Genomic DNA, 57,671 nt, shown 5'->3' with positions numbered 1-57,671 from the left:
GGCAGAGTCCGCCCCGGCAGCCCCAGTGCCCGCGGCACCGACCCCGGCGGCGACCATCGGCAGCGCCTCGGTGGCATCGTCCACGGTGGACAGCACCGTCGTGGCCTCCGGATCCTCCCCGGCTGCGGCCGCAGCCGCCGTCAGTTCCGGCGTTCCACCGGCCAGCACCGTGCGGATGTCCGCGCCGAACGCCTCCGCCGAGGGGTAGCGCGCCTCCCGGTCCTTCGCTAGGCCCGTGAGGATCACGGCATCCATCTCCGGCGTGATCGCGGGGTTGAACATCGAGGGAGCCTGCGGCTCCTCGCGCACATGCTGGTACGCGATCGAGACCGGGGTGTCCCCGGTGAAGGGCGGGCGCCCGGTGAGCATTTCGTACATCACACAGGCGGCGGAGTAGATATCCGAGCGCGCATCCACCAGCTGCCCGCGGGCCTGCTCGGGGGAGAGGTACTGGGCGGTGCCCATCACCGCTTGCGTGGCGGTCATCGCGCTGGTGGCATCCGCGATCGCGCGGGCGATCCCGAAGTCCATCACCTTCACGGCCCCGGCCTGGTTGATCATGATGTTGCCGGGCTTGATGTCCCGGTGCACGATCCCCGCCCGATGCGAGTACTCGAGCGCGCTCAGCAGCGGCCCCATGATCTCCCCGGCCCGCCGCGCATCCATCGGCTGCTCGGGGTCGATGAGCTCGCGCAGCGTGTGGCCCTGCACGTACTCCATGACGATGAACGGGATCGTCAGCTCGGAGCCGGTGACGGTGCGCTGCTGCTCCTCACCGGTGTCATACACGGCCACGATCGCGGGGTGGTTCAGCGACGCGGCGCTGTGCGCCTCCCGGCGGAAGCGCTCCTGGAAGTTCGCATCCTGGGCCAGGTCAGAGCGCAGCACCTTCACGGCCACGGTCCGATGCAGGCGGGTGTCCTCGGCGAGGAACACCTCCGCCATGCCGCCGCTGCCGAGCACCTCGCCCAGGCGGTACCTGCCGCCCAGGAGCACGCTGTTCTCGTTCACTCCACACCTGTCCTCGGTCCGGGACCGATCGTTTCGGATCCGATCATGGTACGTGCCGTCCACAGCTCAGCGGGATCCTGCTCGGCGAGCGCATCCAGCGCCCCCAGCGGCAGCACGCCCGTGGCCGCGAGCACCGCAGCGATGATCGCGACCAGCACGATCACCAGCAGCACGAGCCCCGGCACCGACATCCCGCCCACGCGGCGGCCCGTTGTCGTGCCATGCACCGTGCGCTCCGAGGCGCGGCTGTCCACCCCCGAGAACGGATCCTCGCCGCGGCGGCCGGGCGACGCGGTGCCAGAGACCGGGGACGAAGCGCCGCGCTCCGGGGATGATGCCGAGGGCGGCGAGGCGACCGACGGACCGGAGCTCGCCGAGGGCGCCGAGCGGGAGCCGGCCCGGCGACGCGGGGTCGAGGGCGCCGAGGAGGCCGAGGCTGCGGACAGCGCCGAGGGGCCCGAGGTTGCCGAGCGATGGCGGATCCCGCCGCGGCCCGACAGCGGCAGCGGCATCGCCGCGGTGCGGGTTCCCGTCGGCGAGGCGCCCGGGCGGGACGACCGCGTGGGCTGCTCGCCGGTCCAGTCGTGGTCCTCCACACGCGTCACCGGAATTGCACCGGTGCTGAAATGCGGCTCCACCCCGCGCTGGATGGACTCCAGGATCCGCGCCACCGCCGAGGCGGAGCGCGGCCGGTTCGCCGGCGCCTTGGCCAGCATCATCATCACCAGATGCCGCAGATCGGGCTCGATCACCTCGGGCAGCTCCGGCGGCTGCTGCTTGACCTGCGCCATCGCGATCTCCACCTGGCTCGAGCCGGTGAAGGGCCGCTTGCCTACGAGCATTTCGTAGGCCACGATCCCCAGCGCGTAGATGTCCGACAGGCTCGTGGCCTGCTTGCCCATCGCCTGCTCGGGGGAGAGGTACTGGGCGGTGCCCATCACGAGACCCGTCTTCGTCAGCCGCGCCTGATCCTTGCTGCGCGCGATCCCGAAGTCCGTGACCTTCATCGACCAGTCGTCCTCGACATCCACCAGCACGTTCTCCGGCTTCACATCGCGGTGCACCACACCCTTGGAATGCGCGGCATCCAGGGCGCGTGCCAGCTGGATCAGCAGGGAGATGACGCGCTTCTCCGGCAGGCCGCCCGGGTTCTCCTCGATCAGGTCCGACAGGGGCCGACCGGGGCACAGCTCCATCACGATGTAGGCGCGCCCGTCCAGCTCGCCGTAGTCGTACAGCGCCGCGATCCCGTCATGGGACAGCGCCGCAGTGTGCCGCGCCTCGGCGCGGAAGCGCTTGAGGAAGCCCTCGTCTCCCGCGTACTCCTCGCGCAGCACCTTCACCGCGACCTCGCGGTCCAGCTCCTGGTCCTGGCCCTTCCAGACCTGCCCCATGCCGCCCGTGGCGATCAGCGACGTCAGCTCGTAGCGCCCTTCGAGCACGAGCCCTTTCTCCGTCCTCATCCGCGGATCACCGCCTCCATCACGTCACGGGCGATCGGCGCCGCGGTGCGCGAGCCGTATCCGCCCTCCTCCACCAGCACTGCGACGGCCACCCGTCGGCCCTCGACCTGTCCGTAGCCGACGAACCACGAATGCGGGTTGCGGCCCTCCCCCCACTGGGCGGTGCCCGTCTTGCCGCCCACCTCGACGCCGTCGATCATCGCCGCACCGCCGGTCCCGTCCTCGACCGCGCTCACCATCATCTGGCGCATCTGGGAGGCGTTGGCGGCTGAGAGCGGCTGGCCGAGCTCCTGGGCGCGCAGCTCCTGAACTGTGGACAGGTCGGCGGTGCGCACGCTGCGCACCAGCTGCGGCTGCATCACCACGCCGTCGTTCGCCACCGCCCCCGCCACCATCGCCATCTGCAGCGGCGTCACGCGCGTCTCGAACTGGCCGATCGCCGTGGTGGCCAGCTGCGCGTCATCCAGGTCCTCGCCGATCCGGGAGGGCGTGACCCCCATCGGGATGGTCAGGGACTGCCCGAAGCCGAACTCCTCGGCGGTCTTGGTGAGCTGCTCCTCGCCGAGCTCCACCCCGAGCATCGCGAAGGACGTGTTGCAGGACTGCCGCAGCGCATCGGCGAGGCTCGAGCGGTCATCGGGCCCGCACGGGTCCTGCCGTCCGGCCGCGAAGTTGTTCATCACCGAGGAGGAGCCCGGCAGCGTGTAGGTGCCCGGCCCGGGAATCTCCGTGGCCGCGGTGTAGTCGCCGCTCTCGAGCGCCGCTGCGGCCGTGATCAGCTTGAACACCGATCCGGGCGGGTACAGGTCCCCGCCGATCGCCCGGTTCGTCATGGGCCGGGCGGGATGCTCGTTCAGCTCCTGCCAGGCCTGGGACACCGCCGCGGTGTCATGGGCGGCCAGACGGTTGGGGTCGTAGCTGGGTGCGGAGGCGAGCGCGAGGATCGCCCCGTCGGTGGGATCCAGCGCCACCACGGCGCCGCGCTTGCCCTGCAGCGCATTCCACGCGGCCTGCTGGGCCTGGGGGTCGATTGTCAGCGAGACCGTCGCGCCGCGACCCTGTCGGCCCGAGAGGATGTCCGAGATGCGGTGGTAGAACAGCGCATCGGCCTCCCCGGAGAGGGTGTCATTGAGCGACCGCTCGATCCCGGTGAAGCCGTAGATCACCGAGTAGTGCCCGGTGATGGGGGCGTACATCGCCCCGGGATCGTAGGTGCGCAGGTAGCCGTAGGTGTCCCCGGACTGCTGGGAGGAGGCGATCACCGTGCCGTCCACGACGATGGGGCCGCGATGCCGGCCGTACTCGTTGTAGATCGTGCGGCGGTTGCTCGCGTGCGCATTCAGCCGGTCCTGGGCGATGACCTGGAAGTACGTGGTGGAGGTGAACAGCAGCGCGAACAGCACGCCGATCACCAGCCACACGTGGCGCAGGGGCTTGTTCATGCCGTCACCTCCTGCTCGCGTCGGTTCGGGGTGGTGGTGCCGGGCACCTGGCGGGCGGCGGGCCGCCGGGCGGCATCCGACAGTCGTACCAGCAGCCCCACGATGATCCAGTTGCACACCAGCGATGAACCGCCAGCGGCGAGGAACGGCAGGGTCAGCCCGGTCAGGGGGATCACCCGGGTGACACCGCCGACGACGACGAACACCTGCAGCGCCATCACGAAGCCGAGCCCTCCGGCCAGGAGCGTCCCGAAGCCGTCGGAGATGCCGACTGCCGCCCGCACCGCTCGCTGCACCAGCACGAGGTAGAGCAGCAGCAGTGCGAAGGCGCCCACCATCCCCAGCTCCTCCGCGAAGGTGGCGAAGATGAAGTCGCTCTCCGCATGCGGCACCACATCCGGCCGCCCCTCGCCCAGGCCCGCGCCCGTGAGCCCGCCGTTGGCCAGGCCGAACAGGCCCTGATTCAGCTGCTCGCAGGCAGAGAAGTTCTCGCGCGACAGCGGGTCCAGCCAGCAGGTCAGGCGGCGGCGCACATGCCCCATCTGGGTGGCGGCGAACACCGCGGGCGGAAGGAACATCACCGCGCCGATGATCAGCCAGCTCAGCCGGTCCGTGGCCACGTACAGCATCACCACGAACAGACCGAAGAACATCAGCGAGGTCCCCAGGTCCGTCTGGAAGACGAGGATCGCCATCGCCAGGCCCCAGGCCACGAGGATCGGCCCGAAGTCGCTCCAGCGCGGCAGGTGGATGCCGAGCACCTTCGGGCCCGCGAGCGCGAGGGTGTCGCGGCGGGAGACCAGGTACCCGGCGAAGAACACCGCGAAGGCGATCTTCGCGAGCTCCGCGGGCTGGAAGCTGTTGCCGGCGATCGTGATCCAGATCCGCGAGCCGTTGCGGGCCGAGCCGATGCCCGGTGCGAGCGGCAGCAGCAGCAGGACCGCGCCGGTGACCGCGCTGATCCACGTGTAGCGGCGCAGATTCCGGTGGTCCCGCAGCAGCAGGATCACCCCGGCGCACAGCAGCACCCCCAGCGCCGCCCACAGCATCTGCCGGTCGGCGCTGGCCGAGGTGCGGGACCCATAGATCGCATTGGCCTGGTACACCGTCTCGATCATCGCGATGCCCAGCAGGTTCAGCAGCGTCACGGTGGGCAGCAGCACCGGATCCGCGTACGGCGCCCGCCACACCACGGCGATCTGCAGGATCAGCACGCACACGGCGGTGGCGATGCCGTAGGTCATGAGGTTCTCGGGCACGGCGTCATGCCGCCCCAGGTGCACCAGGGCGTAGGCGCCCACCCCGATCGCCGCCGCGAACACCAGCAGCAGGGCCTGGAGCGTCCGCCGCGGCCTGGCGGTGTAGGAGACGATCGTCGCCACTACGACTCCCCGCCGTCCGAGGCGTCGTCGCCTCCGCCGTCCGAGGGGGACTCGCCCCCGCCGTCCGATGGCGTGATCTGCTGCAGCGGCTGGTTGGTCAGCGCCGCCTGCCGCAAGCGCTCGATGATCTGCTCGGCGCTCTCGCGGTCCTTCGCGGTGATCGTGCCTTCGACCTGCTGCCGCGTGACCTGCGGGAGGTCCGCGAGAGCGATGTCGGTGGTCTGCACCGGGTGGGACAGTGAGATCGGCCCCAGGTCCTGAGAGATGCCCTGGTAGAGCACCACGGAGGTGCCGTCGGTGCCGACGTAGAACTGCCGCTGCGACCACGCGTACCCGGCCGTCAGCAGTCCGCCCAGCACCGCCGCGAGCAGCACGAGTGCCGCCAGCGCCGGCCAGGGGCTGCGCCGTGGCGGCTCCTCCTCTGCGAAGTCCTCATCCTCGTAGGGCGCCTCGGACTCTTCGCGGGTGAGGGCCGCTGCCTTCGCCGCCGGCCCGGAGGCTGCGGTGGGGGCGTGGCGGTTGCGCGCCGCGGAGCCGACGATCTGCGGGGTCGTGGAGGGCGCCTCCTCGCCCCGTGGCAGCTCGCGGAGCCCGACCACATCGGCGACGATGCACGTGATGTTGTCCGGCCCCCCGCCCTTGAGGGCCAGCTGCACGAGCTCATCGGCGCATTCGCCGGGGTCCTCGAAGTTCTTCAGGGTCGCATCGATCGTGTCCAGGGACACCAGGCCCGACAGCCCATCGGAGCACAGCATCCAGCGCTCCCCGGGATGTGCGGTGCGCAGCGAGAGATCCAGCTCCGGATCGGCGTCCACATCGCCCAGCACGCGCATCAGCACCGAGCGCTGCGGGTGACGTTCGGCCTCGTCCTCGGTCAGTCGCCCCTCGTCCAAGAGGCGCTGCACGAAGGTGTGGTCCTTGGTGATCTGCACGGTTTCGTCATCGCGCAGCAGGTAGGCGCGCGAATCGCCGATATGCGCGAGGGCGAACTTGCCCTCGGACCGCAGCAGGGCGGTGATCGTCGTGCCCAGTCCTCGCAGCTGCGGCTCATCCCGGGCGCGGCGCAGGATCTCCTGATTGGCCTCCAGCACGCTCTCCTCGAGCGTGGCCACGATGTCGCTCGCGGGCGTCTCGGAGTCCAGGCGCGCCAGGTGTCCGATCGCCACGGAGCTGGCGACATCGCCGCCGGCGTGACCGCCCATCCCGTCGGCCACCACCAGCAGGTGGGATCCCGCGTAGCCGGAGTCCTGGTTGTTGGAGCGGACCAGACCGACATCCGATCGTGCGGCGTAGCGCAGGGTGATGCTCATCGGGGTCCTCGTCTCAGCTCAATCTCGGTGCGGCCGATCCGCACCTGCGCCCCGGGACGGAACGGGACGGCCCCCTCGATGCGCCGCCCCGACACCAGGGTGCCGTTGGTGGAGCCCAGATCCTCCACCATCCATTCGTCCTCCCGCCGGAACACGCGGGCGTGCCGGTTCGACGCGTAGTCGTCATCCAGTACCAGGGTGCACTCCGGGGCGCGGCCGATGAGGATCGGCGTGGAGCCCAGGGTGATCGAGGTGCCGCGCAGCGGTCCGGCCGTGACCACGAGCGTGGTCTGGGTGACCTCCGGATCGGTGCAACCGGTGGAGAGGTCTCCGGAGGCGCCGGGCGGTGCGGAGGCCGGGCGCTGCTCGCGGCGCGGATCCCGGCTGGACCGTGTGACGACGGTGGTGCCGAACAGGTCATTGCGCAGCACCAGCACCACGGCGATGACGAAGATCCACAGCCCCAGGACGAAGCCCAGGCGCAGTGCGACCAGGGTCAGCTCGCTCATCGATGCATCACCCGAGGCCCGGACCGCCACCGGGCAGCAGCACGCTCAGCCGGGTGCGGCCGATCTTCAGCAGGGAGCGGTCCTGCAGCGGGACGGGAGTCTGGATCCGCTCGCCGTCCACGAAGGTGCCGTTGGTCGAGCCGAGGTCCGTGGCCAGCAGCTGCCCGCCCTCATTGCGCAGCTCCAGGTGATGGCGGGAGACCCCGGTGTCCTCGAGGATGATGTCGGCGTCGCCGCCACGGCCGATCACGGTCACGGGTCCGGTGAGCATGTACTGCTGGCCGTCGATCTCGATGATCGGGCTGCCGCCGGGCTCCTCCTGCGCCGCGCCGGTGGCGGGGGCGACGGAGCCCCGCTCGGTGCGCGACTCGGTCTCGAAGCGGCCGGCCCGCACCTCGTCATCGCGCTCGAGCGCCACCGACACCCCGCCGACGAACATGTACCGCTGCTTCTCGGCATGCTCCATGACCACGCGCTCGAGCTCGTCCACGAGCGTGTCCTGCCAGGAGGCGAAGCGGTCGAAGTCCTGGGAGTGCAGATAGACGCTGTACACGTTCGGGGCGAGGGTCCGGGTGCGGTCCAGAACCTGGATCTGGTCATCGCATTCGCGCTTGAGCCCCTGCGCGAGGTCGAGCGGCTTGAGCTGCCCGCGGCCGGGCGAGAACACGCTCGTCACACCCCGATCGAGGGTGCGCTCGATCCGATCCAAGATCCCCACGGCGCTCCTCACTGTCACTGCTGCTGCGTCGGCACGGTCGCATCGGCCGATCGGTCTATCCCGTCTGCGGCGTGAGCGCAGAACGGTTCGCCCCCGATCGTATCGCGATGCATCCGCCCCAGCCGTGCCCGCCCGGCGCGGGCCGGGCGGGGGTTCGGTGCAGGTGGTGTGAACGCGGTGTCGCGCCCGGATCAGCGCACGAGCACGCGGCGCCCCTTGCGGAACCAGTTGCGCGACCACAGCATGTCGCTGGCCGCCGTGGTGATGCGGGAGCAGCCGTGTGAGGCGGGGTAGGGCGGGATCGACCGCGAGCCGTGGATCGCCCAGCCGCGGTCGTAATAGCCGGGGCGGTACATCGAACCCAGCGGCCCGGTCTGCCAGCCGCTGCTGTGGAAGGAGTACATGCGGAAGTCGCCCTTCGGCGTGGTCGCCGTCTTCCAGCGGCCGCCGGAGTAGTAGCGCTCGCCGCTGCCGGTGGAGGTGTTCAGGATGTACAGGATCTTGCCCTCGTGGATGCACAGCAGCAGCAGCTGACGCTTCAGGTCCACCTCGAACAGGCGGCCGCGGGTCACCTTCTGCGGCGGCTGCACGCCGCGGCGCAGCGCTTCGCGGGTCTTCGGCCCCACCGTGCCGTCACGGCCGATGCCGGCGGCCTTCTGCAGCGCGTACACGGCCTGCTCGGTGAGAGCGCCGAAGGTGCCGTCGGGGGTGCCGCACCAGTACTTCAGGTCGTTCAGATCGTTCTGCAGGGCGCGCACGGCATTACCGCGGGAGCCGCGCTTGAGCGTCGTCGCGGCCTGGGCGGGAGCGGTGGCGAGGCCCGTGGCAAGGGCAGTGGTGAGCAGGCCGGTTCCCAGCAGAAGAGTGCGGCGGGTGGGCGCAGAGTCGGTCAAGTGCACAGAGTCGGTCAGGTGCGCAGAGTCGGTCAGATGAATGGTCATGGCGATCAGTTCCCCCGTCAGATCGTGAGCCGATGAGGCTCCGCCGCATCGGGTCCCGCGGTGTGTGGGACGGCTCCATCCTGCAACAGTCAACGGGTGGCAAAAATAAAGTAAAGGGGAGCGTGTGGTGGATGATATGTGAAGGGGGTGTGAAGGCCGCGGCGGGCGGTGGTGCGGGCTGGGGGCGGCCGGGAGAAGGGCGGTGGCATGGAGGACGAGCGGCGACAGGGATGACGAGCGGGGACAGGGACGACGAGCGGGGACATGGAATAGTGGCGGGCGTGGACACCGTGCACAGCCCTGAGAACCCCGGAGATCCCGCTATCCCCGTCGACCTGGACCTCCCACATGAGCTGGGCGTCACCGATGCCGACGGCCCCGTGCACCTCCAGGGCGATCCAGGCCGCGTGCGCGACCTGGCGAGCGTCTCCAAGCCGGTCACGGCCCTCGGCGTGCTCATCGCCGTCGAGCGCTCTCTGCTGGACCTCGACGAGCCCGCTGGCCCCGACGGGTCAACCGTCCGCCATCTGCTCGCCCACACGGCCGGGTTCCCCTTCGAGGGCGAGGAGACCGTGGCCGCCCCCGGCACCCGCCGCATCTACTCCAACACCGGCTTCGAGGTCCTCGCCGCCCACCTCGAGGACGCCACCGGCTATCCGATCGACGAATGGCTCGAGCAGACCGTCGTGGCGGGACTGGACCTCACCGACCTCGAGATCACCGGCTCTCCGGCCGCCGGATATCGCGGCAGCATCCGCGACCTGCTGGCCATCGGCCGGGAGCTGCTTGCGCCCACCCTCATCGGCGAGGAGCTCTGGCGCGAGGCCACCAGCGTGCAGTTCCCCGGACTGAAGGGCATCCTGCCCGGCTACGGTCGGCAGGACCCCAACGACTGGGGGCTGGGATTCGAGATCCGCGGCACCAAACAGCCGCACTGGACCGGCGCCGGATCCTCCCCGCGCACCTTCGGTCACTTCGGCCAGTCCGGCTCCTACCTGTGGGTGGACCCCGAGGTCGGCCTCGCCGCCGCATTCCTCGGCGAACGACCGTTCAGCGAGGAGCACGCGCGCGCCTGGCCCGCCGTGACCGACGCGATCCTGGAGCGCTGCGCCCCCGGGGCGGCCTGATGGACGCCCTGGACCTGCTGGAGGACTTCGGCTTCGAGGCCGCCGCGATCGTGCTGGGCCCCGAGGGGGAGCGGGCCCGCCGCGGGGACGTGACCCGGATCCGCGCCTGGCGCTCGGTCACCAAGACCCTCACCGGCACCGCCTGCGTCCTCGCCGCCCAAGCGGGGAAGGTCAAACTCGACGATCCCGCGGGTCCCGAGGGTTCGACACTGCGCCACCTGCTCTCCCACGCCTCCGGGTATTTCTACGAATCCGACTCCACGCTCCAGGCGCCGGGACTGCGCCGCCACTACTCCAACTACGGCATCGACGAAGCCGCCCGCCACGTGGAGCGCGCCGTGGGCCGCGACTTCGAGGACTGGCTGCGCGAACGCCTGACCGACCCGCTGGGCATGCGGGACCTCACCTGGGAGGACTCGCCCTCCGTCGGCGCCCACGGACCGCTGACCGACCTCGCGCTGCTGGCCGCTGAGCTGCTGCGCCCCACCTTGCTCGACCCCGCCTGGGCTGCGGAGCTCACCACGGCGCAGTTCCCCGAGCTGGTGGGGATCATGCCCGGCTTCGGAAAGCAGGACCCGAACCCCTTCGGCCTGGGCCTGGAGATCCGCGGCGCCAAGAGCCCGCACTGGACGGGCACGCGCAACAGCCCGCGCACCATCGGCCACTTCGGCATGCGCGGGACCGCCTTCTGGGTGGATCCGCAGGCGGATCTCGCGCTCGTCATCGGCACCTCCCATGACTTCTGCGACGCCCACCGCGAGGTCATGCCGCGCCTGGGCGACGCGGTGCTCGAGCAGTTCGCCGTCCGCTGAGCGAGAGCGTTCCCGACATGCGGGACGATGGTGTGACCAGTGCCCTGGTGAGCCGATAAAGTCGGTGCACCCCGGGACCGCTGATGGCCCGCGCCGCTCAGGCACCACCGCAGAAAACACCCCCGCCCGCGAACGCGCACAGGAGTCGCACCATGTTCGACGACAGGGAGCTCACCGAGGCTCGCATCCGCCGTTTCGCCCAGGACAACCTGGCCGCGAAGATCTATCAGGACACGGCGGAGGTGACCATCACGGCGCACCGCCTGCCCGGCGAGCCGATCCCCGCGCAGGAGGCCATCGGCCTGGACTACGAGCCGCTCGAGGTGGGCGCGCCGCTGGGTCGCGCCTGGTCCACCACCTGGCTGCACGTGACCGGCACCGTCCCTGCACAGTGGGCCGACGATGAGAACTCCGGCTGCGAACTCGTCGTGGACCTCGCCTTCACCGGCATGCCCGGCTTCCAGGCCGAGGCGCTCGTGTTCACCCCCGATGGTGTGCCCGTCAAGGCCATCAACCCCTTCAACCGCTACGTGCCCGTCACCCCCGGCGAGGAGATCGACCTCTACCTCGAATGCGCCGCCAACCCGCTGGTGGCCGGGAGCTGGGACTTCAAGCCCACGCCGCTGGGTGACCTCGCCACCATCCCCGAGGAGGACCTGTACTCCGTCAAGGAGCTGCACCTGGCCCGCCGCGACAAGAACATCTGGGAGCTCGCCGAGGACTTCCGGGCCCTCGCCGGACTGATGCTCGAGCTGCCCGAGCACAGCCAGCGCCGCCACGAGATCCTGCGGGCCCTCGAGGCCGCCTGCGACGCCGCGGATCCCGATGACATGCCCGGCACCGCCCGCGCCGCCCGCGAGGTGCTCGCCCCGGCGCTCGGCCGCCCGGCCGGTTCCTCCGCGCTCACGGTGCTCGCCACCGGACACGCCCACATCGACTCCGCCTGGCTGTGGCCCGTCCGCGAGACGGTCCGCAAGGTGGCCCGCACCTTCTCCAACGCCTGCACCCTCATCGAGAACGACCCCGAGATGGTCTTCTCCGCCTCCTCCGCCCAGCAGTACGCCTGGCTCAAGGAGCGCTACCCCGAGCTGTTCGCCCGCATCACCGAGCGGGTGGCCGAGGGCCGCTTCGTGCCCGTCGGCGGCATGTGGGTGGAGTCGGACACCAACATGCCCGGCTCCGAGGCGATGGCCCGCCAGTTCATCGCCGGTAAGCGGTTCTTCCTGGAGAACTTCGACGTGGAGACCCGCGAGACCTGGCTGCCGGACTCCTTCGGCTACTCCGCCGCGCTGCCGCAGATCGCCGCGCTCGCCGGGCAGTCGAACTTCCTCACCCAGAAGGTGTCCTGGAACCAGATCAACACCTTCCCGCACCACACCTTCCACTGGGAGGGCATCGACGGCACGAAGGTGTTCACCCACTTCCCGCCCGCGGACACCTACAACGGCATGCTCTCCGGCAAGGAGCTGGCCTACTTCGAGCGCAACTTCAAGGAGAAGGGCCGCTCGAGCATCGGGATCGACCTGTTCGGCTGGGGCGACGGCGGTGGCGGACCCACCCGCGAGATGATGGCCGCGGGTCGGCGTGCGAAGGACCTCGAAGGATCCCCGAAGGTCGAGTTCGGCACCTCCGATGAGTTCTTCGACCGGGCGAAGGAGGAGTACCCCGACGCCCCGGTGTGGAACGGCGAGCTGTACCTCGAGCTGCACCGCGGCACCTACTCCGCACAGCTGGCCACCAAGCAGGGCAACCGCCGCAGCGAGCACCTGCTGCACGAGGCGGAGTTCCTCGCCACCCTCGCCGCGCTGCGCAGCGACTTCGCCTACCCGCACGATGAGCTCGAGGAGCTGTGGCACACCACGCTGCTGAACCAGTTCCACGACATCCTGCCCGGCTCCTCGATCGCCTGGGTGCACCGCCAGGCCGAGACCGAGTATGCCGCGCTGGCCGAGCGCGTCGAGGCGATCATCGCCAGCGCCCTGGAGGCGCTCGGCTCCGGGGTCGCCGAGGGTGAGGATGCGCTGCTGGTCAACACCGCGCCGGTGACCCGTCGGGGCGTGGCCGCCTACGGCGCCGCCGCTCCTGCGGATGACCCGGAGCCGGTGACCCTCACGCGCGAGGGAGATCGGATCACGCTCGCGAACGCCGCGCTGACCGCGGTGATCGATGGCGCCGGGGACATCGTCTCCCTGGTCGATGCCGCGAGCGGCCGCGAGGCCATCGCCCCCGGGGCGAAGGGCGCGCTGCTGCAGCTGCACCGCGACACCCCCAACCAGTGGGACGCCTGGGACATCGACGAGTTCTACCGCCACGTGGTGCGCGACCTCGATGCCCCCACCTCCATCGAGGTCACCGAAGAGGCCGATGAGGTGCGCGTGGCCTGCACCTACACCACCGCGCTGGAGGCTGGCGCGGAGACCTCCGGTGTCACCGGCGCGGGCTCGCAGATCATCAAGACCTACGTGCTGCGCCCGGGCGATCAGTCCCTGGAGATCGTCCACGACATCGACTGGCAGGAGACGAAGAAGGCGCTCAAGCTGGGCTTCGGCCTGGATGTGCGGGCTGCGCACATGTCCAGCCAGATCCAGTTCGGCCACGTGGATCGGCCCATCCCGGTCAACACCAGCTGGGACTTCGCCCGCTTCGAGACCTGCGCGCACCGCTTCGTGCACGTGGCCGAGGGTGAGTACGGCGTGGCGATCGCGAACGACTCCAGCTACGGGCACGACGTCCTGCGCTCGGTCCGCGAGGATGACGGCGGCACCACCACGACGACCCGTCTGACCCTGGTGCGCGCCCCCGAGTACCCGGACCCGGGCGCCGACCACGGCCAGTACCGCCTGCGCGTGTCCGTGCGCCCCGGCACCGGCATCGACGGCGCAATCGAGGAGGGCTACCGCATCAACCTGCCCGAGCGCACCGTCGCGGCGGCGGAGGCGCTGGCCGCCCCGCTGGTCACGGTCAATGGTGTCGATGGCGCGGACAGCAGCGTGCTGGTGGAGACCGTGAAGCTCGCCGAGGACCGCTCCGGCGATCTTGTGCTGCGCCTGTACGAGTCCCAGGGCGTGCGCACCACCGCGCAGCTGGCGGTGGATCCTGCGGTCGGCGGCGAGATCGGGGCCGTGGACCTGCTGGAGCGGCCGTTCAACGAGGACGCCCCGGCCTTCCGCTCCGCGCTCGAGCGCGGCGAGGACGGTACGGTGCGCCTCGCCTTCTGTCCCTTCGAGATCAAGACCCTGCGGGTGGCGCGGAAGGGCTGATCGCAACGGCTGAACCGGCCAGGTCGCTCACACGTTGTGGACGAGCGGCCCGGCCGGTTCGCGCCAGCCGGCGAGAACCTCGAGCATCCGCACCAGGCGGACTGTCGGCTCCACATCGTGAACGCGCAGGATCCGCGCGCCCTGCCGCATGCACCAGGCGGCCGCGGCGAGCGATCCCTCGAGGCGTTCCTCCTTGGGCAGCCCGAGCGACTCGCCGATCACGTCCTTGCGGGAGACCGCCGCCAGCAGCGGCAGCCCCAGGGCGCGGTATTCGCGCCAATCGCGCAGCAGCTCGAGGGTCTGGACCGTGGATTTGTTCAGGTCCGGGCCGGGATCCAGGATGATCCGTTCGCGCGCCACCCCCGCCTCGAGGGCGCGCTCCAGCCGGGCGGCCAGGAAGTCGCGCACCTCCTCGACCACGTCCCCGTACTGCGGGGACGGCACGGGCCGACGGGGCTCGGCGACCGAATGCGTGATCACCACGCTCGCGTCGGCTGCCGCGATGACCGGGGCCATCTGCGCATCGGCCAGCCCCGTGGTGTCGTTGATGATGTCCGCGCCCGCTGTGATCGCCTCCTGCGCGACCGCCGCATGGAAGGTGTCCACGCTGAGCAGCACCTCAGCGGGCAGCTGCGCGCGCAATTGCGCGATGACGGGGACCGCCCGGTCGATCTCCTCGGTGACGGGCACTGCGCGGCCCGGCGCGAACTTCACGCCGCCCACGTCGATGATGTCCGCGCCCGCCGCTGCGGCAGCGAGGCCTGCGTTCACCGCATCGTCCAGCTGCCAGGTCCGTCCCTGGTCGTAGAAAGAGTCGCGGGTGCGGTTGACGATCGCCATCACGAGCACTCGGCGTGCGAGATCCGGCAGCGGCCGCGGGTTGCGCCCACCATCATCCAGGCTGTTCATGATGCGTTCCTTCGCTGTTCAGGCCGCCGCCTCTCGTCTTTGAGCCGGGCCGCACCCGTACTAACTTAGGAGTGCATCGCATGTTGCACAATCCATTCCCGGGAACGGTCCCGGGAATGGCACCTGACCCATGGAGGACTCACTGATGAAGATCGTCGTCGCTGGCGGAGATGGCTTCTGCGGCTGGCCCACTGCCCTGTACCTCTCGCAGAAGGGCCACGACGTCACGATCGTGGACAACCTGGTGCGTCGCGAGATCGACGAGGAGCTGGGCTCGAACTCCATGACCCCGATCCTGCCGCTGCCCGAGCGTGTGGCGGCCTGGAAGGAGGTCTCCGGCAAGGAGATCGCCCTGGAGATCGCCGACCTCACCGACTACGAGGCCGTCTCCCGCATCTTCCAGGAGATCCAGCCCGAGGCCTTCGTGCACTTCGCCGAGCACCGCTCCGCGCCGTACTCGATGATCGACCGCGAGCACGCGATCGAGAACCACCGCAACAACGTCAACGGCACCCTGAACGTGCTGTGGGCGATCAAGGACTACGCCCCCGACTGCCACCTGGTGAAGCTCGGCACGATGGGCGAGTACGGCCAGCCCAACATCGACATCGAAGAGGGCTGGATCGAGATCGAGCACAAGGGCCGCAAGGACCGCCTGCCCTACCCCAAGCAGCCCGGCTCCTTCTACCACCTCACCAAGGTGCACGACAGCGACAACATCATGTTCGCCTGCCGCATCTGGGGCGTGCGCGCCACCGACCTCAACCAGGGCGTGGTCTACGGCCTCGAGACCGACGAGACCCGCCTGGACCCGCGCCTGGTCAACCGCTTCGACTACGACGCGGTGTTCGGCACGGCCCTGAACCGCTTCATCATCCAGGCCGCCATCGGCCACCCCCTCACGGTGTACGGCAACGGCTCCCAGACCCGCGGCTACCTGGACATCCAGGACACCGTGCGCTGCATCGAGATCGCCTGCGAGAACCCCGCTGACCGCGGCGAGTTCCGCGTCTACAACCAGTTCACCGAGCAGTTCTCCGTCAAGGAGCTCGCCGAGAAGGTGCAGAAGGTCGGCAATGACCTCGGCCTCGACGTCACGATCGAGAACACCGAGAACCCGCGCGTGGAGAAGTACGACCACTACTACAACGCGGTCAACACCAACCTGCTGGACCTGGGTCTTCAGCCGCACCTGCTGGACGATGCGCACCTGGCCGAGGTGCTCAAGGTGGCGATGAACAACACCGACCGGGTCAAGCGTGAGCTGGTCATGCCCACCGTCACCTGGAAGTGATCGCTTCTTCGTGAAAATAGCGATCGTCACCGAGACCTTCGTCCCCTCCGTCGACGGGGTGGTTACTCGTCTGCGTCACGCCGTCGAACGGTTCACCGACTTGGGGCACGAGGTCATGGTGATCGCCCCCGACCTCGGGGTCACCGAGCATCACGGGGCCCGGGTGGTGGGCATCCGCCCGGTGACCCTGCCGTTCTACAAGCATCGGCGCTTCACCCTGCCCAACCCCACCGTGGATGGCATCATCCAGGGCTTCCACCCCGATATCGTCCACGCCGCCCAGCCGATCCTGCTGGCCTCCTCCGGGGCGTTCGCGGCCCGCCGTCGGCGGATCCCGCTGCTGGCCAGCTACCACACGCATCTGCCGCGCTATATGGACCTGTACAAGGCGTGGACCTGGGGCAAGCCGGCGGTGTGGTGGCAGATCAAACGTAACCATGCGCTCGCGGACATCAACCTCGCGACCTCCGAGTCGATGAAGATCGAGCTGGAGCAGCACGGGATCCAGGACCTGCATGTGGTGCGCCGCGGCGTGGACACCGAGCAGTTCCATCCGCGTTTCGCCTCGCCGGAGATGCGTGAACGGCTCACCGGCGGGCATCCGGAGAAGAAGCTCCTGGTGTTCGTGGGGCGTCTGGCGGCGGAGAAGGAGATCCACACGCTGCGGCCCATGCTGGACCGACGGGACGATGTGGCGCTCGCGGTCGTGGGCGATGGGCCGTACCGGCGTGAGCTCGAGGAGCTGTTCGCCGGCACGAACGCGCTGTTCCCCGGGTTCATGGAGGGGCAGGAGCTCGCGAGCGCCTTCGCGAGCGCCGACGCGTTCGTGTTCCCCTCGGTCACCGAGACGCTGGGGCTGGTGATCCTCGAGGGCATGGCCTCCGGCCTGCCCGTGGTCGCTGCGCGCTCCGGTCCCACCATGGAACAGGTGACCGATGGGGAGAACGGCCTGCTGTACGACGCCGGGGATCAGGCAAGCCTGGATACGGCGCTGAACCGGCTGGGCGATCCAGGGCTGCGCGAGCAGATTCGCACGGCCGCGCGGACGGAGGCGGAGAAGTTCTCCTGGGAGAACGCCTCCGATGACCTGCTGCGCTACTACGAGATGGCGATCGAGAAGCACCGGGTTAACGCGTAAGCAGGCGGTTGACGGTCAGTCCTCCCGGTCCCGCTCGCGCCACAGCAGCTCGAACCACACCTCGCGGTCCTCGCCGACGGTGTGGACATCGAAGTCGCCACGCTCATCGGACAGGGTGCGCTGGGAGCTCGGATGCTGGCCGAGGGCCGCGAGCACCTCGTACTGGTCCTCGACCCGCAGCACCCGGAAGGGATGCTCCTCCTCACCGGTGCCGCTGCTGCGGATCGCGTCCATGGACAGCAGCGCGAACTTCCGCTCCCGGTCCGCGGCGGCCTGATCGCCCAGCTCCGTGTAGGCGCGGAACAGGCGGGCATGCGCCCCGGGAGCCAGGAACAGCCCCGGCATCCGCGAGGTCAGCGCATCGACGATCCCCTGGTGATCGCCCGCCTGCTGCAGCGGCGTGGTCACGGCGGCGATCTGCACCAGCGGGTCGTAATCGGGCAGCGCCATGATGTCCCGCTGCAGCACCTCCAGGTGCTCCGGGGTGGGATCCAGCGCGTAGGTCTCCATCGACTGATCGAACGACATCACAGGTCTCCTTCGGGGCGGGTCAGGGAAGCTCGAATCCAGCTTCCCACGGGGCGTCGGGCTGGGCGGAGCTGTACACGGGGCCGAACTGCGGGGAGATCGCGTACAGCACGTCCCCCTCGAGGGAGAAGCAGGTGGTTCCCACCGCGTGCGGGGGGCGCGGCAGGTCGATCCGCTCTTCGCTCACGCGATCCCAGATCATCATCCGGTGGCCGAACCGGGGGCTGACCGCGATGCGCCCATCGGCGGCCGGGGAGATCATCCCGGCATCTGCCTCCTGCGGGGCAGGCAGTTCGAGCATCGACCCGTCGGGTTGGACCTCCTCCAGCACCGCATCGATCGGGTCGAGGGTGTAGTCACGATTCATGCGTGGCCCTGTGCCGATCAGCAGGGTCCCGTCGGCGGTGTGTGCGAGTCCCGCCGAATGCGGGGCGGCATCGTCGAGCGTGCGGAGCAGCTCACCACTGGCAGCGTCATAGATGCGCGGTGCCGCACGCGGTCCGCAGACGGCCAGCTCAGCACCATCGGGGGAGAAGGAGACGGAGGCAGGCCGCATTTTCTGCAGTGCGAGCACCGTGCCGGGAGCGCACTGGGCGCCCACCGTCCACAGCCGCACGGTGCCGTCGGTGCCCACGGACGCCAGCCGGTCCCCGGAGGGGCTGAAGGCGAGGTCGAGCACAGCGGTGGCCGGGCCCTTGCGGTGGTCGCCGTGTCCCTCCAGGCGCCACAGCAGCGTCCCGTCCAGCGTGGTCAGGTCGATGTCCATCCGGCTGCCGCAGGCGAGCATGTCGCCGGAAGGGTGCCAGGCCAGTGCCCGATCCATCCCCGTGTCGATCACGGTGCGGATGCGCCTGGTCGCGGTCTCCCAGATGACGGTCCCCCAGGTCGGGGAGAGCCCGAGCAGCTGGCGGTCCCGCTCCTGGTTGGCGGCCAGGAGCGAGCCGTCGGGGGAGAGCGCGAGCGCCCTGTGCCAGAAGCGGTTGTCCTCCTGTGGCCCCACGTAGCGGGCGCGGGATCTGCGGCTGCGCTTGCGGGGCTCGGGCCAGTTATGCTCGCCGGCGTCCTGCGGGGGGATGCAGCTGCTCGGGTCCGGCCCGGCGCAGCCTCCCAGGCTCGCCGCGAGCGGTATCGCCGCGGCGCTGAGCAGGGCGGTGCGGCGTGAAAGGCGCGGGCTGGTCATCCGGTGGGCTCCACTCCTGCCGCCGATCTCGAGTCCACGGCTACGGTACGCCGTCGGCGGCAGCAGCGCTGGCGCTTTGTGGATAACTTCGGCGGCGCCGGTCCTGATCAGGGCAGATCGAACTGCCGCCATTGCTCGCCGCCGCTCCACGCCACGACGCCCTCCCCGGGCGAGGCGGCATACAGCGTCCCGCCATCGGGAGAGAAGGCGAGACGACCGGTGACGCCGGGCACGACGGGCAGCTCCCGCACCTCATCACGGGTGCGGTCCCACAGCTGGACCCGGTTGTTCCGACGCCCCACGACGGCGACCCGCTCACTCGCGGCAGCCACCCAGAAGGGGCCGCGCTGGTCATGCTCCGGCCCATCGGACAGTTCTCCCTCTGGGGTGAGGACATACAGCGCCGACGGGTTCTCCGCGGCGATGAAGAGGGTTCCGTCGGCGTCATAGGTGAGGCCGCCGACGCGACCGGGCACTCCGTCGACCAGGCTGCTGCGTTCGCCGGTTCTCGTATCCCACAGCTCGACGGGCCCGCCCGGCCCGCACAAGGCGAGGGCGCCATCGGCAGGACAGAGCGCCAGGGCGGTGACCGTCTCGAGGTCCGTCTCCAGCGGGCCGGTGGCCTCGCAGGCCTCACCGTCGATCCGCCACAGCGTGACCTGCCCATCGGCGCCGAGGACCGCCAGATGGGAGCCATCGGCGGTGATCGCAAGATCGGTGATGCGTGAGCCCGCCCGCGGGGCGAAGGGCTCGTCCTCCCCGCTGGTCAGCAGCTTCTGCACGGTGAGGTCACGGTCGCGGATCTCCACGCTGACATGCCCGGCCAGGGCCAGCTGACCGTCGGGGCTCGCGGCGATCGCGCCCACCAGCCCGTTATCGAGCTGCTCGAGGATCGTCCCGCCGGCGGTGTTCCAGATGACGGTGCCGTACGTCTCCGCCTCGCCCAGCAGGATTGCATCGGCGGTGTGACTGGCCGCGATGCGGTCTCCGCCGGGCAGGAGGGCGAGGCCGATGCCGCTCAGATGCTCCCCGGGCAGCGCCTCATGTTCGGGCCCCTGCTCCTCGCGCGGCGGTGGAGAGGGGCGGGTGCGCTGCGCGGCTTCCTCGGCGCTGAGGCACTGGGTGGGTGACGCGGTCGGCAGCGCAGATTCGGGGGAGTCGGCGTCGGGGGAGTCGGAGTCAATTGGCTGCGTGGGCTCGGGATCCTTCCTGCGCAGGAGCCCGCAGCCGGCGAGGGGCAGTGCGGCCAGCAGAGCTCCCGCGACCAGCAAGGGGCGTCGATGCGGCTGAGGGGGCATGCTCAGTTCTCCTCTGTGACTCCGGCGTCCTCCATATACTGTTCCAGATCATCCATGGTCAGGTCATCGGAGAACTCGGCTCCGCGGTCGCGGGCATCGAGCTCGACGGGCTGGTCGAGGTACGGACCCCGCTCATCCTTCGGAGTATCCCAGTGCTCCCGCCAGGCATCGATCTCCTCGCGCGTGAAGCCATGCTCGTTGTACAGCCGCTCGTAGTCGTTCTTGGTGGAGTCTACGAAGGGGAGCCAGTCCCACATCCCGGGCTCAGTGTCCTTTGTGGCTTCCCACTGCGCGGCATGGCGTGCCTCATGGGCGAGGGTGTGCAGCAGGCGCGGGTTGTGCAGCGCGTCGCCGTCGATGGAGATCGAGTGGTTGCCGTCAGCATCGACCTCCCACCAGCCGTTGTAACCGGGGGGTGCTTCGAAGTCGATATCCACGTCCTCGAGCCCGTACCGCGCCAGCTCCTGCTCGATGATCTCGCGGGCGACAGCTTCGCGCTCCTCGTCGGACAGCTCGCGCCAGCGCTCGGCAACCTCGGGGTCCACCTCGCCGTAATAGGGGTCTTCGCCGGGATGGTTGGTCTTATCCACCGGTCCGTCCCCGGCGGTCTCGCCATCGCCTCCGCTGCCGGGGGCCGATACGCCGCCGTCGCTGTCGCCGCGGGAGGCCTGCTCCTGCTCCTGCAGATGCTGCGCGAGCTCCGTGGAGCGTGCGGAGACCTGCGTCGCAGTATCGGCCAGACGTTGCAGAGCCGTGGCGAAAGCGGCCCGGAAGCGTTCGGCATCCTCGCCCCGCCAGAACTCCTGGCTGCGAGTCAGGGAACTGCCGAGATCCGTCCCCAGCTCCTCCAGGCGTTGCTGATCGGTGCTCATCAGCTGGAGGTGCCCAGACACCTCGTCGGTGGTCATGCCGCAGAAGTTCATGGGCCCTCTCCTGGGTGAGCTCGTCAGTGCGGGCACGGGGTGCCCCGCCAGATCATCTCAGCGTAGAAAGGGCCCGGCCGGATGGCCATGGGGAGAGGTGCCCATTGATAAGGCCTTCGTGAGCTGAATTGAACTTATCAACTGGGCGCTCTCCGCCCTGTTCACCTGGCCGCAGCGGCGCGGGCCGCGCTAGGCAGGACCTCCGCGATCCGGTCCAGGATCTGATCGGTGTGCGCGGTGGAGACGAACCAGGCCTCGAAGGCCGACGGCGGCAGATGCACCCCGCCCTCGAGCATCGTGTGGAAGAAGCGGCCGAACGCGTCCGTGTCCTGCACCTGTGCATCCGCGTAGTTCCGCACCGGCTCGCTCCGGAAGAACACCGAGAACAGGGTGCCGGCCCGCTGGATCACATGCGGCACGCTCGCGGCGTTCAGCGCCTCGGAGACCAGGTCCTGCAGTGCCTGCGAGGTCGCGCCCAGCTGCTGATACGCCGCCTCATCCAGGCCCGCGAAGGTCGCCAGGCCTGCTGCCGTCGCGAGCGGGTTCCCGGAAAGCGTGCCCGCCTGGTACACGGGGCCCAGCGGCGCCAGCAGGTCCATGAGGTCTGCCCGGCCGCCGAAGGCGCCCACCGGCAGCCCGCCGCCGATGACCTTCCCGAAGGTCATGAGATCCGGCGCCCAATCCTGCTGCGTGCCGTCGGTCCCGCCGGGGCCATCGATCCCGTAGTAACCGGTGCGGGTGGCGCGGAAGCCGGTGAGCACCTCATCGGTGATCAGCAGCGCCCCGTGCTCATGGGCGAGGTCGTGCAGGAACGGCGTGAATCCCAGCCCGTCCTCGCTGCTCGGCGGGACGACGCCCATATTGCAGGGAGCGGCCTCGACGATCACCGCGGCGATCTCGCTCCCGCGCGCGGCGAACAGCTCCTGCACGGCTGCCCGGTCCCCGTAGGGGAGGACGACGGTGTCCTGCGCGGTGCCCGCGGTGACGCCCGCGGAGCCCGGCAGACCGAAGGTGGCCAGGCCGCTGCCGGCCTCGGCGAGCAGCGCATCGACATGCCCGTGGTAGTTGCCCGCGAACTTCACGATGACATCGCGGCCCGTGGCGCCGCGGGCCACCCGCAGGGCGCTCATCACCGCTTCGGTGCCGGAGTTGACCATGCGGATCTTCTCCACGGGGCCGATGCGCGCGATGACCTCCTCAGCGAGCGCCACCTCCTGCGGCTGCGGCGCGCCGAAGGAGAGCCCGCGGGAGGCGGCCTGCTGCACGGCCTCCACCACCTGTGGGTGCGCGTGCCCGAGGATCATCGGCCCCCAGGAACCGACGAGGTCCACGTACTCGCGCCCGTCCACATCAGTCAGCAGCGCCCCGGCGGCCGAGGCGATGTACGGCGGGGTGCCGCCCACGGAGCCGAAGGCCCGCACGGGCGAGTTCACTCCCGCGGGGATGACGCGCCGGGCGCGGGCGAACAGCTCCTCGGACAGGCCGTGCGGGGCAGGGGTGTGTGGGGCGATGGGCATGGGGGTCTCCTGGCTGAGAACATCGGGGGCTTATCCAGGCTACTCGGGTGATCAGAGCGACTGTGCGCAGCCTCGACGACCACCCGGCGACGCGGTAGAATCATCGACTACAAAAGTGATTCATGCGGCGTGGCGGTCTATACCGGCAGGCGGCGCCGAGCAGATGCGCGAGCGATGTGGAGGTGACGGTGATGGAAACCATCGGGCAGCGAGTCGATGCTGCGCGAGAGCGTGCTGGTCTGACGCAACGTCAGCTGGCGGCACGGACAGGTCTGCCCCAGGCCACGCTCAGCCGCGTGATCAACGGAACCCGGACTCCCAAGACGCCCGAACTACTGCGGATCGCTGCGGCAGCAGGGACGACCTTCGCGGAGCTGACCTCACAAGACCTGCCCGAGCGTGTGCAGACCGCCGCACGGACCACCAACGGTGGGGCGGCTGCTGATCTGCGCAAGCGGCTGCTCTACTTCATGGAGATCGACGTGCATCTCGATGATTGCGGAATTCAGGATCGACGGTGAGTAGACGTATCGAAGAGCAGGCCCGCGAGGCCGCGCTCGCGTTCCGCACGCAGCATGGCCTCGGAGTTCAGCCGATCGGGGACCTGATCTCCATGATCGAACAGACCACCGGGCATGACGTCGCGATCATCTCTGCTGATACGGACTCGCATGGACTGTCCATGCGTGACCCGGCGACGGGGCGCGTCTATATCGCGGTCGCCGCGACCCCGCACCCCATGCGGCAGCGCAGCACTCTCGCCCACGAGCTCGCCCACGTGATCTTCGAGGACTGGGAGGGACATGACCGCGACGGAGAGCGCCCGATGCAGGAGATTCGTGCCGACGCCTTTGCCCGGCATCTGCTCGCTCCAAGCAGCGGTGTCCAGCAGACGACCGAGCGGGCAGCAGGCGACCCCAGCGGGCACCTCTCCGATGTGGTGCAGCGTTATCTGGTATCCCCGGCGATCGCCGCCATTGTGCTGGCGGACTGCGGACTCATCTCTGCTGAGACCAAGACGGACCTCATGGGGCTCACCACGTATCAGGTCGCAGCCCGAAACGGGTGGCTGGACCAGTACCGTTCCCTCCAAGACGCCTCGAACCGCCAGAGAGCCCCGCAATCTCTGCTGCGTCGCGCAACAGCTGCCTACAGTGAGGGCCTTATCGGACTGCCGATCATCGCTGCGCTCCGCGGCTTACCCCTTGCGACGGTCCAGGCGGAATTCGACGACCTCGGTATCACGCCGCAGCCAGCTGACCCCACCGCATTCGAGCTGGACGAGCTGCCCGCGGTTGAGGTGGATCTGACCGGGCTCGCGGGAGACGAGCCCGATCGATGACTCACCGCCCGATCATGGACGCGGGGCCGGGCCTGAATTTCTTCTCGCAGAACAAGGAACGGCTGCTGTTCGCCATGCTCGGAGCGATCTGCGTCCCCGAGGCCGTTCACGAGGAAATCCTGCGCAAGGCACGAACTGATCGGCGGTTCTCCGCTGCGGAGCGAGTGCTCGGCAAAGTACCCGACCGTCTGCTCACGGTGCTGTCTGATGACGTGACCCCAGACCTTGAGCGCGTCGTGAGTCGCATGTGCCGTATGCCCTACGCCCAACGCATGGAGGCGAGCAAGGACCTCGGAGAAACCATGGTCATCGCCCACGCTGTGGTACTTGCAGAACAGGGGCGCGATGTCATCGTCCTTATCGATGACGGTGGGGGCCGAAACATGGCGGCGACGGAAGCTCAGCGCCTGCGCCGTCTGCGGGTAGCGGGCAGACCCGTCGGTTCCCTCTCGATCGTTGGCACGCTGACCATCTTGAAACGGGCCGCCGGATCGGAGCACCTCCCAGACCGAGCGGCACTGCGAACCCTCTACGCCAAGCTGCGCACCGTCGACGACGGCCTCCCGCCACTGACATCGACCGGCCTGCTCAGTCTTCCCGTGTGGTGATCACCAGGTCGCTCACGCGAACTCGCGCAGGTGATCGGGCAGGCCGGTGGTGAACCAGTCGGCCACCTCGCTGGCGTAGTAGGTCAGGACGGTGCTCGCGCCGGCGCGGCGGAAGGCCAGCAGGGACTCCAGCACCGTGCGGTCGCGGTCGATCCAGCCGTTCGCGGCGGCCGCCTCGATCATCGCGTACTCGCCGGAGACCTGGTAGGCGCCCACCGGCACGGGGGAGGCCTCAGCCACCTGGGTGAGGACATCGAGGTAGGGCAGACCGGGCTTGACCATCACGAGGTCCGCGCCCTCGGCCACATCCAGGGCGAGCTCCCGCAGGGCCTCGCGGGCGTTCGCGGGATCCTGCTGGTAGGTGCGGCGATCCCCGGTCAGCGAAGAATCCACCGCCTCTCGGAAGGGGCCGTAGAACGCCGAGGCGTACTTCGCGGTGTACGCGAAGATCCCCACATCGGCGCAGCCTGCCGCATCCAGGGCGTCGCGCACCGCGGCGACCTGGCCGTCCATCATCCCCGAGGGGCCCAGCAGATGCGCCCCGGCCTCCGCCTGCGAGAGCGCCATCTCGCGGTAGCGCGCAAGCGTCGCATCGTTGTCCACGTGCCCGGCAGCATCCAGCACGCCGCAGTGCCCGTGGTCGGTGAACTCATCCAGGCACAGATCTGCCATGAGCACCGTCGCATCCCCCAGCTCGGACCGCAGCCGGGCGAGCGCCCGGTTCAGCACGCCGTCCGGATCGGTGGCACCGGAGCCGACGGGGTCCTTGCGCTCGGGCACGCCGAACAGCATCAGCCCGCCCACACCGCGCTCCACCGCCTGCTCGGCGGCGCGCAACAGCGAATCCTCCGTGTGCTGCACAACCCCCGGCATGGAGCTGACGGGCCGATCCTCCCGCGCACCCTCGCGCACGAACATCGGCAGCACCAGATCGGCCGGCCGCAGCGTGGTCTCCCGCACCAGGGAACGCATCGCTAAGGAGCTGCGCAGGCGGCGCGGACGCTCGATCGGGCCCGGCACATCAGGCAGGGCAGGAAGGGCAGAGGAGGCAGGCTGAGCATTGGAGGCAGGCTGGGCAGGGGGAACAGGGCGGGTCATGAGGACTCCTTCGTGGTGGGGGAGAGGACAGCGCAGACGGCATCGGCGAGCGCGGCATCGGTGGGGGCGCTGGCCTGAGCGGCGACCACCAGCCCCGCCTCGCGCACCGCAGAGGAGGTGGGGGAGCCGATGGTCACCAGCGGGGTCAGTGGATCCGGATCGAGCTCCGCGAGGCGCCGGGCGGCCTGAGAACTGGTGAGCACGACCGCACCGTAGCCACCGCCGCGCAGACGCTCGCGCATCGCGGGCTCCACAGCGGCGGGGACAGGACAGTAGGCGTCGATCCGCTGCACCTGGTAGCCGGCTGCGCGCAGGCCGTCCGGGACGGTGGGGGCGGCGGCCGTGGAGACCGGCAGCAGCACCCGGGAGGTCTCCGGGGCGGGCGGGAGCTGTTCGATGAGCGAGGCCCCGGATCCGGCCGCGACCCTGTGGGGGCGTATCCCGGCGCTGCGCAGCGCCGCTGCGGTGCCCGCCCCAACGGCGAGCACCTGCGTGCCCCCGTCGACGTCGAGCTGCCCATCGGCCCCGGTGAGGACCTCCACCGTGGTGCGGGAGGTGACCACCAGATGCGTGAACGCCCCGGCGGCGAGACCCTCCCGGGCGCGGGCAAGCTGCGCGGCATCCCCAGGCACGAGCTCCAGCAGCGGCACGTGCTCAGCCGTGACGCCCCGCGCCGCGAGCAGGGTGAGCAGCCCGCCAGCCCGGCCCGCGGGCCGGGTGACCAGGACCGGGAGGGCTGCTGCGGCCGACGGGGAGACCATCAGGTGCGGGCCTGCTCGAGGATCTCGCCCGCCCCACGCTCCAGCAGCTCGGCGGCGAGCTGCTCCCCGAGGCGGGCGGGCGCGGACTCCGGGCCGCTCAGCGGACCGGCGGCCGGATCCCACGGGATCTCGGCGCTGCCGGTCACGGCGTGGCTGCCATCGGGCCGGATCGCCAGTGCCCGCAGACGCAGGGCGCCACCGGCGGTGACCTCGGCAAGCGCCGCGACGGGGGCGGAGCAGCCGGCTTCGAGGGCCCGCAGCAGCGCCCGCTCCGCGGTGACGGCAGCGCGGGTCTGCGGATCCTCGACCACCTGCAGTCGCTCGGCGAGCCAGGGGCTTTCCTGCACGGCCTGCGCGGTGACCTCGACGGCGAGCGCCCCCTGCGCGGGGGCCGGCAGCATCACCGCGGGATCCAGCAGCTCGCTGATCGCCTCCGTGCGCCCCACCCTCATGAGCCCCGAGGCGGCGAGCACCACCGCATCCAGATCCGCCTGTGGACCGAGCGCGCGGGCCAGGCGCGTGCCGACGTTCCCGCGGATCCCCACCACGTCGAGGTCCGGCCGGGTACGCCGCAGCTGGGCTGCGCGGCGCGGGGAGCCGGTGCCCACCCGGGCCCCGTGCGGCAGCTCGGCAAGGGCAAGCCCCTCGCGGGCGCACAGCGCATCGCGGGGATCCTCCCGCGGCGGGACGCAGCCGAGCACGATCCCGTCGGCCGCAGCGGTGGGCAGATCCTTCAGGGAGTGGACGATCGCATCCACCTCACCGCCGAGCAGCGCCTGGCGCACGGCAGTCACGAACACGCCCGTGCCGCCGAGCTGCGCGAGCGGGGTGGTGCGGTCGCGGTCCCCGTGGGTGCTCACATGCACCAGCTCCACCGCGCGGCCGGAGCCCGCCACGAGCTGCTCGCCCACCTGTCGGGACTGGGTGAGGGCGAGCTCGCTGGCGCGCGTGCCGATCCGCAGCGGGGCTAACTCAGTGGTATCGCTCATGCGTCCTTCCCGGCGGCCGCGCGGGCCCGCTCCACGTCCTCAGCGGAGTCCACGCCGCTGGTGGTGGGGCGGCACAGCCGACCCACGCAGCACTGCGGTCCGCACACATCGGGGGTGCCGCCGAAGTCCGTGACCTCCTGGCGCGGGAAGTCCGGATCCAGCCGTTCCTGGATCAGGTCCGCGAGCGCCGCGATGAACCGCGGATCCGCCCCCGCGGTGGGGATGCGACGGAAGGCCAGGCCCTGCTCGGCAGCGGTGTCCTTCGCCTCGGTGTCCAGGTCCCACACCACCTCCACGTGGTCGGTGACGAATCCGATCGGCACCACGATGACCGCATCGGCCGCCTTCGTCGCGGCCAGCTCGGTGATCACATCGTTGACGTCGGGTTCGAGCCACGGCACATGCGGGGCACCGGACCGCGACTGATACACCAGCTCCCAGGAGGGCAGCGCGGCAGCGCCCCCATCGGCTCCCGTGCCCGCGAGCTGCTCCATCACCCAGCGGCAGGCCGCCACGTGCTGATCGACGTACCAGCCACCGGATCCGGGCCGACGGGTCTCCGCCGGGCCGGATGCCTCCGCCATCGACAGCGGCACCGAATGGGTGGAGAACAGCACCCGGATCCGATCGGGCGCATGGCCCTCGGCGGCCAGCTCATCCAGGGCCGTGCGCACCCCGTCCGCCACCGGCTCGAGGAAACCGGGGTGGTTGAAGTACACGCGGACCTTGTCGATCGTCACCTCACCGACCAGGCCCGTCTCCTCGAGCGCCATCGCGAAGTCCTCGCGGTACTGGCGGCAGGAGGAGTAGGAGGAGTAGGCGCTCGTCACCAGGCCCAGGGCGTGGCGTTTCCCGTCGGCGTGCATCGAGCGCAGCGCCTCGGTGTTGTACGGCTCCCAGTTGCGGTTGCCGAAATAGACCGGCAGGTCCACGCCGCGCTCGGCGAGCTCGGCCTCAAGAGCGCTGATCATGGCGCGGTTCTGCGCGGTGATGGGGGAGACGCCGCCGAGCGCCCGGTAGTGCCCGGCCACCTCCTCGAGGCGCTCATCGGGGATGCCGCGCCCGCGCGTGACATTGCGCAAGAACGGGATCACATCCTCCTGCCCGGCGGGGCCGCCGAAAGAGGAGAACAGGATCGCATCGAAGGCCCGAGGCTCACCGCGCCGGGTATGCGTCTGGGAGGTCTGAGTCACCGGAGTCATCTGATCGGTCATCGGGTCGCTCCTGGGGGTTCAGGCCAGCAGCGCCGCGACGTCCGCGAGGGAGTTCAGGCGGCGGCCGGTGTGGAAGGGCAGCTCATCGCGCACATGCAGCCGTGCATCGGAGTAGCGCAGGTGACGCATCATGTCCACCAGGTCATGCAGGTCATCGGCCTCGAAGCTCAGCAGCCACTCGTAGTCCCCGAGGGCGAAGGCGGCCACGGTGTTGGCGTTCACCTGCGGGAAGTCGCGGCCCAGCATCCCGTGCTCGCGCAGCATCCGGTTCCGCTCATCGTCCTCGAGCAGGTACCAGTCGTAGCTGCGCACGAAGGGGTACACGGTGATCCACTGCTTGCGCTCGGTGCCGGGCACCATGAAGGAGGGCACGTGCCCCTTGGCGAACTCGGCCAGGCGGTGCACCCCGACGGCCGCCCACTCGCGGTTCAGCCAGGTCCCGGCCACGGAGCGCTCGAACTCCCGCAGCGCGGACTGCAGGGCAGCGGGCTCATCGGCCGCGAGCCACAGCATGAGGTCATCATCCGCCCGGAAACCGGAGACGTCGTAGAAGCCCAGCAGCTCGGCGCCCTCGGCCTCGATCAGCTGGGTCACCTCCTCCAGGGCGGTGACGCAGGCCTCCTGCGTGAGGTCACCGTCCTCGGTGAGGCCCGAGATCCGGCGGAACACCGTGTAGCTCGTGTAGCGGGTGGTGGTGGCGATCTCTTCGGGGGTGGGGCTCATCAGGGGTTTCCTTCCTTACGGGTGGGAGACGTGGCGGCAGAATCGGAGGTGGTCGGGGCGTTCTCGGCGCGGAGGATCGCGTCGATCCCGGTGCCCGAGCGCCAGGAGCCGACGAGCTCGAGCGTCGGCTCCGCGGCGAGGGTCTCGGTGAGGCGGGTCAGCGCCGCGCGATGCCCGGGCAGGCGTTGGCGCATGGCACGGTCCCAGTCGATCACCGCCGCATCGTGCAGGTGCTTGCGCGTCAGCGGCGTGCGGAGGATCGCGGCGGCATCGGCGAGGGCGAGGTCCACCAGGCCCTCTCGGTCCGGCAGCTCCTCGCCGGGCCGGCCGTAGGACAGGCGCACCAGGTGCGGGGCAGTCAGCTCCGGCAGGGCTTCGTGCAGCTGGCGGGCGATGTGCTCCCATTTGGCGCTCGCATGGGTGAGGGCCTTCGCACGGATCCCGGGGGTGCCGGGGGCGACGAGCGCCCCGGTGCCCGAGGGGAAGGCATCCAGCGCCGGGGCGTCCAGCAGCAGCGCCACCAGGCGCACCCGGGCCGATGGGGCCTGCGGGATCGCCGTGGAGATCGCCGGTGCTGCCTCGGCGAGCAGGTCCCGGGTGGTATCCGGCGGGCAGGCGAGCACCAGATGCGCCGTCTCCAGGTGCTCCCCGCCCGCGGTTCGCACCTGCCAGGTGTGCTCGGTGCGCTCCACCGAAGTAGCGGGGGTGCCGGTGCGCAGCAGCGCCCCACCGGCCAGCAGCTGCTCGCGCAGCGCGGCCGGCAGCGCCGCCATCGTCGGGGCCAGGGAATGCACCCGCGTCCCGGCACTGGAGGTGCTCCTCCCGCGCAGGTGCCGCACGGTACGCACCAGGGAGCCGTGCTCGCGCAGCCCGGTGGCGAGCTGTGGCGCGGCAGCCGCGAACTCGGTGCTTTCGGGGTCGGTGGAATGCACTCCGCCGATCACCGGGGCGACCAGCCGCTCGAGCACCCGTCGGCCCAGGCGCCGCTGGATCACCTGCGCGACGGTTGCCCCGTCGCGGGAGCCGAGGCGGGCCGGCAGCAGCGGTTCGAGGGCGGCGCGCAGCGCCCCCGGCCAGCCCAGCACTGCCCGCACATCCCGTGCGAGCGGCCGCGCCGGCACGCCCAGCAGCGCCGCCGCCGGGGCCCGGTGCACCCCCGCAGCAGAGACCAGACGCGATCCCAGGCCCTCCCGCGGGGAGACGATCTGCTCCTCGAGCCCCAGCTCAGCGGCCAGCGCGTCGACGGCCCCGGCGCTGATCGAGTAGGCCTCGGCGCCGCTGTTGATCGGGCAGCCGCCGAGGTCCTGCGCGGCGATCGCCCCGCCCACCTCATCGGCCGCCTCGAGCAGCACGACGCGGCGCCCAGCGGCCTGGTGACGCCGGGCGGCGAGAAGCCCCGCAAGGCCCCCGCCGATGACGAGCACATCACCGCTCATCGCGGCTCCCGACGCTGCTCATGCAGGAAGGCGACGAGATCGGTGAGGACCTGCGGATCGGTCTCCGGCGGCACGCCGTGCCCCAGGTTCACCACGTGGCCGCTCGCACCGGCACCGGCCGCGAGCACATCCAGGGCCTCGGCCTGGCGCACCTGCTCGGAGCTGAACAGGACGGCGGGGTCGATATTGCCCTGCACCGGGGTGCCCTCGGGGAGCGCAGCGATCGCCGTGTCCAGGCGCAGGCGGTGATCCACGCCCATCACGGTCGCACCCGCGGCGTGCATCGGCCCCAGCAGATGCGCCGCGCCCACCCCGAAGTGGATGCGCGGCACCGGCAGGTCGGCCACATGCGCGAACGCGGCGGCGGAGTGCTGCTGGACGTGCCCGAGGTACTGGGCGGCACTGAGCGACCCCACCCAGGAGTCGAACAGCTGCACCCCGGAGGCGCCGGCGAGCACCTGGGCGCGCAGGAACCGTCCGGAGAGCTCAGCGACCCAGGCGGCCAGGCGCGCCCACAGCTCCGGGCGGGTGCGCATGAGGGAGCGGGTGCGCAGGTGGTCACGGCTCGGTCCGCCCTCCACGAGGTAGCTCGCGACCGTGAAGGGGGCACCGGCGAAACCGAGCAGCGGCGTGGTGCCGAGCTCCCGCACCGTCAGCGCGACCGCCTCACGGATCGGTGCAAGCGCCGCCTCATAGTCCTCCCCGAGCTGCGGCAGCGCAGCGATATCCGCCTCGCTGCGCAGGGGATGCTCGACCACGGGCCCGACGCCGGGGCGGATCTCCACCCCGAGCCCGGCCAGGCGCACCGGCACCACGATGTCGGAGAAAAAGATCCCGGCATCGACCCGGTGGCGCCGCACCGGCTGGACGGTGATCTCGGCGGCGAGCTCGGGAGTGAGGCAGGCATCGAGCATCGCGGTGCCCTCGCGGGCGGCCCGGTACTCGGGCAGGGACCGCCCGGCCTGTCGCATGAACCACACACTGGGTGTGAGGCCGCGCACGCCACGCAGCTCGCCCAGCAGCGCGGAATCAGCGACCCCACCGTCGGTGGTGGGGCGGGTCGCGGGGTGGTCGGCGGGGAGGGCTCCCGCCCCTTCGCGGGGGCCGACGGGGGCAGCCGACGGGGCGCCGCCTGCGGCGCTGCCTGCGGCGATTTCGGTATCTGACAGATGCCGCGTCTTTTCTGACGGAGTGTCGCCAAAAAGGGGCTCTGACGTGCTGTTCTGTGTCATGACGCCCCCATTGTGCACGCCCGAAGGATCAGACACCACCGGGATGACACGTCACCTCGTCTCGTGCCTACACTGGCGCTCATGCTCGCCGCTCTCCGCGCCACCCACGAGCACCTCGACCTCGAGGTGCTCGATGCGCTGACCCGGGATGCGGCCTCCCTGCCCGCGCTGCTCACCGAGCTTGCCGCCGCGCGGGAGGAGGAGCTTGAGGGCCCGGGCGCGCTGCTGCGCGGACAGGTGGTGGTCTCCACCTGCAACCGCCTGGAGATCTACCTGGACACCGACCGCTTCCACGACAGCATCGCCCTGGTGCTCGATGCGGTCGCCACCACCAGCTCCTTGCCGCGCGAGCAGGTCGCCGCCTGCTTCGACGCCGCCGTGGACACCCCCGTCGCGGAGCATCTGTACGCCGTGACCTCCGGGCTGCGCTCGCTGGTGATCGGGGAGGCCGAGATCGCCGGGCAGGTGCGCCACGCCTATGAAACCGCCCGCGCCCAGGGCCGCACCTCCACCCTCCTGCATGACCTGTTCCAGCACGCCTTTCGCTGCGGAAAGGCCGTGACCACGCAGGCGCCCGTCGGCGCCGCGGGCCGCTCCGGGGCCGCAATCGCCCTGGACCTCGCCGCCGCACAGCTGGGCGGCCTCGCCGACGCCCGCGTGCTCGTGATCGGTACCGGTGCCTACGCCCGGCTCGGCGTCGCGGAACTGCAGCGCCGCGGCACCGACCCCGCCGCCATCGGCGTCATCTCCCTGTCCGGACGGGAGGAGACGTTCGCCGCCAGCCACGGCATCACCCCGATCCCCGCCACCCAGCTGGGGGCGGCCGCGCGCGCCGCGGACCTGATCATCGCCTGCTCCGGCCACGGCACCGTCCTGCACCCGGAGCATCTCGAAGGGGCCGGCCGCACCGTGGTGCTGGATCTGGCGCTGCATTCGGACGTCCACCCCGGCGTGGCGGATCTCGCGGGCGTGAGCGTCCTGGGGCTGGCGGATCTGCGACGCAAGCTACCGCCCACTGACCAGGCCGCATACGCCCAGGCCCAGCAGATCGTCACCGAGCACGTGGCGGCATTCACCGCCCGCTGCGAGGCCCGCCGCCTGGATCCGGCCACCGCCGCCCTCCGCCAAAAGGTGGCCGAGGCCGCGCAGGCGGAGATCGACCGTCTGCACCGCGATGCCGCCGACGAGACCGCCGCCCAGGTGGAGCGATCCGTGCGTCGCATCCTCGCGCGCGTGCTGCATGAACCGGCGCAGCATGCCCGCCGCATCGCCGCCGAAGGCGGGGCCGAGCAGTACGCCCAGGCCTTCCACACCGTGTTCGGGATCGACATCACCGCTGCGGCGCCGCCCGGGACTGCGCGCACCGGCGCGGAGCACACCGGGAGCGAGCAGCAGTGGATGCGGGCCGACCGCACCGTCCCGCCCGTACTCGCCATGACCGAAGCGGAAACGTCCCAGCGCTGATCAGCGCCGACGGAACAACCTGCGGCGCTCGCGCCGCCGTCGGCCCGTCACCGGGGCGGAATCCTGCGCGGTGACGTCCTCGATCTCCTCGATCTCCTCGGGGTCCAGGTGCAGCCCGTCCTCATCGACCCAGCGGTCCGTCCAGCCGATATCGGACTCATCATGCGGCCGGAAGGCGCGGCGCCGCGCCGTCATCTCCTCCAGCTGCGTGGCATCGACCTCGGGTGCGGAGCGGATCTCCTCGCCGCGATGCGGCACCGGGCAGGACCAGAAATAGGGGCAGCCGGGGCAGCCGGCGGTCTCCTCATCCGGCACCGCTTCCCGCTGCATCTGCACGCCATCCTGCAGCTGCAGCATCCGCAGCCGGGTCTCATACGGGTTGATGTCCATGCGGCTCAGCCCGCGGAGCTTCGCGCATCGAGCGCCGTGCGCACCGCCGCCGCAAGCCCGGCAGCATCCGGGGTCTGCGCCTGCCCGTGGACCACGAGGCCGCGGGCCTCAGCGGCGCGGGTCGTGGCGGGATCGCGGGAGATCACGCGGATGTCCCGATGCACCCCGAGGCTGCCGACGAGGTCCGCGAGCAGCGGCTCGGTGAGCACCACGGCGCCGTAGCCGTGCAACCGCAGATCCCGCACCACCTGCGCATCCAGGTGCACGCTGCGGGGCCGATGCGTCGCGACCACCTCCACGCTCCAGCCTGCTGCCGTCAGGGCCCGGGCGAGCGCCGGATTCAGGGCCGCCGATCCCGCGACGAGCGCAGCTGCGCCCGGTTCCGCGGGGGCAGGGAGAGCAGCGAGCAGCGCCTCCAGCGGCTCGGGAAGATGGTGGCTCACCGCGAGGCCGAGCTCAGTCACTGCGGTGGCGGCATCCTCCCCGGCAGCGGCGATCGCCGTGCCCTCCGGCAGTGACGCCGTGGGATCGGCGAGCAGCACTTCGGCATCGAGCGGCGTGGTGAGCAGCAGCAGTGCGACCTCCTCGGCAGTCAGGCGCTCGCGGGCGCGCCGCACATCCCCATCCCGCTGCGCGCGCAGCTCCACGAAGGGGGAGTGGTCCACCGTGAGCTCCGCCTCGCGCAGCGCGGCCAGCAGCGTCCCGGCGGTGCCGACGGGATCGGGGACCAGGATGGGCAGGCCACGCGATGAGGTCATGGGCTCCATTGTGCCGGAGCAGGAGGGGCGCCGACGTAGCATCATCGGGCACCCGCCCCACCGTGGAGGAATCATGAGCACACCCCAGCAGCGCGTCCACGAGATCACCCGTTCCCTGCTCGAGCTGCTCGAGCACGGCGAGGCCACCACCTACGAGGCCATCACCCTGCGCGCCGAGCTCGCCGAGGCCACCGCTGAGGCCGGGCATCTCGAGGATGCCTACTACCAGGTCGAGGAGCTCATGAAGGACGCCCGGCGCGAGCACCCCGCCGAGAGTGACGCGGTGGAGCGGGCGCGCCAGGCCGTGCTGCGGGTGCGGGAGCTCGGCGGGGCAGACGCCGAGGACTGACGCGGGCGCGACCGGTGCCGGCCCGTCACCAGGGGAAGCCGGACTCTGCGAGCTGCCGCTCGACCTCACCGCCCATGGTCGCGCTGTAGGTGGCGGTGATGTGGAATGCATCCAGGTGCACCCGGACGTTCCCGATGACCGGCGGGCAGACGCCTCCCGGGCAGATCACCGGCGTGAGATCCAGCGGATGCAGCGGGCCTGCCTCCGCGAGCTGCGCGAGTGCGGCTGCATCAGGGCGCTCTGGCGCCAGGAGGGTTTGGTCCTGCGTCAGTGTGCAGGAGGCGATGTCCCCACCCTTGCTGAGGCACGCGTTGGGATTCTCTGCAAAACGGGGAGTGGTGCGCAGGGCGATCACCGCGATCCCGTCGGCCAGGAGATCGCCGACGGTCTCCTCCAGGACAGGGCTCGCCACCTCGGGCTGGCCGGAGGATGAGCGGGTGGTCTCGAGCATCACCGCCGTGGGGGAGATCTGCTGCAGATATGCGAGAGCGGCCTGATTGTGCTCGGCGCATTCCGGGCTGACGAGGTCCCTCTCGCCGGGAATAAAGGGGCAGCTGCGCTGACGGATCAGCACCACCTGCCAGCCGTGTTCCCGGGCGGGTTCCACCACGCTCATCGCCGCCTGCTCGGCGCGGGAATTCCCTAGCACCAGCAGCACCGGTGCATCGGGCCCAGCCGGATCAGGCGCGCTCATACGGCAGTCCTCGGCGAGGTCCGGATCCGTGGGGGTGAGCGGCCCGGTGCAGGGCCCGTCGAGCTACCCCCGGTCCCGGGAGACCAGGGCCGCAGTGGGCAGCGGCTCGACCATCGGGTCAGAGATCGCGGGATCCCCGGCCCAGTCCGGAGCCAGGACGCGGGCACCCGGATGGCGGGTTCCGGCCTGTTCGAGGGCTGCCTTCTGGGCGGCCAGCAGCTGCTGCTGCACACCGAGCACCGGCAGCAGAGCGAGCACGAGCACACTGAGCACCACCAGACCGGAGCGGCGGGCCCGTGCTCCCGCCCACCGCCAGCGCCGGAACGGCGTGTCCACGAAGCGTGTTAGCAGCCAGGCCAGCACCAGGGACAGCAGGATGATGGCCGCGCCGGTCACCGGATCGGCGCGCTCCGCGCCCGTGCGCACCAGGTGGAGGGTCAGCAGCGGCCAGTGCACCAGGTAGAGCGCATAGGAGACGTCGCCGAGGAAGCGCAGGGGCGCCGAGGAGAGGAAGCGGTCCGGGCCGAAGCGATGTCCTGTGCGGCCTACCCACAGCACGAGCGCCGCCGCGCCCAGCGGCCAGGCGGCGATCCACCCGGGGAAGGCCCCCTGCACGTCCAGCAGCAGGCCGCAGGAGATGAGCGCTATGAGCCCGAACCAGCCGATCACGGCGGCGGGTGCGGACCGGGAACGTCGCACCGCTCGGTGCCGTCCGCGAGGGCGGCCGGTGGCGCGCCGCTGCTCCCACGCCGGTAGGAGGATCCCCAGCAGCGATCCGGCGGCGAGCTCCCAGGCCCGGGCGGCGGTGTCGAAGTACGCGATGGTCTGCTGCGTCGCGGTGGAGTGGATCGACCAGGCCAGCGAGGAGACCAGGAGCAGCAGGAACAGGATCACCAGCGCCCTGCGCACGGATCGGCCCAGGGCGCGGGCAATCGTCACCGTGAGTGCGATCAGCAGCGGCCACAGCAGGAAGATCTGCCCCTGCACGGATAGCGACCAGAAGTGCTGGAAGGGGGACGCCCCGGACTGCTCGGGGGCGTAGTAGTCCACGCCGCGGTGGATCAGCACCCAGTTCTCCACCTGCAGCAGGGAGCCGAAGGCATCGGTGATCGCGGGCATCCACCGCTCGGCCGGCAGCAGCAGCCGTACCGCCAGCAGCGTGAGCAGCACCGTCACCGCGGCAGGTGGCAGCAGACGTTTGAAGGCCCGGGCCCAGTACGCGGCCGGGCGCATCGGCTCCCCGGCATCGGCGCGCCGCACGAACGTGCCCACCAGCAGGAACGCGGAGAGGAACAGGAACACGTCCACGCCGCCGGAGACCCGATCGGCGAACACGTGGTAGAGGACCACCAGGCCGATGGCGAGGCCGCGCAGCCCATGCAGATCGGGGCGGAATCGGGCAGGGGCGGATGGCGGGGTGGTGGCAGTTGTCATCGTCGAAGGAGCGGGGCGGTTCTCAGCCCGCCAGGAACGCGCTGCATGAGCGCTGCAGCAACAGCGGATCCACGGCCGCGCACATCTCCCGGGCTGAATGCATCGACAGCAGCGTGATCCCCACATCGATCGTGGTCATGCCCAGGCGCGTCGCGGTGATGGGGCCGATGGTGGAGCCGCAGGGCATCGCATTGTTGGACACGAAATGCTGCAGCGGCACCTCGGCGCGCTCGCACGCGGCAGTGAAGGCCGCGATGCCCACGGCATCGGTCGCATACCGCTGCTGGGCGTTGATCTTCAGCATCGGCCCCGCGCCGAGCCGCGGCCGGGTCACCGGGTCGTGCCGCTCAGGGTAGTTGGGGTGGGCGGCATGCCCGGCATCGGCCGAGAGCACGAGCGAGGAAGCCATCACCTCGCGGCGCGAGACGTCATCCCCGCCGAGCGCCGCATGGATCCGCACGAGCGCATCCTCGAGGAACGGGCCACCGGCACCGGACCGCGTGGCCGAACCCACCTCCTCGTGGTCATTCGCGATCATCAGCGCGATCGGGGCGGGACCGCCCGCGGCCGGCTCCTCCCGCTCACCGGAGGCGAGGGCGATCAGGGCCTGCACCTCTGCGTGGACGGAGGAGAGGTTGTCCAGGCGGGCGGAGGCCAGCAGCTCCTCGCGGACGCCGAACAGGGCGGGGGACTGCGCATCCACCGTCACCACATCCATGCCGACGATCTCCACGGGCTCCACGTCCGCATGCTCGGCCAGCACCGTGAGGACATCCACCTCGCCGAGGCCGATGATCGGCTGCATGTGCCGCTGCGGATCCAGGGCCAGGCCCTCCTTGTTCACCGCGCGGTCCAGGTGCACCGCCAGCTGCGGCACACGCAGCAGCCCGGGGGTGTCCACCAGGACGCTGCGGCCATCGCGCAGGGTGAGGCGCCCGGCCATCCGCAGCTCCCGGTCCAGCCAGGAGTTCAGCAGAGGCCCGCCGTAGATCTCGACGCCCACCTGGGCGAAGCCTTCCGCGCCCAGCTGCGGGTTGGGCTTGAGCTTCAGCGCCGGGGAGTCGGTGTGCGAGCCGACGATGCGAAACGGCGAGCGGGCATCGGCGCCCTCGGGCGCGGACCAGGCGAGGATCGCCCCATCGCGCTCCACGAAGCGGTTCCCGGCCACATCGTCGCGCTCCCAGTGCTCCGTCTCCTCCAGGCGCGTGAACCCGGCCTGCTCGAGGCGGCGGGCGCTCTCGCGCACGGCGTGGAAGCTCGACGGGGATGCCGTGACGAAGGCACCCAGGTCCAGGGCGTTCTCGCGGGCGGCAGCGGACGGGGCGGGGGCGGTGTGGGTCATCCTGCTATTCAAGCAAACCCCGCCCGGCACAGGGGCCGGACGGGGCGACTGCTCAGGTCAACAGCGCGGGAGCGATCAGGGGCGACCCATGGACTGGTAGGTCCAGCCGGCCTCACGCCACTGCGCCGGATCCAGCACATTGCGGCCGTCGATCATGTGGGGGGTGCCCACCACCTCGCGCAGCTTCACCGGGTCCAGCTGCTTGAACTCATCCCACTCGGTCAGCAGCAGCACCACATCGGCGCCGGTCGCTGCCGCGTAGGCGTCCTCCGCCACGGCGAGGTTCGGCCGCTCGGCGTGCACGCGGGAGTTCGCCGCCGGATCGGTGACCACCACATCCGCGCCGCGCCCGGAGAGCTTCGAGGCGATGTACAGCGCGGGGGACTGGCGGGTGTCATCGGAGTTGGGCTTGAACGCAGCGCCCAGCACCGCGATGCGCTTATCGGTGAAGGAACCGCCCAGGGCCTTGCGGGTCATGTTCACCACGTGGTCGCGGCGGCGGTTGTTCACATGGTCCACCTCGCGCAGGAAGGCGAGGGCCTCGGTGACGCCCAGCTCACCGGCGCGGGCCATGAAGGCGCGGATGTCCTTGGGCAGGCAGCCGCCGCCGAAACCGATGCCGGCGCGCAGGAACTTCGGGCCGATCCGGTCATCCAGGCCGATCGCCTCCGCGATCACGGACACGTCCGCGCCGGTGGCCTCGCACACCTCCGCGACCGCGTTGATGAAGGAGATCTTGGTGGCCAGGAAGGAGTTGGCGGAGACCTTCACCAGCTCGGCGGTGGCGTAGTTGCCCACCACCAGCGGGGTATCGGCCTCCAGCATCGTGGCGTACATCCCATCGAGTACCTCGCGGGCCCGCGCGGCCTCCGCGGGATCCTCCGGCAGGCCGTACACGATGCGGTCCGGGCGCAGGGTGTCCTCGATCGCGAAACCCTCCCGCAGGAACTCCGGGTTCCACGCCAGCGGGGCCTGCACCCCGGCGTCGCGCAGCCGTTGAACCAGAGAGTCCGCGGTGCCGACGGGCACTGTGGAGCGGCCCAGCACCACGTGGTGGTCCTGCAGATGCGGGATCAGGGAGTCCACGGCGGCATGCACATAGGTGAGGTCTGCGCGGGCGGAGTCCACCTGCTGCGGGGTGCCCACGCAGATCACATGCGCCTCGTAATCTGCCGCCAGGGAGTAGTCGGTGGAGAAGGTCAGCCGCCCGGTGTCCAGGGCCTCGCGCAGCAGCTCGTCGAAGCCCGGCTCGTGGAACGGCGGGATCCCCGCCGCGAGGTTATCGATCTTCTTCTGGTCGACATCCAGGCCTAGGACCTCATGCCCGATCGACGCCATCGACGCGGCGTAGACCGCGCCCAGGTACCCGCATCCCACGGTGGTGATTCGCATGTCGTCGATGGTAACCGGTGGTCGCGGGTCCCGGCCCGAAACGCCCTCCACGGCTGGTCAGTGCTGTGGCGCACTCCCAGGGTGATGAGGCGGCCTCACCGAGGTGACGTCCGGGTGCCCTCGGATCGGGCCCGCGGTCCGCGATCCGGGGCCGACGTGGTCGGCGGAGTCCTCGGGCCCTGCGCGGGCCGCGGTCACTCGACCAGGAGCCCGGCCTCCTCGAGTTCGTCCTGCAGCTCACCTGGGAGGACCCACACCTTGTACGTGTAGTACCCGGATCCCGCGATGGCCTCCGCCCCCATCTCCTGTCCTCTCGGCCAGTCGCCGCAGGCGATGACGATGTCGGAGTCGTAGCTCTCGCCTCGGCGAGGATCGATGGTCTCCACTTCTCGGGGCGAGAGCCAGAAACCGGACCAGTTCGTCACCTGGTGGTGGGTCAGCGCAGGTCCGTGACACTCCATGTCCAGGTCGACAGACAGCGATCCCTCCGGGGCTCCTGCGGTGTCCTCGGCTGACTCCAGGGCTTCCGTGAACGGCGCCGGAAAGTCTCGCGACTGGGAGGGATTCGCGAAGAGGGAGAGCACGGCGAACGAGATCAGCATGAGGATCGCGAGAACGCGGGGTCGGGTGCGGACTGCGAGCATCACAAGCACGCCGGAAACCAGGCAGAGGCTTGCCCAGAACCAGAGCTCGTTCGCATTCCCCGGCGCCGGGATCAGAGGGTGCGGGAAAGGATCGGACGGTCGCAGGGGAGCCCACGCCAATATCGCGGCGGAGTTCGCGGGCCCGTACATCGTGCCCCAGGTGTTCGCCCAAGGCGCTACCTTGAACAGCACCACTGCCGTGTCGGCAAGGACCAGCCCGACTGCGGCAAGCAGGAGCGGTCGGCGCACCGTACGCAGAAGGGCGACTACTCCCAAGAGCATCGCAAGCACTGCGAACGGGTCGATATAGCGGGTATATACCTGGGCGTCGAAACGTTCCTGCGGCCCCGCGTTCGACCAGGCGATCACCGAGACGGCGGAGGCGACGAACAACAGCCCCGCCATGAAGCCGTATGGGCCCACACGCAGCGTGCGCAGCTCCCGCCAGACGAAGAAGGCGAGGACGACGAGTCCGAGGGCGGTGACGCCGAAGGAGCCCGCGAATTGCCCCCACGCCTGCGCGAAGGCGACTCGGAGGAACGGGCCAGGGGCGAGATTCTCGAGCTTGTCGCCGAGCAGTTCGCCCTGCCCGAATCCCGACAGCAGTATGGGGATCGTGATCTCAGCCACCAACAGTTTGACCAGCCAATAGCCGCCGACCAGCAGCGCGGCTCCACCGACCGTGACCCGCCAGTCGCGCAAGGCGAACAGCAGCAGCCACACGGCAGCGGCGAGGACGACGGCAAGTGCGCGCGCATGCGTCAGGTACGCCGCAGTCACGGCGAGGATGAAGAGAAAGAGCGTGAGCGGAGACGGGCGCTGCCACAGCCGGAAGGCCGCCAGCGCCGAACAGGCGACCAGCAGCGCCAAGAGGTTCTCAGCGAGGACGTAGTCGGCGTTGACGGTGCGAGCAGGAACGGACAGGGTGAGGGCCGCGGCGGTCACCGCCTGGGCCGTCGGCAGGCCGAGCAGCCGGGCGATTTGCATCAAGGGAAGTACCGTGACCATCGCGAGTGCGATGACGACGCCGATACTGGCCGTGTAGACGGCGGCCGGATCCTGTGTGAACCACCAGATCGGAGTGAGGAGGATCGCCCATCCCGGGAAGTAGCCCGCCCCCGACATCTGCGATACCGGACCTTGCCCGGCAAGTTCTCTCGCCATCTGCAACGGCACGATCTCGTCCCAGGGAGTCCTCGGAGCGACCGCAGTACGGGAGACCGTGACGTTGACCGCCAGAAGCACTGCCACGGAGACGACCGCTGTGACGGTCCAGAACGGGCCGGCGGCAGGGGGCAGTCGGTCCGAGAGAGGAGCTGGATCGACGATCTTGTCGGGCTTGTCTTCGATCGTGGCGCCGCGGACCTCGCCGCTAGCCAGTGTGGTCATTGAGATCCCATCGCGCCTGTGGGCGCCCCTGTCGAGAGGTGCTGCGTCCAGTGTACGACCGGAGACCATACCAATCGGATGAGACGGGAAGATCTCCTGGACATGGATGAGACGGAACGGCTCAGCCAGCTGGAGTCGAGTGGTGGGAGGCCGGGTAGCATGCTCCCGCATGCCATACGTGCGGTCAAGGGAGGGCGATGAGCCAGCAGGCGGATTTCACAGCGCAGAGCGCAGGTGATCGTCGCTCGGCGCTGCGGCGCGTTCTCGTCGTCGCCTCGACATTCCCTGCCGACCCTGGCGACCCCGTTCCTGGATTCGTCCGGGACCAGGTGATCGCCATGAAGGAGTGTGAACCGGGCATCGAGTTCACGGTGCTCGCCCCTCACGATAGGTACACGAGGACGCGGAGCCACGTCGAGCACGAGCACTACACCGAGCGCCGATTTCACTATGCGTGGCCGCACGGGTGGGAAGCGCTGACGGGGCGAGGCATCCTCCCGGCGCTCCGCGAGAAGCCGCTGCGGTACTTGCTCGTGCCCGGGCTCTTCCTCGGGGAGTTCATCGCCCTGCTTCGTTTGACCAGGACTCTGTCCCCCGATGTCATCTACGCACATTGGTTCACTCCGCAAGCGCTGTGTGCCTGCGCGGTGTCCGTACTCACGGGAGTCCCCTTCGTCTTCACCACACATGCCGCAGACGTCGACGTGTGGCACAACGTACCCATCCTGGGCCGGATGCTGGTGCGATGGGGGACGCGGAGGGCCCGGGCAGTGACGGCTGTCAGCCGACGTTCGATGGCAAAGCTGGCCGCCTTCCTCCCCGGTGCGCAGCCCCCTTCCGACTCTTCGGAAATCATTCCGATGGGCGTCGCCCTCCCCGGACAGGACTTTGCTGGGGCCGACGACCTGCGTCAACAATTCGATCTCCCCCAGGGGCCGGTGGTCTTGTTCCTGGGACGTCTGGCGGAGAAGAAGGGCGTCGATCACCTCCTGCACGCGATGTCTCGGGTGGCTCCGAAGTGCGACGCGAGCCTACTGGTCGCGGGAGACGGTCCGCTCCGGGGAGAGCTTGAGGGACTCGCTGCGAGGTTGGGCATCTCGGACCGAGTCACTTTCCTCGGATACACCACGGGGAAGGAGAAGGACCGAGTTCTCCGCGCGGCCGACTTAGTCGTCCTTCCCTCGATAATCACGGACGGCGGTGACGCCGAGGGGTTGCCCGTCGTTCTCATGGAGGGGCTGGCCTACGGCAGGATCTGCATCGCGACTGACGTGAGCGGCGCCGACGACGTCCTCACCGACGGAGTAGATGGGTACCTGATTCCACAACGAGACCCGGAAGCGCTGGCAGCTGCGATCGAGCGAGCGCTGGCCCTTCCGGAGGATTCGCGCATATCCATGGGGGCGGCGGCGCGGCGTACCGCGCTCCAGTTCGAATGGTCCGCCATTGCCCGGCGCCATCTCGACTTCTTCGAACGATTCCTTCTGCCTGGAGGCGAACGGTGACTAAAGAGCCCATGAAGATCCTTCTGATAAATAGCGACCTCGCGAAGAATCGCGGGGACCGCGCAATAGCCGAAGGTAACATTGAGCTCATCCGTGAGCGTTTCCCGAACTCACGGATCCTAGGCATCTCTCAGTATCCGGAGAGAGATGAAGCGTGGTATGGGATAAAATTCCTGGACATGGATTTTCAGTCCTTGAATCCACTTGATTTGCTGCGGCTCGCACGCATAGCGCGCCAGAGTGATGCAGTGTTTTGGGGTGGCGGCGAGATTCTCAAGGATTACACGAACAAGATGGCACTGTGGTACTGGTGCCTCAAGATCGCTATCATCTCGCTCTTCAACCCGAACATCTATGGCGCGTATCAGGGGATCGGTCCGACACGTTCGATCTCCAGCAAGCGGCTGATCCGTTTTGTGGTCGGCAGGTGCCGGCTGTTCATCGTCCGTGACGAGGAATCGCGGCGAAAGCTCATCGACTGGGGTGCCCCCGGTGATCGAGTAATCGCATCATCGGACCCTGCGGTGCTCCCGATCCCCAGAAGGCCCGACGTGCACCTCGTGCGGAAGCTTGAGGCTCAGTTCGATATCGACCCGGAGTTTCTGGAGAACTTCGTCTGCGTGGCGCCCCGCGAGTGGTTCCACTATAAGCAGAGCGGGCTGATTCCGTTCAAGTACAAGAAAAAGCTGTTGACTGCGCTTGGACGGGACTCCAGTCGTAGGACAGAGGAGTTCGACACCTACGTCCGTCGCGTGGTGGAGCTGGTCTCGCAGATTGCTGAGAGGTATGGCACCAACGTCCTCTTGGTTCCCATGCACATGGAGGAAGGCGACACTGAGCTCTGCCGTCGAATCGCAGACGGGTTTAGCGGCACGGGCGTCATGAAGGTACTGGAGCGCGACATCCTGTCTGCGGCTGAGTTGCGCTCGGTGATCTCCGCGGCCCGCATGATGGTGGGTTTCCGTCTGCACTCAAACATCATCGGTGTCAGTTCGGGTGTTCCTTCGCTGAATATCTACTACGTAGACAAGGGGCGTGTCTTCTTCGATCAGATCGGTCAGGAAGCGTTCGCGATCCCGATTGAATTCCTGCTGGACGATGACTACTACGAGAGGTTTTTCGCGCTGCTGGACAGCCTGGACCGGGACTCGCGAAGGGTGCGGAGGGAGATTGAGGGGTCCACGGATCGCCTGCGCGACTCCGTGCGCAAGGCGTTCGGGCGTGTCGATGCATAAGCTCGCGAACTTGGCGAGAAGGCTTCCGAAGAAGACCTTTGCGATACTCTTCTATGTCCTCCTGGCTATATTCCTCGTCTTGTATCTGAGGTCGATCGACTACACGCAGCTCAGCGAAATTCGGATCGCACCGATGTACTTTTTGATCGCATGCGTGCTGGGCATGATGTTCCGGTACTGGAGTGCGTTCGTGTGGATCTCGATTCTCCGGACTCTCGGAGCGCGCGATGTTCGTTGGGGCCGAGCGCTGCTCAACGTCTACGCGAAATCATGGATGGGACGTTACATTCCGGGAACCGCCCCGTGGATCCTCGGAAAGATTTACTTCGCCGCACAGCATGGGATCTCCAAGAACAAGCTGGCGGTGAGCTCACTGCTCGAGGGCTTGCTCCAGATCGTCGTGCAGATGCTCTTTGCCGTGGTGATGATCCTGCTCTCTCCGCAGACTCGTGTGCTGGGGAGCAGCTTCCGCCTCTTGCTCGCACTTGCTGCCATCGCGTCTCTGGTGGCGATCGCACCGCCGGTGTTCAACCGGCTCGTCGCCCTCGCGTATCGGCTCGTAAAGCGCAAGCAGTTCCCGAGGGAACACTACGTCAATACGCGCCTCGTCGTCGGCGGGGTCGGAATGTACTCCATAGGCGTTCTGTTCACTGGGTTGTCGCTGTTCTTCATTGCCAAGAGCGTCTATCCGGAGTTGCCGTACGAGTCGATCTTCTTCGTGATGGGCGCGAGTTGCTTGGCCAGTGCAGCGAGCATGATCGCAATTTTTGCGCCTGGTGGTATCGGCGTTCGGGAGGGCATCCAGTTGGTCTTGTTGGGAATAATTCTCCCTCCGTCGATCGCACTTGTGATCACAGTGATAATGCGACTGTGGACGCTTGGCCTCGACCTGCTGTTCTTCCTTTTGCACGCGCGAAAGCACGAGATGCGACCTGCCCCACACCCCGAGGTGTCCAGCAGGTGAAGTGTCAGGAAACGCCGAGTTCCCCCGTGGTGACCGTCCGGATACCGATGGTCGCTGTCAGTACCCTAGGTCGCACTGCACTCCGGTGCGATGAGCCCGCCCCGGGCGCGCGGTGCGCGTCCGGCCGATGATTGCAAGGTGCCCATGAAAGTCTTCGTGCAGATCCCCTGCCTCAATGAGGAGGAGACCCTCCCGATGGTGCTGGACACCATCCCGCGGGAGCTTCCCGGGGTGGACTCCGTGGAGATCCTCGTGATCGATGACGGTTCGACGGACCGCACCGTCGAGGTGGCCCGTGCGCACGGGGTGCGGCACTTCGTGCGGCACACTCGCAACATGGGCCTGGCCCGCTCCTTCCGTGACGGCGTGGACTACGCCCTCGCCCACGGCGCGGACATCGTGGTGAACACCGATGGGGACAACCAGTACAAGCAGGAGCGCATCGCGGACCTCGTCGCCCCGGTCCTGGCGGGGGAGGCGGACATCGCCATCGCCGACCGGCAGACCAAGACCATCGCGCACTTCTCGCCGTTCAAGAAGCTCATGCAGCAGGTGGGCTCGCAGGTGGTGAACATGGCGGCGGAGACCAAGCTGCCCGACGCCGCCTCCGGATTCCGCGCCTACTCCAAGAAGTCGCTGCTGCAGCTGAACGTCGTCACCCAGTTCTCTTACTGCATGGAGACGATCATCCAGGCCGGCAACAAGCGCCTGCGCATCGCCTCGGTGCCGATCACCACCAACCCCAAGACCCGCGAGTCGCGGCTGTTCAAGAACATCTTCCAGCACATGGCGAAGTCGGGCACCGCGATCATCCGCGCGTACCTGATGTTCAAGCCGCATGTGGTGCTCGGATGGCTCGGCACGGTCACCGGCGTGCTGGGCCTGATTCCCTTTGTCCGCTTCTTCATCTACTTCTTGCTGGGCGACAGCGGCGGCCGCGTGCAGTCCCTGCTGTTCGGTACCACGCTGCTCACGCTCTCCTTCCTCAGCTTCGTGCTGATGATCATCGCGGACCTGCAGCGCACCAACCGGGTGCTCATGGAGGAGACGCTCGAGCGGATGAAGGAGATCCAGTACGGCAAGCCCCGCGGCTCCGATACCGACGACGGCACCGGCATGCCCGCCCACGAGGCAGGCAAGAGCTGGGACCCCTCCGTGCTGCCGCTGCCCGAATCGGGCCAGGCCGTCCCGGTGCAGCGCCCGCAGGAGCAGGAGCCCGGCCCCACCGCCTGACCGGCGCACGGCCTTTGACGCCAGAGCCGCGTCCGGACCGCCCATCGGCGGACTCCGGGCGCGGTTCTTATATCGCGCCCTCGCGCTCCAGTTCCTCGAGCATCTCGGTCATCGTCGGGGTGAGCACCGCGCGCACGAAATCCTTCGTCAGGTGCCCGTCGTCCATGTAGACGTAGATCTCCCCGAGGATCGGCGCGCACCGCCCGTCGGGGCAGAACGCCTCCGTGTGGTCCACGAGCGTCACCCCGGCCCCGTCGGCCCCCTCCAGCTCAGCGAGCTGCTGAGCGGGGTTCTCCGGTAGCAGCTTGTCCTCCACATCGGCGCCGCACTCATCATTGGCATCCTCCGGGGTACCGCCGTCCTCGATCACGGCCTCCGCGCACTCGTACTGGTCCTTTGCCCACTTGGGGTTGTCGCGCACCGCCACGACATCGATGCCGCGATCCAGGATGTTCTGCACCGCCACCTCGGTGCTACCTGGCATGAACTCCGGATCCTCCGGGCTCTGCAGCGCCCGCGTGACCGTCGCGACCACCAGATCCGGCTCCACCCGGTCCAGGTAGTCATACACGTACTGCTCGTAGCCGGCGCAGTAGTCATCGGGCGCCACCCCCGCGTGCAGCCAGCAGCCATCCATCGACAGGTTCACGATCTGGGTGTCGTTCTCCTCCGCCCAGGTGCGCATCGCGGGGATCTGCTGGCGCGAATGGGAGCTGCCCACCACCACAATCGTCCGTTCGGCGCTCGCATCTCCGGGAAGCAGCTGCTGGCAGGTGACGTGGTTGAAGGGCTCCTCCGGCTTCCACGGCCCGCCGCATCGATGCGGGAGGTTCGGCCACTGCTTGTCGAGCTCCCACCCCTTGGGCTGCAGCTGCGGCGGGGCGGAGGTCGGCACCTCATCGGTGGGCAGCGTAAGGGTCGGCTCCGCCACTCCCGGCTCCTCGGTCTCCGTGCTGTCGCGGGTCAGCAGCGTCCACCAGGCGCCGCTCGCCCCGACCACCAGAGCGATGCTCGCCGCCACCGCGGTGAGGGAGCGCCAGGCCCGGGCCTCGAGCCAGCGGGAGCGACGCACCGGCGAGTCCACCGCACGGGTGATCAGCCAGGCCAGGACCATCGACACGGCGAGCACCGCGAGCCCGTCGGCCAGTCCCGCCCGCTCCTGATCGCTGTGGTGCAGCCACAGCACCAGCAGCGGCCAGTGCACCAGGTACAGCGCGTAGGAGATATCGCCGATCACCGCGGCCGGGCGCGTGGACAGCAGGGCATCGGCGCCCCAGCGTCGCCCCGAATACCCGGCGAGCACCACGGCGCCTGCGGCACCGAGCGGCCAGATCGCGATCCAGCCAGGGAAAGACCCGGAGACGTCCACGACGATCCCGCAGGCCAGCAGCCCCACGATCCCCGCCCATCCGGTGAGGGCCCGCACTGCTCCCAGGCGCGGGGCCTCCTCATCCTCGGGGCGCCGCGCCCCTGTGACCCGGTCCAGCCACGGCAGGGCGAGCGCGAGTAGTGACCCGGCCGCGAACTCCCACAGCCGCGCGGTGGTGTCGAAGTAGGCGACCTGCTGCTGGGTCTGCGTGGAGTGGATCGACCAGGCGAGCGAGGCTGCGCCGATCAGCGTGAACAGCATCGCGAGCGGCCCCCGGACGGGTTTGCCGGTGCGGGCTCGGCGCGCCACCGCGTAGAACAGCAGCGGCCACACCACGAACACCTGCCCCTGCATGCTCAGCGACCAGAAATGCTGCAGCAGCGGCGCAGAGCTCGCATCCCGCGCCTGATAGTCCACCTCCGCGACCACCAGCGCAATGTTCTGCACGTACGTCACCGATGCCACGGCCTGTCGCATCACCGTTGCCCATTGCGACGGGGGCAGCAGCGCCGCCGTCGCCGCGAGGGACAGCAGGATCACCAGCGCCGCCGGCGGCAGCAGACGCTTGAAGGTGTGCAGCCAGTAGCGCGGCACCGCGAGCGGCCGCCCGCCCTCCAGACGCCGCACGAACGTTCCGGTCAGCAGGAACGCGGAGAGGAACAGGAACACATCCACCCCGCCGGAGACCCGCCCCAGCCAGATGTGATACACCGCCACCAGCAGCAGGGCGAGGGCCCGCAGCCCATGCAGCTCCCGGCGGAACGCACGCCGGGAGGGCTGCGGGGGAGTGGCCGGGGCCGACAGGGCCGTGCCGGACGGATGCTCGGGGACCGCGGGGCTTCCGTCGGCGGTCGGCGCCGCGGTGGCGACGGGGGCGGTGGCCGACGTGAGCGCTGCGGTGCCTGCCGCAGGCGTCTCGGTGCCGACGGCGGGTGTCTCCGTGCGACCTCGCTCCGTATCGCGCCAGGTGCCGGTGATCGCATCGGCCGTGGACCAGGCGTCCTCCGCCTCCTGCTCCACATGCGCCTCAACGGGGCCCTGCAGCCAGTCCTCCAGGCTCGAGGTGGCGCGCGGCGCGGGCTCGGTCAACCAGGCAGTCAGCTCAGAGCGCGGGGATACCCGGTCGGACGTGTCTGCCAGCTCCGGGGAGGGCTCCTGCGTCCAGTCCTCCAGGGAATCCGCGGGCAGCTCGGGCTCCTGCTGCCACGGATCAGCCGGATCCGGGCCGGGGCGCGAGGGACCGCTGGGCGAGCTGATCGTGAACCCCTTCCTCGCGGCGGGCCCGGGGCCGGACCCGTGCACCCGGAAGCCCCGTGGCGCTCCCGGGATCCTAGTGGATCGGCTCAGCATGGGACCATGGGAACGTGAGTGATCAGCGCCCCGCCCCCACCCCGTCGGCCGCAGCGTCGGCCCCCTCCTCGAGCCTCCCCGCGGACACCGGGTTCACCATTACCGCGCGTGCCGGGCAGAAGGCCCGCACCGGCGTGATCACTACCCCGCACGGACAGATCGCCACCCCCGCCTTCATCCCCGTCGGCACGAAGGCGACCGTCAAGGCGGTGCTGCCGGAGGCGATGCGGGACCTGGGCGCCCAGGCGCTGCTGGCCAACGCCTACCACCTCTACCTCCAGCCCGGGCACGACCTCGTCGACGACGCCGGGGGACTGGGCGCCTTCATGAACTGGCCCGGCCCCACCTACACCGACTCCGGCGGCTTTCAGGTGATGAGCCTCGGCGCGGGCTTCAAGAAGGTCCTCTCCAGCGAGTTCGCCGGCGGCAAGACCGCGCGCACCGCGAGCGGTCAGGACGATGACGTCGCCGCGGGCAAGGAGCGCCTGGCCCACGTGGACGATGACGGCGTCACCTTCCGCTCCTTCATCAACGGGGACGTGCACCGCTTCACCCCCGAGATCTCCATGCAGATCCAGCACGGCCTGGGCGCGGACATCATGTTCGCCTTCGATGAGCTGACCACCCTCATGAACTCCCGCGGCTACCAGGAACGTGCCCTGGAGCGCACACGCCTGTGGGCGATCCGCTGCCTGGCCGAGCATCAGCGCCTCACCGCGGAGCGCACCCACCGCCCGTACCAGCAGCTATGGGGCGTGATCCAGGGCGCCCAGTACGAGGACCTGCGCCGCCAGGCCGCCCGCGACCTCGGCGCGATGGACGTCGACGGGCAGCGGTTCGACGGCTTCGGCATCGGCGGGGCGCTCGAAAAGGAGAACCTCGGCACCATCGTGGGTTGGGTGACCGACGAGCTGCCGGAGGAGCGGCCCCGCCACCTGCTGGGCATCAGCGAGGTCGATGACCTGTTCGTCGCGATCGCCGCGGGCGCAGACACCTTCGACTGTGTCTCTCCCTCTCGCGTGGCCCGCAACAGCGCCGTGTACACCCGCACGGGCCGGGTGAACCTCACCGGCTCCCGCTACCGCCGCCAGTTCGCGCCGATCGACGAGACCTGCGACTGCTACACCTGCACCCACTACACCGCCGCGTACATCCACCACCTGTTCCGCGCCAAGGAGATGCTCTCCTCCACGCTGTGCACCATCCACAACGAACGCTTCGTGGTGCGGCTGGTCGATGAGATCCGCGCCAGCATCGCTGAAGGCAGCTTCGAGCAGCTGCGCGAGGAGCGCACCGGCGCCTACTACGGCAGCCCCCGGTGAGTCGCGGTGACGTCCACAGAGGACCGTGACCCCCTGATCGCCCTGGGCATCGCGGTGGTGCTCGCCGCGCTCGCCGGGATCAACGCGATGCTCGGGGCGCACCTGCTGATCGGGGCGCTGCGCCTGACCGCCGGGATCCTCGCCGGCGCCGCCGCCGGGGCCGGGATGCTCGCCGTGCCCCGCCTCGCACGCCACCGCATCGGCCGCTTCCTCGCCCTCGCCCTCGCGCTCACCCTCGCGCTCGCCCTCACTGTCCCCGCCGTGATCGCCGCGCGACCGGCGGGTCTGGGACCGCACACGATCGCCCGCCTCGACCCGCTCAGTGCCGGAGACGAGCTGCGCACCCGACCGGCGCTCGATGCCCCAGCGTTCATCCACCGCGCCGACGGAACCGTCGAGCTGATCGACGATCTCGGGGTGCGCCGGGTCGCCACTGCCTCCGGCGCGACCATCGCCGTCACGGCCGATGGGCAGCGTCTCGTGGAGGTTGCGGGGGAGACCACGACTCTGCACCTGCTGGATCCCACGCTCTCGAGCCCCGACGGCACCCCGCCCACGACCTCTGCGCCCGGCATCCCCCTGGCTATCGACGGCACCTGGCTGGTGATGCGGGAGTGCGAGGATGCGGGCTGCTACCTGCACGGCTACGACCTTTCCGACGGCAGCGAGAAGCCTGTCTGGACCACCGCCGCCGCCGACCTCGAGGACGCGCGCGGCCCCGACCCGGCCGAGACCCTGCTGCCCGCCCGCCCCGAGACACCGCCCGATCTGCTCGACGCCCTGCGTACCACAGGTCTGCTGCCGACGATCCCACTGCACTTCGACCCCGCGCAGGGCTGGCTGCAGCTGGATCCGAGCACCGGCTTCCCCCTCGGGGAGGTGCTCGCGCGCCCCGAGGAGACCTGCCGCATCGCCGTGACCACCGCCCCTCCCGGAACCGGCGACGCCCTCACCGGGCCCGCCCACCCCTGGCAGGTCCTCACCGTCTGCACCGAGCAGGACGGCGCCCTGATCGCCCGCGCCCACGCCGACGGGACGGTGCTGTGGGAATCCAAGGCCTCCCCGGGCGGGGACTGGGAGGTGCTGATCGGGAGCGGCCGCGTGCTCGCCACGGGTACCGAACAGGGCACTGATGTGGTCGGTGAACTGGTCGTCTCCGAACAGGCCGCGGCCTGGCAGGCCCCCGGCGGGGAGGGCGTCCAGCAGGCTGCGATGTTCCGCGCCCGCGTCGGCATCGACCCCGTGCGCATGGTGGTCGCCAATGACATCGGTCAGCTCGTCGCCTACGACACCGTGGAGGGCACTGACCTGTGGAGTGCGGCGCTGACGAGCCCGGACGCCCCCGTGCGCGGGCGCCTCGCGGCCGGCACCGCCGTGGTGCTCGACCCCCTGGAGCGCACCCGCCCCCTCACCCCGCGCGGCGCCCAGCGACTGCGCGTGATCGACGCTGATAGCGGTGAGGTGAGTGTGCAGGCGCAGGTGGGGCGCGGGATCACGGAGCTGCATCCGCTGCCGGACGGGCGGGCCCTCGTGGTCGATGGGACACAGCTGGTGCTCATCGGGCCGTGAACGACGAGGGCCCCGGACCAGGGAGGTCCGGGGCGCTCGTCGTTCAGGTGCTGGTTGGCGCTGCGGCCAGCGACGATCAGGCCGACAGGTTCTTCTGCGCGGTCGAGCGCGCGAACCAGCCGCCCAGGCCGATCATGGCTGCCACGAACAGCACACGCAGCAGGTCCACGCCGAGGATGACCCGCAGTGCACCCGCGGTGACCCCGACATTGGGATCGATCATGCCGGTGATCCCGCCGATCATGCCCATCAGGAAGGTGCCGATGAAGAACAGGATCGGTGCGAGCACGATGATCACCGCGGCGAGGATCCCGCCCAGGCGGGCACGACCGCGCCCCATGATTGCCGTGATGACGCCGATGACGAGCACCGCCAGGCTCACGACGAAGTTCGCGATGCTCAGCAGGATCGAGATGAGCCCCGTGCCCAGACCCACAGCCCCGAGATCCCCACCGGCGTCCGCGGCCACCTGCTCCTCGGCGCCGATGATCCCGGCCAGGTTCGACCCTCCCCGGATCAGCAGGATGAGTGCGGCGCCGATCAGCAGCAGCATGCCCAGCATCTTCACGCGCCGCCAGTTCGTCCCGTCGGCGCCCACCCCGGGGGCAGATGCGCCAGCCGCACCCGGGTAGCCACCAGCGGTACCCGGGTAGCCACCCGCAGCACCGGGATAGCCGCCACCAGCGGCCGGAGGTGCGGCAGGAGAACCCTGACCCCAGGAGCCCTGCTGCTGGGGTGCCGGGGAGGGCTGCCCCCAGGAGTCCTGCTGCGGCGGAGCCGGTGGCGGGCTCTGCCCCGCGCCGCCCTACTGTCCCTGCTGCTGCGGATCCGGACCGTATCCCTGCGTCATGTGTCCCCTACGTCCTATGCGTCCTCAGGCGCCCCGACGACGCCCGGACCCAGGGTATCGGTGATGTCCACTCACCCTGGGCCCGGGGCGCGCCGTTCAGGACTCGAGCGGCCGCAGGTGCACTCGGAACGTCTCCTCGTGGGCGCTGAGGATGTACTGCGGCAGCGGCTCGGGGCCGCAGGCCGCGGAGCCCACGCCCTGCAGCGCCGCCGAAAGCGTCACCCAGGTCAGGCCATCGGGCGTGAGCGAGCCATCATGCGCCGCCCGATCCAGCTCCGCGGTGGACCACGGCCGGGCAAGGAATCCCAGCCCATCGGGCGCCGTGATCTCCAGGCCGCCGCTGCCGCCGCTCAGGGTGGCCCGCACGGTCCCGGCCCGATTGCCGTTCTCCTGCGGGAACACGTACGGCACCTGGAAGTCCGCCAGGCTCGCCGACCAGGAGCCGAAGGTGGTGCCACCACCGGTATCCGGGTACGACTCATGCGGGCCATACCCCTCCCAGGCCACCTGGTCGGGGGCCGCGGGCAGCGCGAAGGACCAGCCGATGCGCGGCAGCGGCAGCGACTCGGGCCAGAAATCCACCGGCGTCACCGTTACCGTGAGCCCCACACCCTGCGCATCCCCGCGCCAACGCTCCACGACATCCGCCCCGAGCTTCGAGCCGTCCAGGCCCACGCGGGAGCGCACCACCAGCTCCTCACCCTCGGCGGCGATGCTCACCAGGCGCCGACGAGCGTGGTCCAGGCCGATCCGCTTCCAGCGCGCCTCCAGCGGGTAGCGCGTACGGGCACGCTCGTTGTCCACCGGGGCGCGATACAGGTCCACCCCGGCGTGCTGGATCTCCTGCTCGCCGAGCCCCACCAGGCGCCCGAGATCATCGAAGTGCGCGGCGCCCACCCTCCAGGTGCCATCGGCCTCCTGCTGCGGCGCGATGACCGCCGGCGCATCCCCGGCCACTTGGACCGCCAGGTGCTGCGCATCCACGTGGTCGGCGCTGACCACCAGGTGCCCGGCCGGCACGGGGCCCTCGGCCTCGCGCGTCACCAGGCGCACCGTCGTCACCGCCCCGTCGTGCCCGGGCAGGGGAACCTCCGCGTCCTGGCCGGGAACGATGGCGGGTAGCTCGAGCTCCTGCCAGCTGGCCTGTGCATCCACCGACACCTCCGCCCGCAGATGGCTGAGGTCCCGGAAGGCGTACCGGTTGCCGATCACCGCCGCGTCCTCGCGGACCTCCAGGCGCACCGGGGAGTAGTGGTGCTTGGCATCCAGCAGCGCGGGGGAGGGGGTGCGGTCCGGCAGCACCAGCCCGTCGGCCACGAAGTTCGAATCATGCAGCCGCTCGCCAAAATCTCCGCCATAGCCGTAGATCTCCCGGCCCTCGGCGTCGGTGGTCACCAGGCCGTGATCGATCCACTCCCAGATGAAGCCGCCGTGCAGCGCCGGGTAGCGTTCGGTGAGCTCCATGTACTCCTTGAGCGAGCCCGCGCCGTTGCCCATCGCATGCGCGTACTCGATCCACAGGAACGGCTTGTGCATCGCCGGCGGATCCGCGAAATGCCCCTCCGGGACATCCAGGGCGAACCCCCGCAGCATCCCCGACAGCTTCTCCTGGTACTCCGCCCCGAGCTTGCGCTGCCCGATCTGCTCGGACTCCTCGATCGTGGAATACATCAGCGAGAAGACATCCACGTACTCCGCGGCGTAATCCTGCTCGTAGATCACCGGGCGGGTGGGGTCGGTGCGCCGCACCGCAGCGACCATCTTCTCGGTCACCGGCCCGGAGGCCGCCTCATTGCCGATCGACCACATGACGATCGAGGGATGGTTGCGGTCGCGGCGCACGAACCGCTCCGACCGCTCCACCAGCGACTCTTCGAACAGGGGATTGCGGGCCGGGCCCTCGGCGGCGCCCGTCGGATCCTCACCCCAGGTCGAATCGGCGTGGAAGCCATGGGTCTCGAAATCGCCCTCGCAGATCACATACAGCCCCACCTCATCGCACACCTCGAGGAACCGCTGATGCGGCGGGTAGTGGGAGGTGCGCACGGCATTGAGGTTGTGATGCTTCATGAGCGCCGCATCGAGGTCCTGGTTCTCCACGTGCTGGGTGCGGCCCACCACGGAATCGACCTCGTGCCGGTTCACGCCGCGGAACACGATCCGCTCGCCGTTGACGCGGAAGATGTCCCCGTCCACCTCGACGCGGCGGAAGCCCAGCTTCAGCGTGACCGTCTCCGTCTCGGTCGCGACGGTCGCCTCATACAGGTGCGGCACCTCCGCCGACCACGGCTGGACCTGTCCGACCTCGAACGGCTCCTCCGCGGTGGGCTGTTCGATGCCGAGCGCCGGGATGGAGATGGTGGCGGGAACGGGCTGCCCGTCGGCCCCATAGGCGGTGGCGCGCACGGTGCCGTGCCCGGTCGCGGGATCGAAGTCCGCGTCGGTCACCAGGTCATGGATGCCGCCGGTGGGGCGCAGCAGCAGGTCCACGCTGCGGAAGATCCCGGACATCCACCACATGTCCTGGTCCTCGACGTAGGTGTTGACCGACCACTGCACCACCCGCACCTCCAGCAGGTGCTCGCCGGGTGCGCTCAGCGCCTCGGTGACGTCGAACTCCTGGGTGAGGCGCGAGCCGGAGGTCACGCCGATCTCCGCGCCGTCGATCCAGATCTTCGCCGCCGAGTCGACGCCCTGGAAGCGCAGCAGCAGCCGGGCGCCGTCGGTGAGCGCCTCTGCCCAGTCCGCGGGCACCTCGAGGGTGCGCGAGTAGTGCCCGGTGGGGTTCTCATCGGGCACATGCGGAATATCCCGCGGGATCGGGTAGATGACGTTCGTGTACTGCGGGGCGCCATGGCCCTGCAGCTGCCATAGGCCCGGCACCTGGATCGTCGTCTCCTCGCCGAGGTCCGCGCCATCGGCCCGGGTGCCGTAGCGGAAAGCCCAGGTGCCATCGAGGTTCAACGCGGGAGCACTCGAGTGCAGGTGGGCGCGGCCGGGCAGGCGATTGCGGCCCGCCGGCAGCTCCTCCCACCAGATGTCTGGGGCGGCAGTGGGGGTCTCGGGGGCGGTGGCAGCGGGATGGGCGGGATGCGGGGTGCTCATCGGCGAGTCGTCTCCTGGTCTGGACGGTGCAGGTCCTCGCGGCCCCGCTGCGTCGGGTGTCAGTCGCAGCGAAGGACCGAGGGGTCCGTGAACGTTCCCGACCCAGGGTACCCGGGACGGGGGCGTGGAGCAGCATCCTGTGGGCCGACGTGCTACGCGGGGTTCGTCAGCCGGTATGCCCGGCGTCGGCTGCGGGCCGGCGCCGTAGCCCGCACGTTTCCTGACTCGATGAGCGCATTCAGGTCCTTGATGATGGCGCTATAGGAGCAGCCGAGGGCTTCGGTGATCTCTGCAGCCTTCACAGGTGTCTCATGGTCGAGCAGTGCGAGGATCTGCTGCTGCCGCGACGTCCGATTGATTGCTACAGCTGGAACGCTGCGATCAGGATCTGGCGAGATCGGCCGCTTCGGGGGAGTTTGATCGGTGTCAGGCGAGGCATGAGCGTCGGCTAGAACGTACGAGGCCCCTCTGCGGTCCCCGACTTTCCGTGCGAGTCCGCGCGCAACAAGGTTTGTGAGCTCCTTGGTGGCGTCAGCCGGATGTACGCCCCACCCTTGCAGCGTCTGATTCCGTACCGATGCCCCGGTGCGCAAGACAGCGAGAGCTTGCAGCTGAGGAGGCGTGAGGCCGCCCTGCCCCAGTGAGGTGACCCAATCGAGCGCCTCGTCGGTGAGCAGCGCGTGGTGGGGAACCGTCACCTCAACTTTGCGCAGCGTGACGTTGAAACGCGGGGGCGACATCCCTGCGGCATTCAGGGAGCGCATGATGGTGGGGATCCCAGAGCCGCGGTTCTCAGCGACGAACAGCGATGAATCGGACAGGCGAGTTTCCGACAGGAGTTTTGCCAGAAGCGCATTACGGCTCGATGAGACGTCGGGGGCGCCGAAGTCGTCGGGGTCGACGGGCCCGTAGAGCCCGCCGGGGCTACGGACCACCAAGCGGTCCGCGAAGAGCTCGACCTGCACCTGAGTTCCGCGAGACATCGGTGAGTAGTCGCGGTGCATAAGGGCGTTGACGACCAGTTCGCGGACCACCTCGATGGGGTACTCGAGTCGGTCTTCCCGGAGAGAACCCTGCATGACAGACCTGACTTAGGACATCGTTAGTGCCCTATCTCGGGGGCGATGGCGGTGATGACGTGGCGGGCG

Annotated in this window: 47 protein-coding genes and 1 pseudogene (1 of these 48 running past the window's edge); 16 read left to right on the top strand and 32 right to left on the bottom strand. The window is 69.8% G+C overall.

What is annotated here, in order from left to right; translation table 11 throughout:
* From pknB to CJ197_RS00990, 8 genes are all read right to left on the bottom strand, one after another.
* On the bottom strand, positions 1-1,011 hold the start of the coding sequence (gene pknB / locus CJ197_RS01025) for a Stk1 family PASTA domain-containing Ser/Thr kinase (protein ID WP_102234900.1). It extends 1,143 nt beyond the left edge of the window; 1,011 of the gene's 2,154 nt are visible here — the first part of the coding sequence; its start codon is at positions 1,009-1,011; its stop codon lies off the left edge, out of view.
* On the bottom strand, positions 1,008-2,474 hold the full coding sequence (locus CJ197_RS01020) for a serine/threonine-protein kinase (RefSeq protein ID WP_102234899.1): 1,467 nt from the start codon (positions 2,472-2,474) through the stop codon (positions 1,008-1,010). Before CJ197_RS01020 ends, pknB begins: the two co-directional genes overlap by 4 nt.
* A complete protein-coding gene (locus CJ197_RS01015; RefSeq protein ID WP_102234898.1) occupies positions 2,471-3,916 on the bottom strand; it encodes a penicillin-binding protein 2 in 1,446 nt (481 codons plus the stop codon). Before CJ197_RS01015 ends, CJ197_RS01020 begins: the two co-directional genes overlap by 4 nt.
* A complete protein-coding gene (locus CJ197_RS01010; protein ID WP_102234897.1) occupies positions 3,913-5,298 on the bottom strand; it encodes an FtsW/RodA/SpoVE family cell cycle protein in 1,386 nt (461 codons plus the stop codon). Before CJ197_RS01010 ends, CJ197_RS01015 begins: the two co-directional genes overlap by 4 nt.
* Entirely contained in the window at positions 5,298-6,608 is a 1,311-nt protein-coding gene (locus CJ197_RS01005; RefSeq protein WP_102234896.1) for a PP2C family serine/threonine-protein phosphatase, read from the bottom strand. Before CJ197_RS01005 ends, CJ197_RS01010 begins: the two co-directional genes overlap by 1 nt.
* Positions 6,605-7,117 carry an FHA domain-containing protein gene (locus tag CJ197_RS01000; protein WP_102235002.1) on the bottom strand — a complete coding sequence of 171 codons (513 nt, stop codon included), beginning with the start codon at positions 7,115-7,117 and terminating at the stop codon, positions 6,605-6,607. Before CJ197_RS01000 ends, CJ197_RS01005 begins: the two co-directional genes overlap by 4 nt.
* Before the next feature lie 7 nt (positions 7,118-7,124).
* On the bottom strand, positions 7,125-7,835 hold the full coding sequence (locus CJ197_RS15790) for a DUF3662 and FHA domain-containing protein (RefSeq protein WP_102234895.1): 711 nt from the start codon (positions 7,833-7,835) through the stop codon (positions 7,125-7,127).
* A gap of 191 nt (positions 7,836-8,026) precedes the next feature.
* Positions 8,027-8,776 carry a L,D-transpeptidase family protein gene (locus tag CJ197_RS00990; RefSeq protein WP_102234894.1) on the bottom strand — a complete coding sequence of 250 codons (750 nt, stop codon included), beginning with the start codon at positions 8,774-8,776 and terminating at the stop codon, positions 8,027-8,029.
* Between the two features lie 281 nt (positions 8,777-9,057).
* On the opposite strand from CJ197_RS00990, the gene CJ197_RS00985 reads away from it, so the two are divergent.
* The 3 genes from CJ197_RS00985 to CJ197_RS00975 all read left to right on the top strand — a co-directional run bounded on the left by CJ197_RS00985 (position 9,058) and on the right by CJ197_RS00975 (position 13,975).
* The gene (locus CJ197_RS00985) at positions 9,058-9,903 is read left to right on the top strand and encodes a serine hydrolase (protein ID WP_233190569.1); all 846 of its coding nucleotides are present in this window, start codon (positions 9,058-9,060) and stop codon (positions 9,901-9,903) included.
* Positions 9,903-10,715, top strand: coding sequence for a serine hydrolase (locus CJ197_RS00980; protein WP_102234892.1), 813 nt, complete (start codon positions 9,903-9,905; stop codon positions 10,713-10,715). The genes CJ197_RS00985 and CJ197_RS00980 overlap by 1 nt, the downstream gene beginning before the upstream one ends.
* A gap of 152 nt (positions 10,716-10,867) precedes the next feature.
* Positions 10,868-13,975 (top strand): alpha-mannosidase, encoded by a 3,108-nt coding sequence (locus CJ197_RS00975; RefSeq protein ID WP_102234891.1) that lies wholly within the window; start codon positions 10,868-10,870, stop codon positions 13,973-13,975.
* A gap of 27 nt (positions 13,976-14,002) precedes the next feature.
* Here the strand turns inward: CJ197_RS00975 and folP are convergent, their stop codons facing one another.
* Positions 14,003-14,884: a dihydropteroate synthase gene (gene folP / locus CJ197_RS00970; protein WP_102234890.1), complete on the bottom strand. Its 882-nt coding sequence runs from the start codon at positions 14,882-14,884 to the stop codon at positions 14,003-14,005.
* Between the two features lie 145 nt (positions 14,885-15,029).
* On the opposite strand from folP, the gene CJ197_RS00965 reads away from it, so the two are divergent.
* Positions 15,030-16,178, top strand: coding sequence for an NAD-dependent epimerase/dehydratase family protein (locus CJ197_RS00965; protein WP_102234889.1), 1,149 nt, complete (start codon positions 15,030-15,032; stop codon positions 16,176-16,178).
* Positions 16,179-16,188: 10 nt separating this feature from the next.
* Entirely contained in the window at positions 16,189-17,316 is a 1,128-nt protein-coding gene (locus tag CJ197_RS00960) for a glycosyltransferase (RefSeq protein WP_102234888.1), read from the top strand.
* A 15-nt stretch (positions 17,317-17,331) separates the two neighbouring features.
* Here CJ197_RS00960 and CJ197_RS00955 read toward each other — a convergent pair whose 3' ends face one another.
* From CJ197_RS00955 to hemL, 5 genes are all read right to left on the bottom strand, one after another.
* Complete coding sequence (locus tag CJ197_RS00955) at positions 17,332-17,844, bottom strand: hypothetical protein (RefSeq protein ID WP_102234887.1); 513 nt, start codon at positions 17,842-17,844, stop codon at positions 17,332-17,334.
* Between the two features lie 22 nt (positions 17,845-17,866).
* On the bottom strand, positions 17,867-19,024 hold the full coding sequence (locus tag CJ197_RS00950; protein WP_158239325.1) for a WD40 repeat domain-containing protein: 1,158 nt from the start codon (positions 19,022-19,024) through the stop codon (positions 17,867-17,869).
* A 107-nt stretch (positions 19,025-19,131) separates the two neighbouring features.
* Positions 19,132-20,322, bottom strand: coding sequence for a WD40 repeat domain-containing protein (locus tag CJ197_RS00945; RefSeq protein ID WP_102234885.1), 1,191 nt, complete (start codon positions 20,320-20,322; stop codon positions 19,132-19,134).
* A 2-nt stretch (positions 20,323-20,324) separates the two neighbouring features.
* Entirely contained in the window at positions 20,325-21,245 is a 921-nt protein-coding gene (locus tag CJ197_RS00940) for a WXG100 family type VII secretion target (RefSeq protein ID WP_102234884.1), read from the bottom strand.
* A gap of 161 nt (positions 21,246-21,406) precedes the next feature.
* Positions 21,407-22,762 (bottom strand): glutamate-1-semialdehyde 2,1-aminomutase, encoded by a 1,356-nt coding sequence (hemL, locus tag CJ197_RS00935; protein ID WP_102234883.1) that lies wholly within the window; start codon positions 22,760-22,762, stop codon positions 21,407-21,409.
* Between the two features lie 191 nt (positions 22,763-22,953).
* Here hemL and CJ197_RS00930 point away from each other — a divergent pair, with 191 nt between their 5' ends.
* From CJ197_RS00930 to CJ197_RS00920, 3 genes are read left to right on the top strand one after another with little or no spacing between them, the layout of a single operon-like run.
* Entirely contained in the window at positions 22,954-23,283 is a 330-nt protein-coding gene (locus tag CJ197_RS00930) for a helix-turn-helix domain-containing protein (protein ID WP_102234882.1), read from the top strand.
* A complete protein-coding gene (locus CJ197_RS00925; protein ID WP_199173838.1) occupies positions 23,280-24,104 on the top strand; it encodes an ImmA/IrrE family metallo-endopeptidase in 825 nt (274 codons plus the stop codon). Before CJ197_RS00930 ends, CJ197_RS00925 begins: the two co-directional genes overlap by 4 nt.
* Positions 24,101-24,712: a hypothetical protein gene (locus tag CJ197_RS00920; RefSeq protein WP_102234881.1), complete on the top strand. Its 612-nt coding sequence runs from the start codon at positions 24,101-24,103 to the stop codon at positions 24,710-24,712. Before CJ197_RS00925 ends, CJ197_RS00920 begins: the two co-directional genes overlap by 4 nt.
* Positions 24,713-24,724: 12 nt before the next feature.
* On the opposite strand, the gene hemB is transcribed toward CJ197_RS00920, so the two are convergent.
* Genes hemB through hemE form a run of 7 tightly spaced genes read right to left on the bottom strand, consistent with a single transcriptional unit; the run spans position 24,725 to position 32,165 of the window.
* A complete protein-coding gene (gene hemB, locus CJ197_RS00915) occupies positions 24,725-25,810 on the bottom strand; it encodes a porphobilinogen synthase (RefSeq protein WP_102234880.1) in 1,086 nt (361 codons plus the stop codon).
* Positions 25,807-26,571 (bottom strand): uroporphyrinogen-III synthase, encoded by a 765-nt coding sequence (locus CJ197_RS00910; RefSeq protein ID WP_102234879.1) that lies wholly within the window; start codon positions 26,569-26,571, stop codon positions 25,807-25,809. The genes hemB and CJ197_RS00910 overlap by 4 nt, the downstream gene beginning before the upstream one ends.
* Positions 26,571-27,560, bottom strand: coding sequence for a hydroxymethylbilane synthase (gene hemC, locus CJ197_RS00905; protein ID WP_102234878.1), 990 nt, complete (start codon positions 27,558-27,560; stop codon positions 26,571-26,573). Before hemC ends, CJ197_RS00910 begins: the two co-directional genes overlap by 1 nt.
* Positions 27,557-28,774: a ferrochelatase gene (locus tag CJ197_RS00900; RefSeq protein WP_158239324.1), complete on the bottom strand. Its 1,218-nt coding sequence runs from the start codon at positions 28,772-28,774 to the stop codon at positions 27,557-27,559. The genes hemC and CJ197_RS00900 overlap by 4 nt, the downstream gene beginning before the upstream one ends.
* Before the next feature lie 18 nt (positions 28,775-28,792).
* The gene (hemQ, locus tag CJ197_RS00895) at positions 28,793-29,497 is read right to left on the bottom strand and encodes a hydrogen peroxide-dependent heme synthase (protein ID WP_102234877.1); all 705 of its coding nucleotides are present in this window, start codon (positions 29,495-29,497) and stop codon (positions 28,793-28,795) included.
* The gene (gene hemG / locus CJ197_RS00890; RefSeq protein ID WP_102234876.1) at positions 29,497-30,933 is read right to left on the bottom strand and encodes a protoporphyrinogen oxidase; all 1,437 of its coding nucleotides are present in this window, start codon (positions 30,931-30,933) and stop codon (positions 29,497-29,499) included. Before hemG ends, hemQ begins: the two co-directional genes overlap by 1 nt.
* Complete coding sequence (hemE, locus tag CJ197_RS00885) at positions 30,930-32,165, bottom strand: uroporphyrinogen decarboxylase (protein ID WP_233190568.1); 1,236 nt, start codon at positions 32,163-32,165, stop codon at positions 30,930-30,932. Before hemE ends, hemG begins: the two co-directional genes overlap by 4 nt.
* Before the next feature lie 81 nt (positions 32,166-32,246).
* On the opposite strand from hemE, the gene CJ197_RS00880 reads away from it, so the two are divergent.
* Positions 32,247-33,629 carry a glutamyl-tRNA reductase gene (locus CJ197_RS00880; protein WP_102234875.1) on the top strand — a complete coding sequence of 461 codons (1,383 nt, stop codon included), beginning with the start codon at positions 32,247-32,249 and terminating at the stop codon, positions 33,627-33,629.
* On the opposite strand, the gene CJ197_RS00875 is transcribed toward CJ197_RS00880, so the two are convergent.
* Positions 33,630-34,019 carry a hypothetical protein gene (locus CJ197_RS00875; RefSeq protein WP_102234874.1) on the bottom strand — a complete coding sequence of 130 codons (390 nt, stop codon included), beginning with the start codon at positions 34,017-34,019 and terminating at the stop codon, positions 33,630-33,632.
* 5 nt (positions 34,020-34,024) lie between these two features.
* Positions 34,025-34,777, bottom strand: coding sequence for a uroporphyrinogen-III synthase (locus CJ197_RS00870; protein ID WP_158239323.1), 753 nt, complete (start codon positions 34,775-34,777; stop codon positions 34,025-34,027).
* Between the two features lie 73 nt (positions 34,778-34,850).
* Here CJ197_RS00870 and CJ197_RS00865 point away from each other — a divergent pair, with 73 nt between their 5' ends.
* Positions 34,851-35,126: a hypothetical protein gene (locus CJ197_RS00865; RefSeq protein ID WP_158239322.1), complete on the top strand. Its 276-nt coding sequence runs from the start codon at positions 34,851-34,853 to the stop codon at positions 35,124-35,126.
* A gap of 25 nt (positions 35,127-35,151) precedes the next feature.
* Here the strand turns inward: CJ197_RS00865 and CJ197_RS15040 are convergent.
* From CJ197_RS15040 to CJ197_RS00845, 5 genes and pseudogenes are all read right to left on the bottom strand, one after another.
* Positions 35,152-35,838, bottom strand: a pseudogene (locus CJ197_RS15040) (SGNH hydrolase domain-containing protein); the annotation flags it as partial.
* Between the two features lie 45 nt (positions 35,839-35,883).
* Positions 35,884-37,254, bottom strand: a complete 1,371-nt coding sequence (locus tag CJ197_RS00860; RefSeq protein WP_158239320.1) for an acyltransferase — start codon at positions 37,252-37,254, stop codon at positions 35,884-35,886.
* A 22-nt stretch (positions 37,255-37,276) separates the two neighbouring features.
* Positions 37,277-38,596, bottom strand: a complete 1,320-nt coding sequence (locus tag CJ197_RS00855; protein ID WP_102234872.1) for a M18 family aminopeptidase — start codon at positions 38,594-38,596, stop codon at positions 37,277-37,279.
* 75 nt (positions 38,597-38,671) lie between these two features.
* The gene (locus CJ197_RS00850; RefSeq protein ID WP_102234871.1) at positions 38,672-39,988 is read right to left on the bottom strand and encodes a UDP-glucose/GDP-mannose dehydrogenase family protein; all 1,317 of its coding nucleotides are present in this window, start codon (positions 39,986-39,988) and stop codon (positions 38,672-38,674) included.
* Positions 39,989-40,182: 194 nt separating this feature from the next.
* Positions 40,183-42,021, bottom strand: coding sequence for a hypothetical protein (locus CJ197_RS00845; protein ID WP_146007678.1), 1,839 nt, complete (start codon positions 42,019-42,021; stop codon positions 40,183-40,185).
* Positions 42,022-42,218: 197 nt separating this feature from the next.
* On the opposite strand from CJ197_RS00845, the gene CJ197_RS00840 reads away from it, so the two are divergent.
* The 4 genes from CJ197_RS00840 to CJ197_RS00825 all read left to right on the top strand — a co-directional run bounded on the left by CJ197_RS00840 (position 42,219) and on the right by CJ197_RS00825 (position 46,958).
* Positions 42,219-43,526, top strand: coding sequence for a glycosyltransferase (locus CJ197_RS00840; protein WP_102234869.1), 1,308 nt, complete (start codon positions 42,219-42,221; stop codon positions 43,524-43,526).
* A gap of 11 nt (positions 43,527-43,537) precedes the next feature.
* Positions 43,538-44,761 carry a polysaccharide pyruvyl transferase family protein gene (locus CJ197_RS00835; protein WP_158239319.1) on the top strand — a complete coding sequence of 408 codons (1,224 nt, stop codon included), beginning with the start codon at positions 43,538-43,540 and terminating at the stop codon, positions 44,759-44,761.
* Positions 44,754-45,725: a lysylphosphatidylglycerol synthase transmembrane domain-containing protein gene (locus CJ197_RS00830; protein WP_233190585.1), complete on the top strand. Its 972-nt coding sequence runs from the start codon at positions 44,754-44,756 to the stop codon at positions 45,723-45,725. The genes CJ197_RS00835 and CJ197_RS00830 overlap by 8 nt, the downstream gene beginning before the upstream one ends.
* A gap of 144 nt (positions 45,726-45,869) precedes the next feature.
* Positions 45,870-46,958: a glycosyltransferase family 2 protein gene (locus CJ197_RS00825; protein WP_102234866.1), complete on the top strand. Its 1,089-nt coding sequence runs from the start codon at positions 45,870-45,872 to the stop codon at positions 46,956-46,958.
* 67 nt (positions 46,959-47,025) lie between these two features.
* On the opposite strand, the gene CJ197_RS00820 is transcribed toward CJ197_RS00825, so the two are convergent.
* On the bottom strand, positions 47,026-49,677 hold the full coding sequence (locus CJ197_RS00820) for an acyltransferase family protein (protein ID WP_102234865.1): 2,652 nt from the start codon (positions 49,675-49,677) through the stop codon (positions 47,026-47,028).
* 14 nt (positions 49,678-49,691) lie between these two features.
* Here CJ197_RS00820 and tgt point away from each other — a divergent pair, with 14 nt between their 5' ends.
* Positions 49,692-50,999, top strand: coding sequence for a tRNA guanosine(34) transglycosylase Tgt (tgt, locus tag CJ197_RS00815; protein ID WP_158239317.1), 1,308 nt, complete (start codon positions 49,692-49,694; stop codon positions 50,997-50,999).
* A 6-nt stretch (positions 51,000-51,005) separates the two neighbouring features.
* Entirely contained in the window at positions 51,006-52,568 is a 1,563-nt protein-coding gene (locus CJ197_RS00810) for a hypothetical protein (protein WP_102234864.1), read from the top strand.
* Between the two features lie 76 nt (positions 52,569-52,644).
* On the opposite strand, the gene CJ197_RS00805 is transcribed toward CJ197_RS00810, so the two are convergent.
* The 3 genes from CJ197_RS00805 to CJ197_RS00795 all read right to left on the bottom strand — a co-directional run bounded on the left by CJ197_RS00805 (position 52,645) and on the right by CJ197_RS00795 (position 57,557).
* Positions 52,645-53,166, bottom strand: coding sequence for a hypothetical protein (locus CJ197_RS00805; RefSeq protein WP_233190567.1), 522 nt, complete (start codon positions 53,164-53,166; stop codon positions 52,645-52,647).
* A 348-nt stretch (positions 53,167-53,514) separates the two neighbouring features.
* Entirely contained in the window at positions 53,515-56,523 is a 3,009-nt protein-coding gene (locus CJ197_RS00800) for a glycoside hydrolase family 2 TIM barrel-domain containing protein (protein WP_102234863.1), read from the bottom strand.
* Between the two features lie 152 nt (positions 56,524-56,675).
* Positions 56,676-57,557, bottom strand: coding sequence for an ATP-binding protein (locus tag CJ197_RS00795; RefSeq protein ID WP_158239316.1), 882 nt, complete (start codon positions 57,555-57,557; stop codon positions 56,676-56,678).
* Positions 57,558-57,671: the final 114 nt, after the last annotated feature.

Origin of the sequence: Brachybacterium sp. UMB0905, from assembly GCF_002871795.1 — a bacterium.
GTDB lineage: Bacteria > Actinomycetota > Actinomycetes > Actinomycetales > Dermabacteraceae > Brachybacterium.
The sequence above is the reverse complement of the archived record's forward strand: the minus strand, read 5'-3'. Positions and strand labels throughout refer to the sequence as shown.

Coding starts and splice junctions, on each gene's coding strand:
- CJ197_RS00980 (WP_102234892.1), top strand. CDS start 9,903: ATGGACGCCCTGGACCTGCTGGAGGACTTCGGCTTCGAGGCCGCCGCG.
- CJ197_RS00975 (WP_102234891.1), top strand. CDS start 10,868: ATGTTCGACGACAGGGAGCTCACCGAGGCTCGCATCCGCCGTTTCGCC.
- CJ197_RS00860 (WP_158239320.1), bottom strand. CDS start 37,254: ATGACAACTGCCACCACCCCGCCATCCGCCCCTGCCCGATTCCGCCCC.
- folP (WP_102234890.1), bottom strand. CDS start 14,884: ATGAACAGCCTGGATGATGGTGGGCGCAACCCGCGGCCGCTGCCGGAT.
- hemB (WP_102234880.1), bottom strand. CDS start 25,810: ATGACCCGCCCTGTTCCCCCTGCCCAGCCTGCCTCCAATGCTCAGCCT.
- CJ197_RS00830 (WP_233190585.1), top strand. CDS start 44,754: ATGCATAAGCTCGCGAACTTGGCGAGAAGGCTTCCGAAGAAGACCTTT.
- CJ197_RS00945 (WP_102234885.1), bottom strand. CDS start 20,322: ATGCCCCCTCAGCCGCATCGACGCCCCTTGCTGGTCGCGGGAGCTCTG.
- CJ197_RS01015 (WP_102234898.1), bottom strand. CDS start 3,916: ATGAACAAGCCCCTGCGCCACGTGTGGCTGGTGATCGGCGTGCTGTTC.
- CJ197_RS00965 (WP_102234889.1), top strand. CDS start 15,030: ATGAAGATCGTCGTCGCTGGCGGAGATGGCTTCTGCGGCTGGCCCACT.
- CJ197_RS00930 (WP_102234882.1), top strand. CDS start 22,954: ATGGAAACCATCGGGCAGCGAGTCGATGCTGCGCGAGAGCGTGCTGGT.
- CJ197_RS00825 (WP_102234866.1), top strand. CDS start 45,870: ATGAAAGTCTTCGTGCAGATCCCCTGCCTCAATGAGGAGGAGACCCTC.
- CJ197_RS00920 (WP_102234881.1), top strand. CDS start 24,101: ATGACTCACCGCCCGATCATGGACGCGGGGCCGGGCCTGAATTTCTTC.
- CJ197_RS00855 (WP_102234872.1), bottom strand. CDS start 38,596: ATGACCCACACCGCCCCCGCCCCGTCCGCTGCCGCCCGCGAGAACGCC.
- hemC (WP_102234878.1), bottom strand. CDS start 27,560: ATGAGCGATACCACTGAGTTAGCCCCGCTGCGGATCGGCACGCGCGCC.
- CJ197_RS01020 (WP_102234899.1), bottom strand. CDS start 2,474: ATGAGGACGGAGAAAGGGCTCGTGCTCGAAGGGCGCTACGAGCTGACG.
- CJ197_RS00875 (WP_102234874.1), bottom strand. CDS start 34,019: ATGGACATCAACCCGTATGAGACCCGGCTGCGGATGCTGCAGCTGCAG.
- hemQ (WP_102234877.1), bottom strand. CDS start 29,497: ATGAGCCCCACCCCCGAAGAGATCGCCACCACCACCCGCTACACGAGC.
- CJ197_RS00865 (WP_158239322.1), top strand. CDS start 34,851: ATGAGCACACCCCAGCAGCGCGTCCACGAGATCACCCGTTCCCTGCTC.
- CJ197_RS00845 (WP_146007678.1), bottom strand. CDS start 42,021: ATGACCACACTGGCTAGCGGCGAGGTCCGCGGCGCCACGATCGAAGAC.
- hemE (WP_233190568.1), bottom strand. CDS start 32,165: ATGACACAGAACAGCACGTCAGAGCCCCTTTTTGGCGACACTCCGTCA.
- CJ197_RS00835 (WP_158239319.1), top strand. CDS start 43,538: ATGAAGATCCTTCTGATAAATAGCGACCTCGCGAAGAATCGCGGGGAC.
- CJ197_RS00900 (WP_158239324.1), bottom strand. CDS start 28,774: ATGACCGATCAGATGACTCCGGTGACTCAGACCTCCCAGACGCATACC.
- CJ197_RS00820 (WP_102234865.1), bottom strand. CDS start 49,677: ATGCTGAGCCGATCCACTAGGATCCCGGGAGCGCCACGGGGCTTCCGG.
- CJ197_RS00800 (WP_102234863.1), bottom strand. CDS start 56,523: ATGAGCACCCCGCATCCCGCCCATCCCGCTGCCACCGCCCCCGAGACC.
- CJ197_RS01000 (WP_102235002.1), bottom strand. CDS start 7,117: ATGAGCGAGCTGACCCTGGTCGCACTGCGCCTGGGCTTCGTCCTGGGG.
- CJ197_RS00850 (WP_102234871.1), bottom strand. CDS start 39,988: ATGCGAATCACCACCGTGGGATGCGGGTACCTGGGCGCGGTCTACGCC.
- CJ197_RS00910 (WP_102234879.1), bottom strand. CDS start 26,571: ATGGTCTCCCCGTCGGCCGCAGCAGCCCTCCCGGTCCTGGTCACCCGG.
- CJ197_RS00990 (WP_102234894.1), bottom strand. CDS start 8,776: ATGACCATTCATCTGACCGACTCTGCGCACCTGACCGACTCTGTGCAC.
- CJ197_RS00955 (WP_102234887.1), bottom strand. CDS start 17,844: ATGTCGTTCGATCAGTCGATGGAGACCTACGCGCTGGATCCCACCCCG.
- hemG (WP_102234876.1), bottom strand. CDS start 30,933: ATGAGCGGTGATGTGCTCGTCATCGGCGGGGGCCTTGCGGGGCTTCTC.
- hemL (WP_102234883.1), bottom strand. CDS start 22,762: ATGCCCATCGCCCCACACACCCCTGCCCCGCACGGCCTGTCCGAGGAG.
- CJ197_RS01005 (WP_102234896.1), bottom strand. CDS start 6,608: ATGAGCATCACCCTGCGCTACGCCGCACGATCGGATGTCGGTCTGGTC.
- CJ197_RS00840 (WP_102234869.1), top strand. CDS start 42,219: ATGAGCCAGCAGGCGGATTTCACAGCGCAGAGCGCAGGTGATCGTCGC.
- CJ197_RS00880 (WP_102234875.1), top strand. CDS start 32,247: ATGCTCGCCGCTCTCCGCGCCACCCACGAGCACCTCGACCTCGAGGTG.
- CJ197_RS00940 (WP_102234884.1), bottom strand. CDS start 21,245: ATGAACTTCTGCGGCATGACCACCGACGAGGTGTCTGGGCACCTCCAG.
- CJ197_RS00950 (WP_158239325.1), bottom strand. CDS start 19,024: ATGACCAGCCCGCGCCTTTCACGCCGCACCGCCCTGCTCAGCGCCGCG.
- CJ197_RS00870 (WP_158239323.1), bottom strand. CDS start 34,777: ATGACCTCATCGCGTGGCCTGCCCATCCTGGTCCCCGATCCCGTCGGC.